The organism is Bradyrhizobium sp. SZCCT0153 (genome assembly GCF_018129995.1).
GTDB classification, from domain to species: Bacteria; Pseudomonadota; Alphaproteobacteria; order Rhizobiales; family Xanthobacteraceae; genus Bradyrhizobium; species Bradyrhizobium japonicum_G.
In genome coordinates this window covers 1-55,265 of sequence record NZ_JAFCKS010000014.1, presented here as the reverse complement: position 1 = coordinate 55,265, position 55,265 = coordinate 1, and the positions used below count along the sequence as shown (strand labels likewise).

The window sequence follows — 55,265 nt, the reverse complement described above, 5'->3', positions numbered from 1 at the left end:
GCCTTCCCTTCTCCCCTTGTTGTGGGAGAAGGTGGCAGCGGCGCACGCGGAGAGAAGAATCTACTCCGGCTTGCCGTAATTCGGTGCCAGCAAGCGGTTGCGGATGAGGTAGTTCATCGTGCGGGTCCAGGATTCATCCGTGTTGCCGCGCATGTCGGCGCTGGCGGCGGTGATCATATTGCCGGTCTTCACGTCGCGCAGATAGATGTTGAGGTTGATGATCAGGTTCGAGACCTTCTGCACCATGCCGGTGATCTCCAGCTCGGCGCCGAGTTCTCCGGCAAGCTTGAGGTCGCAGCCGCCGCAGGCCTGCAGATTGGCGTGACGGGCGGCGTCCCTGACCGGCGCGATATCGAGCACCTGGAACCTGCCTGACTCAGTCAGTTCCTTGCGCAGCTGCTCGCCGATGCGATCGAGCCGCGCCTCCTCCGGCTTGGAGCCGTAGAACTCGCCCGGCAGGCTGGTGTCGATCAACTCGAAATCGAACACCGCGAGCTTCGGCGGATCGGCGCGCGCGCCCGATGCCGTCAACAGCAAAGCCATGAAACATATCAGCAAACATATCGGCGCTCGCATGATCGTGATTCCAGGCCTCCTGCGCGGGGACGAAATGCGGGGTTGCATGGCCCGGCAAATCGGTCATGCTTTAGCAGAGACAATTCTCGACCGGCGGTCAAGCCGGGGAGAACCTCTGGAGGAAACATGATCCGATGGTTGGTCGGCCTGATCGGCTTGGGTGTCACCGCGACGAGTGCGCTCGCGGCTGACCCTGTCATGATCGGCGTCGGCTATCTCGGTATCGCCGGCACCAGATCGACGCTGTCGCTGGTCGAGCAGCCCGCGGACAATGACGGCGTCGCCGGCGCGCGCCTCGCCATCGAGGACAACAACACCACCGGCAAATTCCTGGGCCAGCGTTTTGCGCTGGAGGAGCGGCGTATCAAGGAGGGCGAGGATGCCGTGCAGGCCGCGACCGATCTTGCCGCGCGCAACGGCTTCATCATCGCCGATCTGCCGGCCGATGCGCTGCTGAAAGTATCGGACGCCCTGCGCGAGCGCGGCACGCTGTTGTTCAATGCGGGGGCGATCGACGAGCGGCTGCGCGAGGCCGATTGCCGCGCCAACGTCATCCATACCGCGCCGACGCGGTCGATGCTCGCCGACGCGCTCGGCCAGTACCTGGTGTGGAAGCAGTGGAAGCGCTGGCTGCTCGTGGTCGGCTCGCATGACGAGGACAAGCTGTTCGCCGATGCGCTGCGGCGCACCGCCACACGGTTCGGCGCCAAGATCGTACAGGAGCGCAATTTCGAGGACAAAGGCGGCGCGCGGCGCACCGATTCAGGCGTGACGCTGATCCAGCGCCAGATGCCGGTGTTCACGCAACAGGCGCCGGCCTACGACGTGCTGGTCGCCGCCGACGAGAGCGAGGTGTTCGGCGCCTACCTGCCCTATCGCACCTGGGATCCCCGCCCCGTCGCGGGCTCGGCCGGTCTCGTGCCGCGGAGCTGGGACGCTTCACAGGACCAGTGGGGCGCGATCCAGATGCAAAACCGCTTCGTCAAGCTGAACTCGCGGCGGATGACCGCGCTCGACATGCAGGCATGGACGGCCGTACGCATGATCGGCGAAGCCACCTCGCGCACCAATTCCGGCGATGTCAAAAAAGTCACCGATTTCATCAAGGGTCCGGATTTCTCGGTCGCCGCCTTCAAAGGCACGAAGCTGACCTTGCGCGACTGGAACCTGCAGCTGCGCCAGCCGATCCTGCTCGTCGACGGCCGCATGGTGGTGTCGGTGTCGCCGCAGGAGGGTTTTCTGCACCAGGTCTCCGAGCTCGACACGCTCGGCTACGATCGCCCGGAGAGCAAATGCAAGTTGAAGTAAGGATACGGATGTCGCGCATGTGGCGCGTTGGGCTTCTTTCCGGGCTGGCGCTGACAGCCGCGCCGGCGCATGCGTTCATCGCCTATGTCTCGAACGAGAAGAGCAACACGGTGTCGGTGATCGACACCGAGAGCTGGACCGTAACCAAGACCATCAAGGTCGGCCAACGCCCCCGCGGCATCGATTTCACGCGCGACGGCAAGTTCGTGATGGTCGCAGTCGGCGACGACGACACCATCCAGATGATCGACGCCAAGTCGCAAACCGTGGTGGACAGTTTGCCTTCCGGGCCCGACCCGGAATTGTTCGCTCAGGATGCCGCCGGAAAGATCCTTTACGTCGCCAACGAGAACGACAACACGGTGACCGTGATCGATCTCGAGAAGCGCGCCCGGCTCGGCGACATCCAGGTCGGCGTCGAGCCCGAGGGCATGACCATCAGTCCGGACGGCAAGACGCTGATCAACACGTCCGAGACGACCAACATGGCGCACTTCATCGACACCAGCTCGCGCCAGATCGTCGCCAACGTGCTGGTCGACGCGCGGCCGCGCTTTGCCGAGTTCAAGCACGACGCGTCGGAATTGTGGATCTCCTCCGAGATCGGCGGCACGGTGTCGATCATCGACCCCGGAAAGCACGAGGTGATCGGCAAGGTCAATTTCGAGATTCCGGGCCTGAGGAAAGAAGCGATCCAGCCGGTCGGCATCGGCATGACCCGGGACGACAAGACCGCCTTCATCGCGCTCGGCCCCGCCAACCGCATCGCCGTGGTCGACACGGCCACCCGCAAGGTGATGAAATATCTGCTGGTCGGACAACGGGTCTGGCACATGGCGTTCACGCCGGACGAGAAATACCTGCTCACCACCAACGGCGTGTCGAACGATGTCTCCGTCATCGACGTCGCCGCGCAAAAAGTGATCAAGACCATTCAGGTGGGCGAGCTGCCCTGGGGCATCACGATCGCGCCATGACCAGCCCCGCCCCCATCGCCGACCAACGCGAGACGCAGAGGCCCGATCCGGCCGCGGTGCCGGCGCTGTCGATCGACGGCGTCAGCCATTCCTATGGCCCGCGGCGCGCGCTGCTGGACGTCTCCTTCAACGTGCAGCCCGCGAGCTTCACCGCGCTGCTCGGCCTCAACGGCGCGGGCAAGAGCACGTTGTTCTCACTGATCACGCGGCTGTTCGGCATCCAGTCCGGCCGGGTCGGCATTTTCGGTCATGACGTCGGCAAAAGCCCCGGCGAGGCGCTGCGGCTGCTCGGTGTCGTGTTCCAGCCGCGCACGCTCGATCTCGATCTGTCGCTGACGCAGAACCTGCTCTATCACGCCGCCCTCCATGGCATCAGCCGCCGCGACGCCGCCGCGCGCAGCGCCGAGTTGCTCGGGCGCATCGGGCTGACCGAGCGCGCCGGCAGCAAGGTGCGCGATCTCTCCGGCGGACAGATGCGGCGGCTGGAGATCGCGCGGGCGCTGCTGCACCGGCCGCAACTGCTGTTGCTGGACGAGCCGACCGTCGGCCTCGACGTCAAGGCGCGCGCCGACATCATCAGCCATGTCCGCCAGCTCGTGACCGAGCAAGGCATCGGCGTGCTCTGGGCCACGCATCTGTTCGACGAGATCATGCCGGGCGACGATCTCGTGGTGCTGCACCAGGGCAAGGTGCTGGCGCAGGGGCCGATGAGCCGGGTCATCACGGAAGCCGGCGCGCAGGACGTCAACACCGCCTTCATGCGCCTGACAGGCGCGCAGACGATGCCGGGAGGCGGCGGATGAGCAGCATCACCACGCGCGAGGCCCCACGCGGATTCTCGACGTCCGAGTACATGACCTGCCTCACCGGCATCGTCTGGCGCGAGGGGCTGCGCTTCCTGCATCAGCGCGAGCGCTTCGTCTCCGCGCTGGTGCGGCCGCTGGTGTGGCTGTTCATCTTCGCCGCCGGCTTCCGCCAGGTGCTCGGCATCTCCATCATCCCGCCCTACGAGACCTATATCCTCTACGAAGTCTATATCGCGCCCGGGTTGATGGCGATGATCCAGCTCTTCAACGGCATGCAATCCTCGCTGTCGATGGTCTATGACCGCGAGATGGGCAACATGCGCACGCTGCTGGTGAGCCCGCTGCCGCGCGGCTTCCTCTTGTTCTGCAAGCTGCTCGCGGGCACGGCGGTGTCGCTGCTCCAGGTCTATGCGTTCCTCTTGATCGCCTGGTTCTGGGACATCACCCCACCGCCATCGGGTTATCTCACCGTGCTCCCGGCGTTGATCCTGTCCGGGCTGATGCTTGGTTCGCTCGGCATGCTGATCTCCTCCGGCATCAAGCAGCTGGAGAATTTTGCCGGCGTCATGAACTTCGTGATTTTCCCGATGTTCTTCGCATCCTCCGCGCTCTACCCGCTGTGGCGGGTGCAGGAGGGCAGCCCCTATCTCTATTATCTCTGCGAGGCCAATCCGTTCACCCATGCGGTCGAACTGATACGTTTCGCACTGTACGGACAGGTCAACTGGATCTCGCTGGCGGTGGTCGCGACGTGCACAATCGTCTTCATGATCGGCGCTATTCTGGCCTATGATCCCTCGCGCGGGCTGGCGCGACGGGGCCCTGCGGGAGGCGAAGGATGACGGTTCGGATCTTGGCGATGGCGGTTCTCGCGCTCGCGCTGTCGGGCACGGCCGCACGCGCGGCCGATCCGCGCTATCCAAACTGGCCGTGCACACAGGCAAAAGTACCGGAGATTTCGCTCGCGGCCGTCTGGGCCGGCCCGGCGCTCGACGACGTCCAGAACAAGTGGAAGGACGACACCAAGGTCAGCGCGCTGGTCTCGAAGCTGTCGGCGCGCAAGACGCCGCTGGACGAGGCCGAGAAGTCAGTGAAGGAATTCCTGGCGGGCTCCGGCGCCGACAAGGCCGCGAATGCGAAACTGCTGTTCGCCGGCCTGTTCGATACGCTGAACGCCCAGCGCTCCCAGGTGATGATCGGGCTCGAACGCGTCAGCCGCAAGCAGCGCGAGGCGGCCGACAATATCCGCGAGGAGTCGGTTCAGCTCCAGGCGCTCCAGGGCGCAACGCCGCGCGACGACGCCAAGGTCGACGCGCTCAGCAACGAGCTGATCTGGAAGACCCGCATCTTCGAGGACCGCCACAAGGTGGTGCGGTTCGTCTGCGAGGTTCCCACCACGATCGACCAGCGGCTGTTTGCCCTCGGGCGCCTGATCCAGCAGGAGATGGAATAGCGTCAGCCTCACTGACCGCTTACGGAGGGTTCCCGCGGCCGCGGGCGATCGTTAACCTATTGCCACGCTATCTGCCGGAACCAAATCGATCTAGGATGTCTTGTCGATGGTAATCCAAGGCATCGGGAGGCCTCGATGGGAACCACTAGATTCATCCTCGCGGGCGCGGCAGTCGTCGGCATGCTCGCCACCAGCGCTTTCGCCGACGACATGACCGGAATGGTCACCAGGATCGATCGGCTCAACAGCACGATCTCGATCCAGCAGACCCAGAAGGGCACGGTCGGAGGCAGCGCAGGCGGTGCCGGCACGCTCCAAGAGTACAAGGCCAAGGACGCCGCGATGCTCGATGCCGTGCATGCCGGCGACAGGGTGAGCTACTCTGCGACCGACACGAGCGGTACGGGCACGCTGACGAAGCTGCAGAAGCAGTAGGCCGGGGTCTTTGCGGCCATCCTTCGAGACGCCCGCTTTGGCGGGTTCCTCAGCATGAGGTCTGGCTTCGTCGTGAGATGTTGAATCGTCATCGTGAGGAGACCGCGAAGCGGTCGTCTCGAACCACGAGGCCACCGCTACAGCACGCGATTTAGGTCGACTACTGCTCCGGCCGCGGCTCCGGCTGCGCCTCGTCGGTCGGAAGCTTGGCGCGTTCCCAGCCGTCGGTGCCGTCGGGGTACCAGGCGACGTTGGAATAGCCGTACGCCAACGCGCGCTTGGCGGCATTCCAGGACATCCAGCAGTCGGCCAGGCAATAGATCACGAGCAGCGCGGCCTTGTCGCCGCGCGAGGCGCGTGCGAGGCCGCGCTGGAAATAGTCGTCCATGGCGGGCGGCAGCGTGCCGTAGCCGGTGTCGGGCAGCCAGATGCTGTCCGGGATGTTCTTGCGCGGTGCATCGCGCCAGACGGTCCCCGCAGGAAGGTTCTTCGGCTTCGGCGGACGCGGCAGCACGTCGACGAAGGCGCCGCTCTTGGCGCGCCAGATCGCCTCGGCTTCCGACGTCGACAGCACCCGCGCACGCTCCAGCGTCGCCGGCACCGGCGCGCGGTAATTGTCGGCGCGATAACCCTCGGGCTCGAACGGCTCCTGCTGCTGCGCCAAACTCTGCTGCGCCACGTGCTGCTGCGCAAAGTGCTGCTGCGCAAAGCCGGGCGCCGCCAGGACGGCGGCAACCAGCGCAGCGGCAAGCTGTCGCCTCATGGCGTCTTCTTGGCCGTCTCCGCGCCGAGCGGCCGATCGCTCTCGTCGAGCAGCGGGACTCCGAAGTCGAGCAGGATCTTGTTGATCTCGCCCTGGTTCTCCTGGATCAGCTTGTTGAGCTGCCGCTTCCAGTTCTGGTCGGCGGGACGCACGCCCATGCCGATGCGATAGACCAGCTTCGGCCCGGTGGTCTCCTTCACCAGCGGCGTGACGTGCAGCGAGCCGGCCTTCTTGGCATAGAATCCCGCCATCGGTCCCCACAGCACACCGGCGTCGATCTTGCCGGCCGTGAGATCGTCGATCATCGCCTGCGCCGAATTGTCGTAGCGGGTGTCGATCATCAGCGGATAGGGTTTTGCATCAGCCATCAGGCCGGCAATCGCCATGTTGGTTGCGGGCGGCGTGCCCGCGACGATGCCGACATGCTTGCCCTTCAGTCTCGGATCTTCGAGCTTGTCGACATCCTCGAGTCCGCTGCCGGATTTCGCGACCAGCGCATAGGTCGTGCGGTAATAGGGATTGGTACCCTGCACGATGTCATCGCCTTGCGGAAAGCCCATGATCACGTCGCAGCGATGCGCGCCCAGCGTCATTCGCACGAAGCCCGTCGCCTGCGGGAAGAAGACATAGTCGAGCTTCTTCTGGAGCTTGTCCGCGAACAGTTCCGCAAGCTTGTTCTCGAATCCCTCGCCCTTCTCGTTCGAGAACGGCAGGTTGCGCGGATCGGCGCAGACGCGCAGCACCTTGGGATCGACCAGTTCGAAAGAAAGGTCGCCGGTTTCGCTGGTCTGCGCGACGGCGACGTCGCCGAACGCGCAGGAAGCAACCAGGATACTCAGTGAAAACAACCAGCGACGATGTCGTCCGGCCTCCGTCATCGCGCTTCCTCCTCGTTTTGATTGAATGTTATCCATGCAACGCACGACGCGCCATGTTTGCCAACTTCGTGCTGGCTTTGCTTTGCTGCAGTGCAATACGGCAAACTCTTTGAACTGAGGCGGAAAAGTGTCTCGCATCGCGCCAATGATCGCAGCCTTGTCCCTGCTGGGGACAGTGACGCTAGCACGCACTGAAGCGGCCGAATTGCCTGTGAGCGAAGTCGCGCCCGGAATCTTCGTACACTCCGGGGCCATCGCCCTGATGACGCGCGAGAACGAGGGCGACATCGCCAATGTCGGTTTCATTGTCGGCGCGGATGCGGTGGCCGTCATCGATACCGGCGGCAGCCTTCGCGAGGGCGAGGCGCTGCTCGCGGCTGTGCGGGCCCGCACCAGCAAGCCGATCCGCTACGTCATCAACACCCACGGTCATCCCGACCATGTCTTCGGCAACGCGGCCTTCGCCACCGGGGACACGCGCTTCGTCGGCCATAGCAGGCTGCCGCAGGCGCTAGCGACGCGCGGTCCCTATTATCTCGATAATTTCAGACGCATCATGGGCGACGAATTGATCTCACCTGTGAGGATCGTGCCGCCCACCCTGCTCGTGCAGGACACGCTGACGCTCGACCTCGGTTCGCGCCGACTCACCTTGCGGGCCTGGCCGGCGGGACACAGCGACAATGACCTGACCGTGTTCGACGAGACGAGCAGAACATTGTTTGCCGGCGACCTCGTCTTCCTCCGCCACATTCCGGTGATGGACGGCAGCATCCGCGGCTGGCTCGGCACCCTCAGGGAACTCGAGACCATTCCGGCGCAGCGCGTCGTTCCAGGTCACGGGCCCGTGAGCGAATGGCCTGCAGCGCTGACCGATGAACGGCGTTATCTGATGGCGCTGCTGGCGGACGTCCGGGCCTCGAACAGGAAGGGCGAAACGCTGCGGACCGCAGCTGACAAGGCGGCCGCGTCGGAACGGTCGCAATGGCAGCTGTTCGACGACTACAACGCCCGCAACGCAACCGCAGCATTCTCGGAAATTGAATGGGAGTAGCAGGCGCGCTACGCTATGTTCGAAGACTGCTTCGTCCGCGCGGGACCATGACCATGACCGGATGCACACGTCGCCTGCCCCTGATCGCCCTCCTCCTCGGCATCGGCTTCGCCGTGCCGGCGCTGGCCGAAGAGGCTGACGATCCCTGGCCGGGCCTGGTGCAGGACATCTTCAACAATCGTCCGATGAATGACGGCAACAACGTCATCGGCATCGAGATGCCGTACCGCGCCGAGGACGCGGCGATCGTGCCGGTGACCCTGCGCAGCAAGCTCTCGCCTGGCGATGCGCGCCGCATCCGTTCGATCACGCTGGTGATCGACCGCAACCCCGCGCCGATGGCGGCGAAGTTCGAGCTGGGGCCTGACGCCAACGTCAGCGAAATTTCGACGCGCGTGCGCGTCAACAACTACACCGACGTGCATGCGGTGGCCGAACTCAGCGATGGCCAGCTCTACGTCTCGAAAGTATACGTGAAGGCCTCCGGCGGCTGCTCGGCGCCGGCGGGAAAGAATATCGAGGAAGCCAGGAACCGGCTCGGCCAGATGCGCTACCGACAGTTTGCGCGCGGCGACGCACCGGCGAGCCGTATCCGCGAAGCGCAAATCATGATCGGCCATCCCAACAATTCCGGGCTGCAGATGGACCAGGTCACGCAGCTCTACATTCCCGCATTCTTCGTCAACCAGCTCAAGCTGACGCAGGACGACAGCCCCGTGCTGTCGATGGAAGGCGGCATCTCGATCTCGGAAGATCCCAATCTGCGCTTCACCTACGTCTCCAACGGCGCCAAGCGCTTTCGCGCGGAGGCCAAGGATACCGATGGGCATTTGTTCCGGAACGAGTGGGATGTGGAGAAGCCGGGGACGTGAAGGGCGTTCATCATCCTCCTTCAATATCCCTCGCCCCAACGATACTGCCATGCGATACCAACAGCCGTCAGTTCGCTTCCCGTGCGACTGGTCATGCCGGTACTGGCAGAGAGCTTGATAGAGTTCTGTCGATCGATCGGCAACGCGACCGTCAAGCCGGCTCGCGAGATCGCCTGCTCGTTGTCGCTTTTGACGCCGTTGAGGGTCGTGCGGCCGCCCGCGAAATACAGTCCGTCCAGCGCCATCCATATGCCGGACTGGAACGTATAGATGAGATGTCCCTGCACGGCATAGATCGGAGCTTGCGAGAACGTCTTGCCGCCGAAGAAGTCGGTGTTGTCGCTGAAGAAGGTCACGCTGGGGGAGAGTTCGACCGTCCATGGTCCCCATGCCTTTGAAATCCCGAGCTCGGGCCGGAACGACCAGCGATTGCCGCCGAGGTTCAGCAGCTTTGTGCTGTCATACTGCCCGAAGGGCGCGGAGACCTGCAGGCTTACTCCCACGATCAGATCCTGGTGATAGCTGGCGAAGTCCTTCGCCGAGAGCGCGGGTGCCCCAAACAGATTGACCGAGACACGAAATCGCGGATCGCCCAGGCCGGACATCTCTCGCTCGCGTGGCTCGCCGTTTACGAGCCCATGCGCGGCGAATGACGATATCGGCACGATCACGTCGAATTTGGCCGACTGGCCAGCGAGTTCAAAGGACCGAACATAGGCCGCCACGCCGGTGTCTGAGCGGAACGTGGCGTCTGCGATCGCGGTACTGGGATCGAACGCGAGCTTGCCTTGAGCGTAAACGTAGCCCGAGATCAGGAAATTCAATCCAACAGGCGTATTCGAATACGATCGCGGCTCGGCCTCCTGTGCGCTCGCATTCGAGACCGCCGACAATGCGGCGATCATTCCCAATGCCGGGCCAAGCGGGAGCCGTCTTGCGAGACGCGCTTGAGGCGCATCGGCATTTGCATCGACGATGACGGGCGCATCATCAACCGCCCGGTGCACTCCAACGCCATGCCGGTCCATCGGGATATCCTACCAAGCAAGCCCGTCGGATCATATCATCGAAGCTCCACCGGTGACCCTGGCTAGAGGAAGCGAAAGCAGCGCGGCAAGCGTCAAAAACACCTCACCTCGGCTTCCGCCTGCGCGCGCCTCAGGTCATTAACTGCGGAATTCGCCTGCTCTGACGTGCGGAACTGGACGCCGAGATTGCCGCGGACCTGGGACATGCTGAGCGCGGTCTCGGCGGTAACGTAGCGCTCATAGGGCACAATCGAGGCCACCACGTCGATCGAGCAGGAACATTGCTCGATCGCCTGCCGGCTCTCGCCATTGGCCTTCATGCAGCCATAGACGTATTCGGCGCGCGCCGACGTCGGAAAATCATTGGCCTCCTCGGCTCGCGCCGCGAGCGCGGTCGCCGCCAGCACCGTCAATGCGGCGACAATCGGTCGTAGCTGTCCGGCCAGGTTCATGAGCGTCCTCCCGCTGGTTGCGACCAAAGCTATGCTATGCGTATTGTGCTGAAAAGCACTCTATCAGAGGAAACGGCTCACAAGGTGATGAGAGTACTTGGTCGATCATTGGCGCTTGCGGCGACGCTGGTGCTGACATTAGCCGGACCCGGCCGCGCCGCGGATACCATCCGTCTCGCGGTGCAGAAGACCGGAACATTCTCCTGGGAGCTGGCCGCGATCCGCGCCGGTGGCCTCGACAAGGAGGCCGAGCTGTCGCTCGAAGTCACCGAGCTTGCGAGCCCCGAGGCCGGCAAGATCGCGCTGCGCGCCGGCAGCGCCGACATCATCCTGTCCGACTGGCTGTGGGTATCGCGCGAGCGCGCGCTCGGCGCCAAGCTCACGTTCTATCCCTATTCCAGCGCGCTCGGCGCGGTGATGGTACAGGCATCCTCGCCGATCAAGTCGCTCGCCGACTTGAAGGGCCGCAAGCTCGCCGTCGGCGGTGGTCCCATCGACAAGAGCTGGCTGCTGCTCCAGGCGCGCCTGAAGCAGGGCGGCATCGACCTGAAGTCGGAAGCGACCATTGTCTATGGCGCACCGCCCCTGATCGCGGCCAAGGCGCTCGATGGCGAGATGGATGCGAGCCTCAACTTCTGGAATTTCTGCGCCCAGCTCGAAGCCAAGGGTTTCCGCCGCCTGACCGGCATCGAAGACATCCTGCCGAAGCTCGGCGCCAAGGGTGCGGTCTCCGCGGTCGGCTATGTCTTCGACGAAAGCTGGGCCGCGAGCCATCGCGACGCCGTGGCGCGCTTCATCGCAATGACCCGCAAGGCCAAGCAGCTGCTGGTGACTTCGGATATGGCCTGGGACAAGATCGCCCCGCTCACCGGCACGACCGATCCGGTCCTGCTCAAGGTCTATCGCGACCGCTATCGCGACGGCATTCCGCGCCGGAGCATCGACGACGAGGAAAAGGACGCGCGCGTGCTCTACCATGTGCTGGCCGAGACCGGCGGCCGCGATCTGGTTGGGCCGGCGGCCGAGCTCGATCCCGGCACGTTCTATCACGCAGTCCCCGGAGATTGAGGTGCTGCGTCTTCTGTCATTTGCACTGTTTCTCGCGATCTGGTGGATTGCCGCGCTGTTCGTCGGCGGCGCAAAGCTGCCCTCTCCGCCTGCCGTGCTCCAGGTGATGATCGCGGAAGCATCGAGCGGCGCCCTGTTCCTGCATCTCGGCGCCACGCTCGCCCGTGTCATTCTCGCCTTCGTGCTGGCGATGTCGCTCGGCAGCGCGATCGGCTATCTGATGGGACGGGTCAAGCTCGCGGACCGCCTCGGCGATCCCTGGCTGATCCTGTTGCTCAACCTGCCCGCATTGGTCGTGATCGTGCTGGCCTATATCTGGGCCGGGCTCACCGAGGCCGCCGCGATCGCGGCGATCGCCATCAACAAGCTGCCGACAGCCATCGTCACCCTGCGTGAGGGCACGCGCGCGCTCGACCGTTCACTCGACGAGATGGCGAGCGTGTTCGCGATGCCGCGCTGGCGCGCGTTCCGCCACGTCGTGCTGCCGCAGCTGGCGCCCTATATCGCAGCCTCGGCCCGCTCCGGATTGTCGCTGGTGTGGAAGATCGTGCTGGTCGCCGAACTGCTGGGCCGGCCGAACGGCGTCGGCTTCGAGATCGGAATCGCCTTCCAGTTGTTCGACACGCCGCGGCTGCTGGCCTATTCCCTGACATTCGCCGCCGTCGTGCTCGTGATCGAGATGGCGCTGGTGCAACCGTTCGAAGCCCGCGCAACACGGTGGCGGCCCCGTGCGGCTTGAGGTCGAGATCACAGGCAAGACGTTCAGGAATACCGCGGGCGGAACCCAGGACGTCCTCGCGCCGGTGAAATTCGCGCTTCAGTCCGGCGAGGTCGGCGTGCTGATCGGGCCGTCCGGCTGCGGCAAGAGCACGATGCTGCGCATCATCCTCGGGCTCGACCGCGATTTCGAGGGCCGGGTGTCGCGCCCCGCGGAGGCGCGGATCGGGATGGTGTTCCAGGAGCCGCGGCTGCTGCCATGGCGCTCGGTCGAGCAGAACGTGCGGCTTGCGGCACCCGATGTCACTGACGCAAAGCTTGCCGAGCTGTTCAGGATCCTCGAGCTGGAGCAGCACCGCAGCCACTTCCCCGGCGAACTGTCACTGGGGCTGGCCCGCCGCGTCGCACTCGCCCGCGCCTTTGCGGTCGAGCCGGATATTCTGGTGCTCGACGAGCCCCTGGCCTCGCTCGACGACGCGCTGGCCGGCCGATTGCGCGACGAGATCGCAGCGCTGGTCGCCAGCCGACCCGTCACGACGCTGCTCGTGACGCACAGCCTGGACGATGCGGTGCGCCTCGGCGATCGCCTGTTCTTCCTGTCGCCGCGCCCGGCGCGCATCCTGGCCGAGGTACCCATCGGCATCCCGCGCGAGGCACGCAGCGACGCCGCGATTGCCGCGATCAAGGGCGGGCTTCCGCGGCGAGCCCCGGGTGAACAGGGCGGCGAACGCGCCGGGCGGGATGTCTCATAGGCAGCCGCGCGGCACGTGTGCTAAACAGGCCGATAGCGGAGCCTGACGATGAGACGAACCGTTGCTCTGACGACGCTTGGCTTTGCGCTCGTCGCGACCATGGCGAGCGCCCAGGATATGATGCGTGACGTCGACCTCACCTCACCCGCCATGGTCTCCGCTGAAATGAGCCGACAGGAGGTCGAGGCCGTACTGGCCAAAGCGAGCGCCGGCGCGCCCGCCGACTTCACCGGCACGCGCTTGTCGGGGCTCGATCTCTCGGGGCTCGACCTTTCCAGGGCGGTGCTTCGCACGGCACGGCTCAACAAGACAAAACTCGGCGGCGCCCGTCTTGATCGAGCGATCCTCGATCAGGCGTGGCTTCTCGACGCGGATCTCACGGGCGCGAGCCTGAGGGGCGCCAGCCTGTTCGCCGCGCAGATGGCGCGCGCTCACCTCGACGGCGCTGATCTGACCGGCGCGCGCATCGCAGCCGATCTCAGCGGCGCGAGCCTGGTCGGCGCCTCGATCGCCGACGCGCATCTCGGCGCCGACATGCGCAACCAGTCGATGGGGTTGATGCGCGCCGTGCTCCGATCGGCCAATCTGGAACGGTTGAACGCGCGCAACGCCGACCTGTCGCGCGTCGATCTCGAGTTTGCCTCCCTCAGGGGAGCCGACCTGACCGGGGCGTCGCTCCGGAACGCCCAGCTCGGCGGCGCCGACCTGACCGGGGCGACCGTCATCGACACCGATTTCGAGGGCACCGATCTCACCTCCGCCAGGCTGATTGCACCGATCGGCCTTGACCGCGCCAAAAATTTCGACAAGGCAAAGAACCGCGAGCGCCTGATCAGGCAATAACGGCGTCGCCTTGGGAGGACGATTTGATGCGTTGGGGTCTGGTGTTGATCACGTTGCTGGCGTTTGCCGGCGAAGCCGCCGCGCAGACCAAGGGCAAGGGCATCCGGCTCTGGAATCTCACGACGGAGACGATCTCCGGCTTCCAGCTCTCGCCGGTCGGCAAGACCGAGTGGGGACCGAACCAGTGCCTGAACGACAAGGACAAGGAGGTCGACCACGACGAGCGGCTGCGCATCACCGGCGTCGAGCCCGGCCGCTACGACGCCAAGGTCAGCTATGCCAATGCGCGGCAGTGCATCGTGCGCGACATCGAGGTCAGGGCGGACGCGGTGTTCTCGATCGCCGACAAGGACCTGAAGGACTGCAGCAAGTAGCTGTCCAACCCTCATCCCGAGGAGCCGCGAAGCGGCGTCTCGAAGGATGAAAGGCCCGGCTGCAGCAGTGGGGCCTGCATGGTTCGAGACGCGCGTTCCGCGCTGCTCACCATGAGGGTCTGCTACCTCTCACGCCCTGTCGTTCGGGTGCGGATACTCGCAGCGCCACCGCACCGCCTGCCACTTCGGATGGTCGCCGACCCATTGCGCGATATAGGGCGGCGCGGCCATCGCGCATTGCCGCGGCGACCCCGCAAAGTTGAACACCAGATGCTGCTCCTCGCAGGTCGCAGGCGAGAGCACCGCACACACAGTTACCACCAGGTCGATCGGGCTCATGCCGGGATCCTCTCGCAAGGCCATCAAGGTTAGCACAACAGTTTACGGTCCAGGCCTGTCGGGGTTTCAAACCGGCGTGAGAGAGCCAGGGTCCGGAACTCGCCCTCCTAGAAGTTGACCCCAAATACCAGCCTTGCCTGATGCCGCTCGAAATTGACGAGGTCGAGATTGGCGGCGGACCCGGCCGGACGACCCCAGGCCTGCATGCTCCAGCTCATGGTCAGCCGTGAGCGCTCGGAGAGCTGGAAATAGGCGGTCGGACCGACGAACAGGGCCTGGCCCGAGAACTCGCCGAGGCCGATGCCTTCATATTGCCGGAAGTAGCGCAGCTCGCCGCCGAGCAGCACATCGGGCCGCACGCGGACGAGGCCGGCGAAGGCCGCGCCGATGGTGGAGCTCTTTTCGGACAGTCCCGCCACCTCGAAGCGCGCCCATTCGGGCTGGTAGATCAGGTTGAGCGCGCCGATGGCGAAGTTCGGGATCAGCTCGCGATCGAAGGCGAGCGTAAAGTCGGTGCCGTACATCCGGCCTTTTGCGCCGGAGGTCTCGTCAATGCGGTCGCCGTGGAGCTCGGCGCCGATAGTCAACCCAAACGGCGCGCGCTGGCGATCGAGCAGGCGATAGCGCAGGTCGAGCGAAGCGCCCTGGAAGTTGAACTGGCGGCGGTCGTCGATGTCGGGGACGCCGGCGATGTCGTGCAGCGTGGCGGTGCCGCCGACCTCGACGCGGAAATTCGGCAGCGGCACGACCTCGATCTCGACCTCCTGCGAAAGGGCGCGATAGGTCCCGCCGCCCTTGCCGAAGCGTCCCGTCGTCTGGCTCTGGAATTCACGCTCGCCCGGATTGCCGACGTCGGTGCCGATCATGAAGCCGAAGATGTGCTCGGTATCGAAGCCCTCTTCAGCGCTGACGCATGCCGGTGCAAGTGCGAACGTGCAGGCAGCTATGGTCCAGAAGGTATGGGCTCTCGCGCGCATCCCCGACACTACCACGGCTTCGACGGCGTTTGCCATCGAAGCCGCGGCAGGTCGTCCGTCTTACTTGCGCGAAGCGCAGGCGTACATGTTGATTTCCATGCCGACCGACACTTCCACGATCTTCGGAGCTTTCCAAGCCATTCGGGGTCTCCCAAGGGATCAGCGCGACATCGCGCCGGGCAAAACCTAGGGCTGCGTCTGGCACAGCGCAAGCAGGGAATCGAACTGCCAACACAGCGAACTGTCGCATCGCGCTCGCAAATTTCCCTCTCGGGCAAACCGCCTTCGCTCCCAGTCAAGCGGCGTGCCTCTCACCGCAACAAGCGCAGCAGCGCGCGGCCGGCGCGCGAACTCAGCTCCTTCGCATCCAGCGTTCCATCCTTGTCGGGATTCGCCGCGTTGAAGCGCAGCTCGACGACGGAGAGATATTCGTCGACCGTGAGAGTCCCGTCGCGATCGGGATCGGCGGCGGCGAGTTCTTTCGCCGTCAACCGTCCGCGCAATTCGCGGGCGTCGAGCGTGCCGTCGCGATCGGGATCGAGCCTGGCGAACAGCACGCTGGCGGCCTTCTTCACCTCGGCGAGATCGAGCGTGCCGTCATTGTCGGTATCGAACATTTTTACGGCGTTGCCGGATGCAGACCACGCCGGGCCGGACAGCAGTGCGATCGTGAGTGCAAGCGCAACAGAGCGACGCGATATCATCAAAACCTCCCTGACCAAGAGCTCCGCTTCGAGCCGGACCGAAACGAGATAAGTCCACAAGCAGGCCCCGGTTCAAGTCCGCAATTGCAACCAATGCGCCGCACAACTGCCGGCACCCAATGGCCCGAGCGGGCTGCATTGCCTCATGCGGCGGAATTTTTTCAGCGTCTGCACACAAGTCAGAGTCGACTGTAAGGTATCCGTCAGGTGACCGACATCCGGTGCCCAGCATATCGGCGTCGTAATTACGACTTTCGTATTGACGCGTTTTGCATTCGGGCGGAGTGTTGCTGCCGCAGCGTCAAAAGACGCGCATATTGGGAGGAACGGATGAAACGCCTTGCGATGGCCGCGAGCCTCGTCATGTTTGCACCGATTTGTGCAAATGCACAGACCACCGATCAGCTGGTCAAGGGTGCAACCGATACTTCGAACGTTCTCAACTACGGGATGGGCTACAATCTGCAGCGCTTCTCGACGCTGAACCAGATCAACAAGGATACCGTCAAGAACCTCGTCCCGGTCTGGAACTACTCATTCAACGACGATCGCAGCGAGGAATCCCAGCCGCTGGTGTACCAGGGCGTGATCTACGTGACCTCGCACAACGCGACCATGGCGGTCGACGCCAAGACCGGCAAGCAGATCTGGAAGAGCAAGATCGAATATCCCGCCGAGACCCCGCGCATCGTCTGCTGCGGCATCATCAATCGCGGCGCGGCGCTCTATGACGGCAAGGTCTTCCGCACCACGCTCGACGCCAACGTGATCGCGCTCGACGCCAAGGACGGCAAGGAGCTGTGGCGGCAGAAGGCGGCCGACATCAAGGAAGGCTATTCGATGACGGTGGCCCCGCTGGTCGCCGACGGCGTCGTCATCACCGGCATCTCCGGCGCCGAGTTCGGCACCCGCGGCTTCATCGACGGCTGGGATCCGGCGACGGGCAAGCACCTCTGGCGCACCCATTCGATCCCCTCCCCCGACGAGCCCGGCGGCGACACCTGGAAGGGCGACACCTGGAAGCTCGGTGGCGGCTCGACCTGGATCACGGGCTCCTACGATCCCGAGCTGAATACGGTCTATTGGGGCATCGGCAATCCCGGGCCGTTCAACTCGGCGGTGCGTCCCGGCGACAACCTCTACACCTGCTCCGTGCTGGCGATGGATCCCAAGACCGGCAAGATCAAGTGGCACTACCAGTTCTCGCCGAACAACCCGTTCGACTACGATTCGGTGGCCGAGATGGTCCTCGCCGACATGAATGTCGAGGGCAAGCCGACCAAGGTGCTGATGGATGCCAACCGCAACGGCTTCTTCTACGTGCTCGACCGCACCAACGGAAAGCTGCTCGCGGCCAACCCTTACGTGAAGGTGAATTGGGCGACCGGCATCGACATGAAGACCGGCAAGCCGATCGAGACCGACGTCTCGAAGGACGCACGCGACGGCAAGAAGGTGACGGTCTATCCGTCGATCCTCGGCGGCAAGAACTGGGAGCCGATGTCGTTCAATCCGCAGACCGGCCTTGCCTACGCCAATACGCTCGCCTTCGGCGGCAGGTACAAGACCGAGCCCGTCACCTTCAAGCAGGGTGAATGGTATCTCGGCATGGACCTCACCGACCTCTGGGAATGGGGTGACGGTCCGCGCGGTCACCTGAAGGCGATCGATCCCATGACCGGCAAGGCGAAGTGGGAAGCACCAAGCGATATCCCGCGCTTCTCCGGCGTGCTGTCGACCGCGGGCGGCGTCGTGTTCTCGGGCGCGCTGACCGGCGAGTTCGAGGCCTTCGATGCCGACACCGGCAAGAAGCTCTGGCAGTTCCAGACCGGCTCGGGCATCGAGGGCCAGCCGGTGACATGGCAGCAGGACGGCGTGCAATACGTTGCCGTCACCTCCGGCTATGGCGGCGTCTATTCGCTGTTCTCCGGCGACGAGCGGCTGGCGAAGGTGCCACCCGGCGGCTCGCTGTGGGTCTTTGCGGTCAAGCAATAACCACGGCACGATGCTGAGAAAAGTATCTCACAAGACGGTGGCGATCCTCGCCACCGTCGCGGTGCTGACGGTCGCGCTTGCGGCGACCGCTCGTGCCGCGGATGACGCAACCGCCAATCCCGTGCAGGCACAGATCGACCACGGCAAGTCGACCTATGCTTCGAAATGCTCGCACTGCCACGGCCCCAATATGATGAATTCCGGCACCATCACGCCGGACCTGCGCGCCTTTCCCGACGACAAGACGCGCTTCGTCACCACGGTGAAGAACGGCAAGAACAACAAGATGCCGCCCTGGGCCGACATCCTCAGCGACGATGAGATCGGCGATCTCTGGGCCTTCATCTCGAGCCGGAGGAGGCCATGAGGGCTTGGCTCGCCGCTTGGAGCATTGCCGCGACCCTCGCTGCGGCCACGGTCGCCCGCGCGGCCGACGATCCGCTGACGATCTGTCTCGACGAGGACCGGCCGCCGCTCTCGGTGCATCACAAGGGCAAGCCGGACTCCGGCTTCGACGTGCTGCTGGCGCAGGCGATCGCGGAGCGGATGGGACGGCCGCTCAGGATCCAATGGTTCGAAAGCAAGCTCGATGAGGATTCGAGCCCGCAGCTCGAGGCCAACGCGTTGCTCTCCGACGGGCGCTGCTCGCTGGTCGGCGGCTACGCGCTGACGACCGATTCCCTCGTCAAGCCCGGCATGAAGACGGCACGCCTGCCCGATTTCGCCGGCGCCACGCGCGACGACCGGCGTCGCCGTGTCGCGCTGGGAGTGCTCGCGCCGAGCCAGCCCTATGTTTACTCGCCGATGACGGTGGTGCTCGGGCCGAAGGCGCAGGGCCGCAAGATCGGCGATATCGGCGGCCTTGCGGGGCTTCGCCTCGTCATCGAGAGCGGCTCGCTCGGCGATGCCATCCTGATGACCTTTGACAAGGGACGACTGATCGACGACATCACCCATCTCGTCCCGGGCCGCGACGACCTCCTCGGCGCACTTGCCCGTGGCGACTACGACGCGACGTTGATCGACCTCGGCCGCTTCGATGCCCATCGCGCCGCGCATCCCGACACGGCGATCACCGCGTCCGGCTATTACTATCCGATCGGGGCCAATCGCGGCTATGTCGGGCTCGCCAGCGATCCCGCGTTGATCGACGCCGCCAACAAGGCGCTCACCGGGCTCGCTGCCGAGGGCAGGATCGCCGAATTCGGCAGGCAGGCCGGCCTCACCTATCTGCCGCCGCGCGAGCCCGCGATCCTGGGCGACGTCTGGATGAAGATCATCCAGCGGTGAGAGGCAGCGAGAGCGTGGCGGCCGGCGCCACGCTCGAGTAGCGACGTCATTTCCGTGCTATAGGTGGCGCTTCACGCGACCCCTTTGGTGCCCTGTGAACTCCCCGACCATCCCCTCAGCCGCAGGTCTGCGCGATCTGCTCTCCCGGGAAATCAAATCCGGCGAACTCGTGCGGGCGCTGATCGTCGTCGGTCCGATGGTCGCCGCCTACTTTATCGCGCGCGAAACGGCGCTGCTGAATCTTGGGTTGATCGCGGTCTCGCTGCTCATCCCCGCGCTCAGGCTGCACCTGCCGCCAAAGGTCATAGCGTGGCATTATCTCGCCGTCCTCGTCACCTTTGCCGTGCTGTTCCTCGCAGGCCCCGTCAAGCCGCTGTTCGCAGTTCTGACGGGGCTCGCGGGATTCCTCGCGGTCGCGGTGACGCGCCATGGCGAACATTTCCGCACGCTCGGAAATTGGGTGTTCATCCCCGCCGTGTATCTTGCCTGCGAGGTGCGGGAGGGCGTGAGCGCCTCCGAAGCGATGCGCCATGCCGGCTTGATCATCGTGTCCTCTCCGATCGCGCTGGGGCTGGTCTGCGGCATCCGGATTTACGACCAGCGCCAGCGCAGGGACGCCGCGGCGACGTCGTTCGGAGCGCCCGCCGCAGAGTGGTTTCTGCCTGCAACGGCAACCGCCATGGCGGTGTTCGCCGCGGCGGCGTTGGTCGAGATCCTCGATCTCGCGCAGGGACAATGGGTGATGTGGTCGGCCGCAAGCGTCGTGGTCGGCGATCTCGCGGCGTCCACCGGCAAGCTGAAGCAGCGGGCGATCGGCGCGGTCGTCGGCGTGCCGCTCGGCTTCCTCGCCGGTGCCGTGCTGCCGCAAAGCCGGGTCGGTTATGCGCTTGCGGTGCTTGCGGCCACCCTCACGCTGATCTCGTTCTCGCGTTACATCGTCGGCTTCGGCCTGCGCTGCTTCTTCATCGCGCTGGCCGCTTCCTTCGCCGGCGGCGCCAGCGGCATCGCGGAGGAGCGCATCGTCAACGTGCTGATCGGCGGCGCCTTCGGCCTCATTGCGGTGGCCCTGACCGAGATCGTCTGGCCATGGATCGCGCCAAAGGCACGCTCGCCCGGGTGACGGGCAAACGGGCACCGCACCGCCTCGTCCAATGCGCCAATCTGTCTCGCCTGCCGACCATGGCGGGGACGACCTGATGCAGTAGGTTCGGCAAAAATCAGGAGGGAATCATGTCCGCAAAATTCGACCGCCGCCACTTCGTCGCCGCCGGTACCAGCGCACTCGCGATGCCTTTCGTCGCGCGCAGCGTCTCGGCGCAGGCGGCGTGGCCGTCGCGGCAAATTCGCATGATCTGTAGCTATCCCGCCGGCGGACAGACCGACCTGCTCGCGCGCGCCTACGGCGAATTCATCTCCAAGCAGGTCGGCAAGACCGTCGTCGTCGAGAACAAGCCCGGCGCCTCGGGCGCGATCGGCACGGCGGAGGTCGCCCGCGCAGAGCCCGACGGCCACACCATGCTGTGCTCGATCTCGACCACCTACATCATGAACCGCGTGGTAATGAAGAATCCGGGCTACGACATGGACAAGGATCTGACGCTCGTCAGCGTCATTCCGGGCGCCGGCCTGCTGCTGGTGGCGAACCCCAAGACCGGCGTCAAGACGCTGGAGGATTTCGTCGCCTTCGCGCGCAAGAGCGGCAAGGTCAATTTCGGCACCTATAGCGTGGGCTCGTCTCCGCACATGACGATCCACGAGCTCAACAGGCAGTACGGCCTCTCGATCGAGCCGGTCCACTACCGCGGCGAAGCTCCGATGTGGACGGGCATGCTGGAGGGCACGCTCGATGCGGCGATGGGCAGCTTCACTGCTGCGCAGTCGGTCCTGCAAAGCGACCGCGGCACCGTCTTCGCGGTCCATTCGAAAAAGGTCGATGCGATCCCGAACGTGAAGACGTTGCCCGAACAGGGCGCGACGGCGAAGTTCTTCACCGTCAGCGGCTTTTCCGGCTGGGCCGTGCCGAAGGCGACGCCGCAACCGGTCGTCGACCGCCTGGCGGAGCTTTGCGTTGCCGCCAACAACGATCCGAAGGTGAAGGACGTCCTCGCGACCTTCGTGCTCGAACCCGCGATCGGCTTCAAGGAGACCAATGCGTTGTATCAACGCGAGCTGCCGATCTGGATCGAGAGCGCGCAGTCGCTCGGTCTCGAGCCGGCCTGAACCTCGGGTGACGCCGCCGGGCCCCCTCCTGCGTTGCCCGGCGTCCAACCAAAGCCTAGTGTCGAAAGCCCATTCTTCCGCTATGATTTGGCAGCGCTGGCGTGAGATATCAGCGCACGGACGAGAAAGGCCGCTCGCATGACACCGGATGGCGTCGCCGTAGCCGTCATGATCATTCTGCTGTTTCCGATGGGCTATTTCACGCTGGCTTCGCCCGCTTTCCTGCTGGTGAAGCTGGACATCCAGCCCGTCGCCCAGTTGCTGCGCGGAATGTTCAATGCCCATTTTCTGGTGATGCGCGTCGCCGGAATCATCGGAACGGCAGCGTTCCTGCTCGACGGTCGCCTGGTCGCAGCGATCGGCGTCGGCCTGATTGCAGCCCTGGCAATCTGGGGACGCCGCTGGTTCATGCCGCGGATGGACGATCAGCTCAGCGCGAGTGACGCAGGCGATGCCGAAGCCCCGCGTCGGTTGCGGCGGCTGCATTGGAGCGGGATGTTGGGTAACGCGGTCCTGCTCGTCGCTCTGCTCGCCAGCATTCCCTACATCGCCGTATCGGCGTGAGCGAGTCGGCGGGCGGCCGCAGCGAGCGCTCGCCTAAAGCTCGCCCGAGGCCGCAGCACCCTGCTGCGCCTTGTGGATCGAGGACGGCACCACGCCGAAATATTTCCGGAACACCCGGCTGAAATGCGATGAGCTGGAGAAGCCCCAGGAGAACGCGACGTCGGTGATGGTCTTGCCGGCGTGGGCCTCGAGCTCCTGACGGCAGTTCTGCAGGCGCGCCTGCCAGATGTAATCGCTCACCGTGGTGCCGCGCTCGGAGAACAGCATGTGCAGATAGCGCTTGGAGCAGCCGAGCTCGGCGGAAATCTGGTCGATGCACAGGTCCGGATCGCGCAGGTGCTCCCGGATGAAAAATTGGGCACGCACATACATCGCCTCCGGCCCGACGCGATCGAGCATCGTGTCGGCCTCGCGCAGCGGCAGCAGCAAGAGATCGATCAGCGAATCAGCAACGCCGACCGCGCTGTTGGCCGACAGCTTCGCCGCTTCGTCGAAGGTGGCATGAACGAAATCATGCGCAATCCGCCCCGTCCCCGTCCGCGAGGACAGCTTGCAGGCGGGCATCCGCTGCGACGGGAATCCGCGGTCGCGGAGCAGCGCCTTCGGCACGATCACCACGTCATGGCGCGTGAAGGCGGGGCTGATGATCGAATGTGGGCATGAGACGTCATAGGCGATGATGTCGCCCGGGTTCAGCTCGATGTGACGGCCTTCCTGCTCGAAATAAGACACTCCGTAAGTCTGGAAATGAATCTTGATATACGGATGTTCATTGGTCTTGGCGCGCGCCAGCGTGTGCGCGATGCGGTGCTGGCTCACCTCGATCTGGCAAAGCTTCAGGCGCGACACGGAGGTGTAGTCGATGCGGCCTTCGAGCGAGGACGCTTCCAGCGGATCGACGTCGAAATGCCCACACAGGCTCGTCAGCCCGTCGATCCAGCTCTGGATCTGCCGCTTCGGCGTCATGCCGGTCGTCGAGAGCTTGTGAATTGTGTCGGACATTAATCCAGCCACTGGTTTGATCCGGAGATTCTCCGCGAATCGCGACCAGCGCTGCCGGAGCCCTCAGCCGAGATTGCGTGACGTTTACCTCGATTTTGAGCGATCTTCTAGAACGAGCGCCATCGTTCCATTGCCACCCTTGAAACTTAATCCTCCGCCTTAGTCGCAGCGCCGTCAAGGGGAACCTGAGCGTTGAAGGTAGTCCCAACGCGATGCAGAAGCCGCTGAATTCGCTACTGCAAAATCAAAATCTTCGCGTCCGTGCGCTGTCAAGCAAACCGGCTTCTCTCTTGGGCAAGTTTCCCGATGACGAAGTCGTTAGGGATTGCGGCAGGAACAACAAGAACGGGCCGCCCTGCACGTGGACCCGTGGCTCTCATCAGGAGGACAAAACACCACAGCATCGTTTCTGGTCCCAATCGTGACCGCCCTGCACGAGCAGACGCCGGACGAGAAGCCCGGTGATTGAGCAATGCTTCGGAAACAATAAACAATACCAACGGAGGAATAACTATGCGCAAGGTGCTACTGGCGACCCTTCTTGGCTCCGCGGCGGCTCTCGCCGTCGGCGGCGCTTCAGCCAACGACGAGCTGATCAAGATGTCGCAGAACCCAAAAGACTGGGTGATGCCCACGGGCGACTACGCCAATACCCGCTTTTCCAAGCTGAACCAGATCAACGCACAAAACGTCGGCAAGCTCCAGGTCGCCTGGACCTTCTCGACCGGCGTGCTGCGCGGCCATGAAGGCGGCCCGCTGATCATCGGCAACATGATGTACGTCCACACGCCGTTCCCGAACAAGGTCTACGCTATTGACCTTTCAAACGAGAACAAGATCGTCTGGAGGTACGAGCCGAAGCAGGATCCGAACGTCATCCCGGTGATGTGCTGCGACACGGTCAACCGCGGCCTGTCTTACGGCGACGGAAAGATCTTCCTGCATCAGGCCGACACCACCCTGGTCGCGCTCGACGCCAAGACCGGTCAGGTTGCATGGTCCGCGAAGAACGGCGATCCCAGCAAGGGCGAGACGGGCACGTCGGCACCGATGGTCGTCAAGGACAAGGTGCTGGTCGGCATCTCCGGCGGCGAGTTCGGCGTTCAGGCCCACATGACCGCTTACGACATCAAGACTGGCAAGGAGGTCTGGCGCGGGTACTCGGAAGGACCGGACAACCAGATCCTGGTCGACGACAAGACCACCGCGCTCGGCAAGCCGATCGGCAAGGACTCGAGCCTCAAGACCTGGCAAGGCGATCAGTGGAAGATCGGCGGTGGTGCCACCTGGGGCTGGATCTCCTACGATCCCGAGTTGAACCTCGTCTATTACGGGTCGGGCAATCCCTCGACTTGGAATCCGAAGCAGCGTCCCGGCGACAACAAATGGTCGATGACGATCTGGGCGCGTAACCCGGACACCGGCGTTGCCAAGTGGGTCTATCAAATGACCCCCCACGACGAGTGGGACTACGACGGCGTCAACGAGATGATCCTGTCGGATCAGTCGATCAACGGCCAGCCGCGCAAGCTGCTGACGCACTTCGATCGTAACGGTCTCGGCTATACGCTCGATCGTGCCACCGGTGAGCTCCTGGTCGCCGAAAAGTACGATCCGAAGGTGAACTGGACCTCCGGCGTCGACATGGACAAGAACTCGCCGACCTATGGTCGTCCGAAGGTGCTGGACGCAGCTTCGACCGACAAGGCGGGCGAGGACCACAACGTGAAGGGCATCTGTCCGGCCGCGCTCGGCACCAAGGACGAGCAGCCGGCAGCCTACTCGCCGGACACGCAGCTGTTCTACGTTCCGACCAACCACGTCTGCATGGACTACGAGCCGTTCAAGGTGAGCTACACCGCGGGCCAGCCCTATGTGGGTGCGACGCTCTCGATGTATCCGCCGCAGGGTGAAACCCACATGGGCAACTTCATCGCCTGGGACGGCAAGACCGGCAAGATCGTCTGGTCGAACAAGGAGCAGTTCTCGGTCTGGTCGGGTGCGCTCGCAACCGCCGGCGGCGTGGTGTTCTACGGCACGCTCGAAGGCTACCTCAAGGCAGTCGATGCCAAGTCCGGCAAGGAGCTCTACAAGTTCAAGACTCCCTCCGGCATCATCGGCAACGTCACGACCTATGAGAACGGCGGCAAGCAGTATGTCGCAGTGCTCTCCGGCGTGGGCGGCTGGGCCGGCATCGGTCTGGCGGCAGGTCTGACCGATCCGAACGCCGGTCTCGGCGCCGTCGGCGGCTACGCGGCCCTCAGCAACTACACGGCACTCGGCGGTACGCTGACCGTGTTCTCGCTGCCCAACTAGGCCTGTTCAGCATCGCTCCGGCGCGTGGATCAACTCCACGCGCCGGCTCGTCTCACCGAACGCCTTCCGAGGAAAATCTCTTGCGTAAAATCTGCTCTGCCATTGCCGTGATGTTCTTGGTCGCGTCCGGGGGAATCGCCGTCGCGGACGGCTCCGGTGACCCGACTGCCGTCAAGCAGAACGAAACCGGCGAATGGCTCGATAAGGAAGGCAACCCGACCTACAAGGTCACCGACGGATCCGTCGACTGGTACACTTATTCCGGATACCGCCGCTATCACTCGGACTGCCATGTGTGTCACGGCCCGGATGGAATGGGTTCGACCTACGCCCCGGCACTGAAGGATTCGCTGAAGACGATGAGCTACGCCGATTTTCTCGGCGTCGTCGCCTCCGGCCGCAAGAACATCTCGACCGCCGCAGAGAACGTGATGCCGGCCTTCGGCGATAACCCGAACGTCGCCTGCTACATGGACGATCTCTACGTCTATCTGCGCGCCCGCTCCAACGAGGCCTGGGGCCGCGCCCGACCGAGCAAGCACGAGGACAAGTTGGACACCTATACCAAGAACGAAGATTCGTGCATGGGCAAGAAGTGAACGTGCGGAGCCCGACCGGGACCCGGGTCCTGGCGCCCTGCGAGAATTCAAGGAGTTTACGATGAAGACACGTGCCGCCGTCGCTTTCGAAGCCAAGAAGCCGCTCGAGATCGTCGAGGTCGATCTGGAAGGACCGAAGGCCGGCGAAGTCCTGGTCGAGATCAAGGCGACGGGCATCTGCCACACCGACGCCTACACGCTCGACGGCTTCGACAGCGAAGGAATTTTCCCGTCGATCCTGGGCCACGAGGGCGCGGGCATCATCCGCGAGATCGGTCCCGGCGTGACCTCGGTGAAGCCGGGCGACCACGTCATCCCGCTCTACACGCCGGAATGCCGGCAGTGCAAAAGCTGCCTCAGCCAGAAGACCAATCTCTGCACCGCGATCCGCGCGACGCAGGGCAAGGGCGTGATGCCCGACGGCACCAGCCGCTTCTCCTACAAGGGCAAGCCGGTCTACCACTACATGGGCTGCTCGACCTTCTCGAACTTCACGGTGCTGCCGGAGATCGCGGTCGCCAAGATCCGCGAGGACGCGCCGTTCGACAAGAGCTGCTACATCGGCTGCGGCGTCACCACCGGCGTCGGCGCCGTCGTCAATACCGCCAAGGTCACGCCTGGCTCCAACGTGGTCGTGTTCGGCCTCGGCGGCATCGGCCTCAACGTGATCCAGGGTGCCAAGATGGCCGGCGCCGACAAGATCATCGGCGTCGACATCAACGATTCCAAGGAGGATTGGGGCCGCAGGTTCGGCATGACCGAATTCGTCAATCCCAAAAAGATCACGGGCGACATCGTCCCGCATCTCGTCGCCCTCACCGACGGTGGCGCCGACTACACCTTCGACTGCACCGGCAACACCACGGTGATGCGCCAGGCGCTGGAAGCCTGCCATCGCGGCTGGGGCACCTCGATCATCATCGGCGTCGCCGAATCCGGCAAGGAGATCGCCACCCGCCCGTTCCAGCTCGTCACCGGGCGCAACTGGCGCGGCACCGCCTTCGGCGGCGCGCGCGGCCGCACCGACGTGCCGAAGATCGTCGACTGGTACATGAACGGAAAGATCCAGATCGATCCGATGATCACCCACGTGCTCAAGCTCGAGGAGATCAATAAGGGCTTTGACCTCATGCACGAGGGCAAATCCATCCGTTCAGTCGTCGTGTTCTAACTCGAAAGCGTCACCCCCAAGGAGGATCGACCCATGACTGTTGCACTCCATCCCTCGATCGATAACGGCCTCAAACAGGGCAGCGGCAGCTTTGCCGGCGGCACGCTCGCCTGCAAATGCAAGGACCACCAGGTCAAGATCGGCATCAAGGGCGACGTCGCGCACAACCACGCGTGCGGCTGCACCAAGTGCTGGAAGCCGCAGGGGGCGACGTTCTCCGTCGTCGCCGTGGTGCCACGCCAGAACGTCACCGTGCTCGAGAACGGGGACAAGCTCCAGATCGTCGATCCGTCGGCGGTGATCCAGCGCCACGCCTGCAAGGCCTGCGGTACGCACATGTACGGCCGCATCGAGAACAAGGGCCACCCGTTCTACGGCCTCGACTTCATCCATCCCGAACTGTTCCAGGAACAGGGCTCGCAGGCGCCGCAATTCGCCGCCTTCGTGTCCTCGGTGATCGAAGCGGGCGTGAAGCCGGAGCAGATGTCCGGTATTCGTTCGCGCCTGAAGGAAATCGGTCTCGAGCCCTATGACTGCCTGTCGCCGGCGCTGATGGACGCGATCGCGACGCATGTGGCGAAAGCCAAAGCCGCCTGAGCAAGGCCGCCTGACGTTTGCCGCGCCCGTCCGGCTCGCTGGTCCGCCAGCGAGCCGGACGGGTCCGGTCCCGGGACAATCGCGGCGCGGTGCCGCCGCTTCTCCACTCTGCGCATGCGAGGGCCCATTGGTTCCCTCAGTGGCTCCCTCAGTCCTGGTCCCTGAATGACTACGCAGGGCCGCCGGCTTCCTGCTTGAAGTCCGCGGCGCTTGCGTTTCTCCCTCCCTCGACTGAGGCATCCTGCTTCGTCCGCACAGGTCTTCTGGCGGACGAAGCTTTTTTTGTTGTGCCCATTGCGACCGGCGCGCGCGGAGCGAAGCCGCGCCCTGCTTTTGACAAACCTTCGTTGCAATCTTTTCCATCGAAAACACCCGGCTGTGAACGCCGGACCGAGGCGGTCTCTGCTACGACCGCTTCGTGACGATGCCGCGCGAAATTCAATAATCAAGAACAAGACGGGAGGTATCGAGCACATCCAACATCGCGATTCGCATTCCTTTTTCCTGCCGGGATCTGCCCACGCGGGATGACGGCCGGAATGCGCGCGCCACGACGCAGCAGGCATCGAACCGACCGACGTCGGAGAACATCGAAATCGGCAAGCTTATGAAGAGCGAGGGACGATCATGATCAAGGTGAAGATCAACGGCCAGGAACAGAGCTGGGACGGCGACCCGGATCTCCCGCTACTCTGGTTCCTGCGCGACGAGGCCGGACTTACCGGCACGAAGTTCGGCTGCGGCCAGGCCCTGTGCGGCGCCTGCACCGTCATCGTCGACAAGGAGGCCGTACGCTCCTGCATCACGTCGATCAACGACGTCGCCGGGCGCGAGGTCACGACGATCGAAGGACTGCATCCGAACGGCGATCACCCGGTGCAGAAGGCCTGGCGCCAAGTCAACGTTCCCCAATGCGGCTTCTGCCAGGCCGGCCAGATCATGCAGGCGGCGGCGCTGCTGATGGACAACCCGAAGCCGTCGCACGACCAGATCCGCGAAGCGATGTCCGGCAACATCTGCCGTTGCGGCTGCTACCAGCGCATCGAGAATGCGGTCCATCTCGCATCGACGGGAGTGTGACATGAATTTCATCGACAACCCCGGGAAGCTTCGTGGCTTCGAAAAGAATATCCGTGTCGAAAAGGTCTCGCGCCGCAGCATCCTGAAGGGGCTCGGCATCACCGGCGGCTTCGTGCTCGCGGCGCCCGTGATGTCGCGCCAGGCGTTCGCCTATGAGACCGGCGCCGGCAAGATGCCGCACGGCGTCGTGATCGATCCTCGCGTGTTCGTCGCCGTTGCGCCCGACGGCACCGTCACCATCCTCGCGCACCGTGCCGAGATGGGCACCGGCGTGCGCACCAGCCTGCCGCTGATCGTTGCCGAGGAGATGGAGGCCGACTGGGCCAGGGTGAAGGTGGAGCAGGCCCACGGCGACGAGGTCAAGTTCGGCAACCAGGACACCGACGGCTCGCGCAGCACGCGGCATTATCTGATACCGATGCGCCAGATCGGCGCCTCCGCCCGCACCATGCTGGAGCAGGCCGCCGCCAAGCGCTGGGGCGTGCCGGCGACCGAGGTCAAGGCCGTCAATCACGAGGTCGTCCATGGCGCCAGCGGCCGCAAGCTCGGCTTCGGCGAACTCGCAGCCGACGCCGCCAAGGAATCGGTGCCGAGCATCGAAGGCCTCAAGCTGAAGGACCCCAAGGACTTCCGCTATCTCGGCAAGGGCCAGGTCGGCATCGTCGATCTCCACGACATCACCACCGGCAAGGCGCGTTACGGTGCCGACGTGCGTCTCCCCGGCATGAAATACGCGGTGATCGCGCGTCCCCCGGTGACCGGCGGCAAGCTCGTCAAGTTCGATCCTGATGCCGCATTGAAGGTTCCGGGGGTCGAGAAGGTGATGCAGGTCCGCGGCTGGCCGTGGCCGTCGAAATTCCAGCCGCTCGGCGGCGTTGCCGTGATCGCGCGCAACACCGGCGCAGCGATCAAGGGCCGCGACGCGCTGAAGCTGACCTGGGACGACGGTGCCAACGGCAAATACGATTCCGTCGCCTATCGCAAGGAGCTCGAGGAAGCCTCGCGCAAGCCGGGCCTCGTGGTGCGCCAGGAAGGCGACGCCGAGGCGGCCCTGAAGGGCGCGGACAAGGTGCTCGTCGGCGAATATTATCTGCCGCATCTCGCCCATGTCAGCATGGAGCCGCCGGTGGCGGTCGCCGACGTCAAGGGTGACAAGGCGGAGATCTGGGCGCCGGTGCAGAGTCCCGGCGGCACCCGCGAGGACGTCGCAAAAACCCTCGGTATTCCCGAGGGCAATGTCACGGTCAACGTCACCCTGCTCGGTGGCGGTTTCGGCCGCAAGTCGAAATGCGACTTCGCGCTCGAGGCCGCACTGCTGTCGAAGGAGCTCGGCGCGCCCGTCAAGGTGCAATGGACGCGCGAGGACGACGTCCGCCACGACTTCCTGCACACGGTCTCGGTCGAGCGCATCGAGGCGGGGCTCGACAAGAGCGGCAAGGTGATCGCCTGGCGTCACCGCAGCGTGGCCCCGAGCATCGCCTCGACCTTTGCCGCGGGTGAAAAGCACGAGGCGCCCTTCGAGCTCGGCATGGGTCTGGTCGACATGCCGTTCGAGATCGCCAACATCTCTTGCGAGAACCCGGAAGCTGCGGCGTTCACCCGCATTGGCTGGTTCCGCTCGGTCTCGAACATCCCCCGCGCCTTCGCGGTGCAGTCGATGGTGGGCGAGATCGCGCATGCGACCGGCCGCGACCAGAAGGAGACGCTGCTCGCGCTGATCGGCAGCCCGCGCATCGTCAAGCCGGCCGTGAAGGACATGTGGAACTACGGCGAGCCCTTCGACAGCTATCCGATCGACACCGCGCGCCTTCGCAAGGTGGTCGAGCTGGTCGCCGAAAAGGGCGAATGGGGCCGTCAGGTGCCCAAGGGCCATGGCCTCGGCATCGCCGTGCACCGCAGCTTCGTCAGCTACATCGCGACCATCGTCGAGGTGGCCGTCGACGACAAGGGCAAGCTGACGGTGCCACGGGTGGACACCGCGATCGACTGCGGGACCTATGTCAACCCCGAGCGCATCGCCTCGCAGATCGAGGGCGCGGCGATCATGGGGTTGAGCGTTGCCAAATACGGCGAGATCACCTTCAAGGACGGCAAGGTGGAGCAGAAGAATTTTGACGACTTCCAGGTCGTCAGGATCGACGAATCCCCTACGGTGACCAACGTCCACATCGTGCCGCCCGGACCCGACACGCCGCCGAGCGGCGTTGGCGAGCCCGGAGTTCCGCCGTTCGCGCCCGCGCTGATGAATGCGATCTTCGCAGCGACCGGAAAACGCATCCGCTCGCTTCCGCTCGGCAAGCAATTGGAGGCCTAAGACGGAACATAGAACGGCCTCGCGCCGTTTCCATCGATCTGACAGGAGCAGATCGATGACCAACACCTCAAAGGCGCTCGCAGTCTCATTGCTGTCGGGCGCCTTTTTCATGACGACCGCAGGCGCATTCGCCCAGAGCAGCACGACGCCCCCGACGACGGCAACGCGCCCGACCGCGCCGGACCAGACCTCGGTACCCAACGCCGCCGCCCCGCCCGCCTCGACCACCCAGACCACCGGGCAGAGCAGCACCGATCCGAAGGTTCAGGAGATGAACCAGAAGGAGAAAGACAAGGTCGACCGCCAAGGCAAATGAACCACGGTCGCGCAAAGCAAAATGCGGCGGACGTTGCCGTCCGCCGCATTTGCCCCCAGATGCTCCGCCGTCTTCGATCCGCCGCGGAGCTTATTTCTTCAGCGCGAACACCCAGACCACACCGCCCTGCGGCACGTTGGCTTCGATGCCGATATTGTTGGTCACGAGCGCATCCTGGATACGCTGCGCGTCCACGCCCCAGCCCGACTGGATCGCGATGTACTGGGTGCCGTCGATCTCATAGGACACCGGCATGCCCATGATGCCGGAGTTGGTCTTCTGCTCCCACAACAGCTCGCCGGTCTTGGCGTTGAAGGCGCGGAAGTTGCGGTCGTTGGTGCCGCCGACGAAGACGAGATCGCCCGCCGTCGCCGTCACCGAGCCGAACAGCTGCGACTTCGGGAAGTTGTGCTGCCACACCTTCTTGCCGGTGGCGGGATCCCAGGCCTGGAGCTCGCCGAAATGATCGGCGCCGGCCTTCGCCTTCAAACCGATGTCCTCCGGCTTGGTGCCGAGCCAGAGCTCACCCGCCTTGAGCGGGACCTTCTCGCCGGTGAAGCCGCCACAGAAATTCTCGTTGGCGGGTACGTAGACGAGGCCGGTCTTCTGGCTGTAAGCCGCCGAAGGCCAGTCCTTGCCGCCCCACAGTGAGGGGCAGAACTCGACGCGCTTGCCGATGACCGGCTTGTGCGCGGGATCGACGATCGGCCTGCCGGTCTCGGCATCGATGCCCTTCCAGACATCGGTCGAGACGAACGGCCAGCCGGCGACGTAGTTGATCTTGGTCGGCGTGCGCTCGAGCACCCAGAAGATCGCGTCGCGGCCGGGATGGACCAGGCTCTTGATGCTGCGGCCATCGCGCTGCAGGTCGATCAGCATCGGCGCATCGACCTCGTCCCAGTCCCAGGAATCGTTCTGGTGATACTGGTGATAGGTCTTGATCTTGCCGTTGCTCGGATCGAGCGCGAGCACCGAGGAGGTGTAGAGATTGTCGCCGGGATGCGTCTCGCCGGGCCATGGCGCGGCGTTGCCGACGCCCCAATAGATCGTCTTGGTGTCCTTGTCGTAATTGCCGGTCATCCAGGCCGATCCGCCACCGGTCTTCCAGTCGTCACCCTGCCAGGTGTCGTGACCGGGCTCACCTTCGCCGGGAATGGTATAGGTCCGCCACAGTTCCTTGCCTTCCTTGGCATCGAAGGCGGCGACATAGCCGCGCACGCCGAGTTCACCGCCGGAGCCGCCGACGATGACCTTGCCGTCGACGATCAGCGGCATCAAGGTCATGTACTGACCCTTCTTGTAGTCCTGCACCTTGGTGTCCCACACCACCTTGCCGGTCCTGGCGTCGAGCGCGACCACGTGGTCGTCGGTGGTGGCGAGATAGAGCTTGTCCTCCCACAGACCCACACCGCGATTGGTCGGATGCAGCTGGAACAGGTCGTCGGGGAGCTGCCGCTTGTAGCGCCAGTATTCATCGCCCGTCCTGGCGTTGATCGCGATCACCTGCCCCATCGGGGTCGTCACGAACATCACGCCGTTGTTGACGATCGGCGGCGCCTCGTGACCTTCGACGACGCCGGTGGCGAAGGTCCAGACCGGCGTCAAGTTCTTCACGTTGGAGGTGTTGATCTGGTCGAGCGGGCTGTAGCCCTGCCCGTCATAGGTCCGCCGGTAAAGCATCCAGTTGGCGGGCTCGGGATTTTCCAACCGCTGCGCCGTGACCGGAGAATAATTCTCGATCGGGCCTGACATGGCAGCGGTCGAGGCAAAACACGTGAAGGCGACGAAGCCGGACAGTAACCACTGCTTCCTGGTCGTGGACGTTTTCATGGACGTTCCCCTTTTTCATCCGCGTGAATTCTTGTTTTGAATTCTTGTCGTTCGTCCCGTCGTCCGCCCCTCGGCGGATGCGGCCTCTCGTGACGCGGGCACAACCCGCACCGTCCATCATCCCGGCTGCGCGCCACCTACCTTTCCGATGAAGTTGCCGGCGACGCTGAGCGAGCCGTCAGCCAGCGCCAGCGGCAGCGCCGCGAGCCGTCGCGGCGCCGGCCCGAAGACGACCTGCGCGCCCGCGCGAGGATCGTATTCGGAGTTGTGGCACATGCACTTGAACACCTCCTTGTCGCCGACATCGCTCTTCACCCAGGCCGTGACGGGACAGCCGGCATGCGAGCAGATTGCCGAATAGGCGATGACGCCGCCGACAGCGCGCGCTTTCGTCTGCTCGTCGAGCTCGGCGGGATCGAGCCGGATGATCAGGATCTCGTTGAGGCGCGAGGCGCTGCGCACGACCGATGTCTTCGGGTCTTTCGGCCAGGCATGTACCGGCGGTCCGCCGGCCGACAGATCGGCCGCGGTGACGAGCTTTCCCTCCTGATCGCCTTCGGAGAAGACGAGCAGATCGCCTTTCTGGGGCCGTTCGTCGGAACCGGGCGGATCCTCGCCCGCACGGACTTGCGGGGCACAGCCAAGGCAAGCGGTAGTGGCCAGCGCACCAATCAGGAGCGCCCGCCGCGTTTGCTCCGCGCAGGCGTCAGCTTTGGTTTCCGCTGTGTCGTCGGAGGATGAAGAGGATGTGTTGAACGATGCACTCGACATGTCTGCAAGCAGGCGCTGGAACTCTGCCGAAAAAAAGGCGGAGATTTTTCGCCGCAGTGCATCAATACGACTTTGCTCGCGCTGATTGAATGCGAACACGCGCATTCACGCGCTTATTTTCAATTGCAACGTCACGCTGCGCGACCGGCATGATGATTTTGCAGATCAGACCGATGCTCTCGGCATTGGTGCAATGCGCCACCACGCATCGCGATGTCGGCGACAACAATACGGCTGCGCGTTTCTCAGGCAGGCATTTTGTATTCTAGGAGCGGAGCACGTGACGCGGCGAAGCGATGCGACCGGCAACGGTTGCCGATGCCATCTCGAAACTGTCGGCGATGCGGCGCGCCCTGTCGATGAACAGTGCGGCCGCCGGAGGCGGACAGATCTCGCGCGCAGTCTGTTCGAACAGATCGAGCCAGCGGTCGAAATGCTCCCCGACCAGGCTCAGCGGCATATGCGCACGCATCGGCGAGCCGTGGTAGCGGCCGCTCATCAGCACGACCGACGACCAGAAATCCCTGAGCTTGGCCAGATGCTCGTCCCAATTCTGCACGATCGCGAAGACCGGCCCCAGCAGCGCATCCTCGCGGACGCGACCATAGAAGCGGGTCACGAGCTCTCCGATCATCTCTTCGGTGATCCCGGTGCGCTCGATCGCGTTCTGGGTCAACAGGTTGCGGCGCGCGGCCGCCGCCTCGCGCTCGGCCTTCAGTCGATCCGACATGTTCTTTGTTGTCCGTTCCGTTGTTCCGCAAGCCGCCCACTCGACATTGTCGGGCCAATTGCGCGCGGCGTCCTTGTCGCAGCGCAAATTGCGGGATCAGGCGGCGGGCACAAAGCGCCCCGCCGCCTGCGCCATCGTCAGGCGCTGTAGGTGTAAAAACCCTGCCCGGTCTTGCGGCCGAGATGGCCGGCATCGACCATTTCCTTGAGCAAGGGGGCTGGACGGTATTTGGGGTCGTTGAAGCCTTTGTAAAAGACCTCCATCACCGACAACATGGTGTCGAGCCCGACGAGATCGGCCAGCGCCAATGGCCCGATCGGGTGGTTACAGCCGAGCTTCATGCCGGCGTCGATCTCTTCGGCGGTCGCGATCCCTTCCTGGAGCGCGAAGATCGCTTCGTTGATCATCGGGCACAGAATGCGGTTGACGGCGAAGCCGGGGCTGTTCTTGGCCGTGATCGCCACCTTGCCGACGCGCTGGGCGAAATCGAGCGCCTTGGCGTGGGTGTCGTCGGAGGTCTGCAGGCCGCGGATAAGCTCCAGCAGCGCCATCACCGGAACCGGGTTGAAGAAATGCATGCCGATGAAGCGGTCAGGGCGATCGGTCGCTGCGGCGAGCTTGGTGATCGAGATCGACGACGTGTTGGTCGCGAGCAGCGTGCGCGGCGACAGCGTGGCGCAGAGGTCTTTCAGGATCTTGACCTTGAGCTCCTCGTTCTCGGTCGCGGCCTCGATGACGAGGTCGCAATCGGCGAGCTTGGCACGGTCGGTGGTGCCGGTGATGCGCTTGAGGGTCGCATCGCGGTCGGCCGCCGACATCTTCTCCTTCTTGACCAAGCGCTCCAGGCTGCCGCCGACGGTCGAAATCCCGCGGTTCACCGCCGCATCGGAAATATCGACCATCACGACCGGGAGCCCGGCCGCGGCACAAATTTGCGCGATCCCATTTCCCATGGTCCCTGCCCCGATGATGCCAACGGTCTGGATCATTGCCTCATATCCCTTCTCATCCTTGCGGCCGTGCCTGCACCGGCCCCATTGTTCCTGCATCAGGGTCTAACACCGCCGCCGGGCGGGTGCGACCTGATCCTGCCCCTTCCTTAAAGCATCCGGGACGGGAATAAAGCGGCCCTTCGGTCGTGAACGGCCATGATTTGGCGCCCTTGCGGACCGGTTACGGGCCGTATCACGCCCCCAAAGGGCGCCAGGGATGGGGGACCAGCGGGGACCCTGCCGGCTCACCTCAGGTGAGACGGAGCACCTTGCCTGGATTCATGATGTTCTTGGGGTCGAGCGCCCGTTTGATCGTGCGCATGACATCGAGTTCGGTCCTGGAGCGATAGTGCTGGAGCTCGTCGAGCTTCTCGATGCCGATGCCGTGCTCCGCCGAGATCGACCCGCCCATGGAGGTGATGAGGTCGTTGACCACCCGTGTGATCGCCGCGGAATACTGGGTGAGGGTATCGCGATCCATGCCCTTCGGGCCCATGAAGGAAAAATGCAAATTGCCGTCCCCGATGTGGCCGAGCGGATAGGGGCGGATCGTCGGCAGGATTTCGAGCACGGCGCGGAGACCCTTGCCGATGAACTCGGGAACCCTGGAGACCGCGATCGACACGTCGTAGCTCAGGCCCGGCCCCTCGGCGCGCGATGCCTCGGCCACGCTCTCGCGGATGCGCCACATGTTGCGCGACTGGGCTTCGGTTTGCGCGATCACCGCATCCAGCACCCGGCCCGCCTCGATCTGGTCGGCCAGGAATTGCTCCATCCTGTCCGACATGCCCGCGCCGCCGTCCTGCCGCGACCGCGCCGACGACCATTCGAGAAGAAGATACCATTCGGTCTCTGCCTTGAGAGGATCCTGGATGCCGGGAACGTGGCGAAGCACCATGTCGGTGCAGGCGCGGTTCATGAGTTCGCACGAGCCGACGTTATCGTCGGAGGCAGCATGTGCCTCCGACAGGAGCTCGATCGCCGCGCTGGGATCGCGGATCGCGAGCCATGCGGTGCACACGTCCTTCGGCGCGGGCCAGAGCTTGAGCACCGCCTTGGTGATGATGCCGAGCGTACCTTCCGCGCCCATGAACAGATGCTTGAGATCGTAACCGGTGTTGTCCTTCTTGAGCGCGCGCAGGCCATCCCAGACATCGCCGTTGGCCAGCACGACCTCGAGACCCAGCACCAGATTGCGCGCGTTGCCATAGCGCAGCACCTGCACGCCACCCGCATTAGTGGACAGATTCCCTCCGATCATGCATGAGCCCTGGGCACCCAGGCTGAGCGGAAACAAGCGGTCATGGTGCGCGGCGGTGTCCTGAAGCGTCTGGAGGATGCAGCCCGCCTCCACGGTCATGGCGTAGCCGACGGGATCGACGTTCAGCACGTGGTTCATGCGACCGAGCGACAGGAGTATCCCGCGGTGCGCGGGCCATGGCGTGGCACCACCCATCAGGCCGGTGTTGCCGCCCTGCGGCACGATGGCAATGCCGTTGTCGTAGCAGAGCTTGACGACAGCGGAGACTTCCGCGGTGCTGGCTGGTCGCACGACCGCCCCTGCCTGCCCCACCAGTTCGCCGCGCCAGTCGGTCACGAAGGGCTTCTTGTCGTGCTCGTCCAGGACCAGGCCCTTGTCGCCCACGATGGCCCGCAAGCGGTCGAGGACGGCTGGCGTCACGGGCACGGTCGGAATGGAGGGAGCGATGGGAAGGACTGCACCCGGCATGTGTTCCTCTCTTTGCGGCTCTTCTGCGCAGCCTTTCGGCGCGTCGGCCTTCAATCTTGTTTTAATTCTAGGCGTTGCACGATGAGCCTATCACGAAGATCGCCCTGGCGGGAACGTCGCCGACCGCAGTGCATATGCGGATCTGCTTCGAATGCCGAACGCAAGCGCGCTCCGAAATTTCAGGAACGGTCGGCCCCCGCCATCGACTTCGTCCGCTGGTCGGCGGAGAACGGAAGGCCGCAGGCGGAGACGCTCAACTACGTGCCGCTGCCGACTGCCTTGATCGACCAGATCGAACGCTATTGGCAGCAGAGCATCGGGGCAGCCCCGACGGTCTCGGCATCGGCCAGCGTCGAGCGCTGAGGCGCAAGCCGGACGCTGCCCTCTGCGGACTCTGATTTCCGGCTAAATTCGGTTTCCAAACCGCGCCACGCGAGTATTCTGTGATTGGCCTGCTGCAGGGAAGGCAGGCGGAGCCGCAAAGGGCCTGCGGAATGCGACCGCACCGCCGCTTTGCACCAGGATACCCGCAAGGAATTAGACGTGAAACATCTCCGCAGTCCCGAAATCGACGCCCCCAAGATGGTCTGGCGGGCGCCGACGTTCAGACACGGATGAACGACTTCGCACGCTCCATCGCTGCCGCCTTCACGCTGATTGGCGAGGCCGACGCCGAGCTTCTGGGCATCGTCGGGCTGTCGGTCCGCGTCAGCCTGACCGCTAGCATCGTCGCGCTCTTGATCGGCGCGCCGTTCGGGGCCCTGCTTGCGATCGCTCGTTTTCGCGGGCGGCAGGTCATCATCGTGCTGACCAATGCCCTGCTTGGTCTTCCGCCCGTGGTGGTCGGGCTTGCGCTTTATCTTCTGCTGTCGCGGTCAGGCCCGCTCGGGGCAGCCGGGCTGTTGTTCACGCCGGCGGCCATGGCGATCGCGCAGACGCTGCTCGCCACACCAATCGTGGTGGCGCTGGTGCACCGGCCGGCGAGCCTGCTGTGGGCGGAGTATGGCGACCTGGCGCGGATCGACGGACTGTCGACGCTGCGCAGCATGGCGCTGCTGCTCGCGCTGGGCCGGACCTCGCTGCTGACGGCCTTTCTCGCAGCCTTCGGGCGCGCGATCGCCGAGGTCGGCGCCATCATCATCGTCGGCGGCAACATCCGCGGCTTCACGCGCACGATGACGACCGCGATCGCTCTGGAGACCAGCAAGGGGGACCTGCCGCTGGCGCTGGGGCTCGGATTGATCCTGCTCGCGCTCAGCGTTGCCGTGTCGACCGTCGCCTTCCTGCTAGTGGGACGCGTTGGGGAAAAATAGCTGCTCGCCGCCGACCTTGTAGCCGGCGATCGCCTCCTGCCCCTTCGGCGAGACCAGCCAGTCGATGAAAGCCTGCCCGTCCTGCGCCTTCACGTTCGAATGCTTCGCGGGATTCACCAGCATGACCCCGTACTGGTTGAACAGCCGCTTGTCGCCCTCGGTCAGGACGGCAAGCTCGCCTCGATTCTTGAATGACAGCCAGGTGCCGCGATCCGACAGGAGATAGGCATTCGACGACGACGCCATGTTCAGTGCCGGCCCCATGCCCTGGCCGATCTCGCGATACCAGCCGTCCTTGCCCGCACCGAGGTCGACACCAGCCTCCTTCCACAGCCTCAGCTCGGCAGCATGCGTGCCGGATTTGTCCCCCCGCGAGATGAACGTCGCCTTCGCCGCCGCGATCTTGCGCAACGCCTCGGCAACATCCTTGCCGCCGGCGATCTTTGCAGGATCGCTCTTCGGCCCGACAATGATGAAGTCGTTGTACATGACGTCGAAGCGCTTCACGCCATGCCCTTCGGACATGAACTTGTCTTCGGCCGGCCTGTCATGAACGAACACCACGTCGGCGTCACCACGCCGCCCGATGTCTAGCGCCTGGCCGGTGCCGACGGCAACCACCTTCACATCGATGCCCCCGGCTTTCGAGAACAGCGGCAGCAGGTAGCCGAACAGGCCCGACTGTTCCGTCGACGTCGTCGAGGCCACGGTGATGGTGCGATCCTGCGCGGATGCGATCGTAGACCAGAGCAGAACCGCCCCGAGGGTGATTATCCTATTCATGCCTCGTCCTTACCCCAGATGCCCGATGTTCCAAACCCTATCGTCGACAGAGGCGTGCGGGAAACCCCGACATTCGCCGCAACGCGCCTGGTCATGATCCTCGCGACGCTCCCTTACCAGGAACGTCCGCCCCGCGCGCAAGTTGTCACAAGGTCATTCGCGTCGGCGGCACTGCACCGTGGTCGCAGTCGCACGGGAGAAGACAAGCCCGCGCGCGATGTAGGCGTCGATGTTCTGCAATTGGTCCCACCTACATTGACATCAGTGTGACGGCCGGGGCAGTTTTTTGTATTGTTGGCGAATCAGCGATTGCCTCACGCCCGAGTACCTCTTGGACAACTGCCAGTGCTTTCGAGACTGATATCGTTGCTGCGCCGCATCCCTGCGGTGAAATGGGCGTTCACGAAGCTACGGCCGTTGCCGCACGGCGGCAGCATCGACACCGGGCAGATCGCGGCAGGCGATTCGCCCGCCATCGTTGCCGACATTACGATCGTGACTCCGGTTGCCGAGGACGGCACTGCGATCTCTCTCGTCGCGGAGATCCCGTCGGCAGCGCCAATCCAATTCAGCGTCAGCGGCGATTCATCCGTGGAGACACCGACAGAGGTCGAGAGGGTCGTCGCGGAAAAGCTGTCTGTCACGCCGGTCGAAGCCACTGAACCCACAAGCAACGATCCGCCTGTGGAACTCTCGACATGCGTTGCCCCCGTCGTCGCGGAGGAGGCACCGGTCTCGTTGATCGACCTCGAACACGCAGTGGACGATGCTCCCGTTGTCACCGTCAACGACGATCTCTCCTCCGACGTCGTCGTGGATGTCGAGCCCATCGTCGTCGATCACTCGCGTGTCGCGCATGCAGGCAGCGAGGTCTCTCCGATCGGGCACGGTGCAGACAGTGTCGATGGTTCCCCGTCCCCCCTCGTCGCAGCAGAGATCGAACCGGTCCCCGCAAATGATCTTGCGCCGGTCGCTGCCACCACGGAGAACTCTTCTGCCGACACGCCGGACGTCATCACGAATATCGTGCCGGAGCCGGTCCTTGAGTCTTCCGCTCCCGAGATTCGCAGTGCGCCGAAAGCTCGCGCGAGAACCGCAGAACCCGCCGACCGCGCCGCGCTGATCCGGCAGCGCTGGGCGGAGACCGGGATCAGAATGTGGAATCCGCGGCTTCACGGCGCAGGCGATGCCACGCTGAACATCCAGGGCAGCGTCGGGCTGCTGCCGCCCGCGCCCGGCGAGACCATGCCGCGCTACGACAAGCTCGAATTCAGGATGCTCGGCGGGCAGATCGTCTGCGAGGGCGTCATCGTCGAGGCTCCCGCGCAGGCGAGCCATCGCAGCTTCACCCACCTCGCCGAGCCCGCGAAGCTCGAGCGGGCCCGCGAACCGATACGGGAGCGCCAGGCCGCTCTCGCCTGATCCTTCTTTTCCTCGGTGATGATGCGCGCGATGCTCCAGGCTTCCCGGTGCTGACGAGTCTTCCTTGGCTCGCCTTTGGCGCAAACTATGGCCAGCCGCCTGCCCGCGGTCAAACGTCAACCGGCTGAGTGGCCGCAATGGCCGCCATGCTCAAATCGTAGAGGCACCGTTATTCCGCGCATGCCGTGAACTTTTCCGGACATGTGGGGCGTTGCTGCCGAACCTCGCGCGACGTAGCTTGCGCCCCGGTCGAACCACGGCCGGTCAAAACGACAAGAACACTTTTGGAGGAAACCATGAGAAAGCTCACGGCCGCGCTATGCGCATTGGCGCTATCGGCAACCGGCGCGCAGGCGCAAACCATCAAGGACTTCCTGGCGGTAGCCATGAAGAAATGGACGGCGCCGTTCGACCCGTTCCAGCTGATCGACAACATCTACTATGTCGGCACCGACGGCATCGCCGTCTACGTCATCAAGACCTCACAAGGCCTGATCCTGATGGACACGGCGATGCCCCAGTCGACCGGAATGATCAAGGACAACATCGCAAAGCTCGGGTTCAAGGTCGCCGACATCAAAATCATCCTGAACACGCACGCGCATCTCGACCACACCGGCGGCTTTGCTGAGATCAAGAAGGAGACCGGGGCGCAGCTCATCGCGGGCGAGCGCGACAGGCCTCTGCTCGAAGGCGGCTATTATCCAGGCGACGAGAAGAACGAGGACCTCGCCTTCCCGGCGGTGAAGGTCGATCGCGCCGTCAACGAAGGCGACAAGGTCACGCTCGGCGACACCACGCTGACGGCACATGCAACGCCCGGCCATTCCCCGGGCTGCACCAGCTGGGAAATGACCGTCAAGGACGGTGGCCAGGACCGCGAGGTGCTGTTCTTCTGCAGCGGCACGGTGGCGCTGAACCGGCTGGTCGGCCAGCCGACCTATGCCGGCATCGTCGACGACTACCGCACGACCTTCGCCAAGGTCAAGGCGATGAAGATCGACGTGCTGCTCGGGCCGCATCCGGAAGTCTATGGCATGCAGGCCAAACGCGCCGAGATGAAGGATGGTGCGCCGAACCCGTTCGTCAAGCCCGGCGAGCTCGCAACCTACGCCACCGGCCTGTCGGAGACTTTCGACAAGCAGCTCGCCAAGCAGACGGCGGCGCTGGAGAAGAAATAGCATTCATCGGGAAGGCGCACACCTTGCCTCGACGAGGAGAGGTGTGCGAGCACGGCGGCTCGGACCGTTGGCCATGCGATAGTATATTGCGCCCCTCGACGGCGCCGGGACGCCTGCTGCAAAGGTCGTGGCCTGAGGCCAGGAACGGGCGCGCTACTTCGTCAGGCTCGGCAGATCGAGACCCTTGTCACGGGCGCAGTCGATCGCGGTCTCGTAGCCGGCGTCCGCATGGCGCATGACGCCGCTGGCTGGATCATTCCAGAGCACGCGCTCGATCCGCTTTGCGGCCTCCGGCGTGCCATCGGCGACGATCACCATGCCGGCATGCTGGGAATAACCGATGCCGACGCCACCGCCATGGTGCAGCGAGACCCAGGTCGCGCCGCTGGCGCAATTGAGCAGCGCGTTGAGCAGCGGCCAATCGGACACCGCGTCCGATCCGTCTTTCATCGCCTCGGTCTCACGGTTCGGGCTCGCCACCGAGCCGCTGTCGAGATGATCGCGGCCGATCACGATCGGCGCTTTCAATTCGCCGCGCGCGACCATCTCGTTGAAGGCAAGGCCAAGGCGATGACGATCGCCAAGACCGACCCAGCAGATCCGCGCGGGCAGGCCCTGGAACTTGATGCGCTCCCTGGCCATGTCGAGCCAGTTGTGCAGATGCTTGTCATCAGGCATCAGCTCTTTCACTTTGGCATCGGTCTTGAAGATGTCCTCGGGATCGCCCGACAGCGCGGCCCAGCGGAACGGCCCGACGCCGCGGCAGAACAGGGGACGAATATAGGCGGGAACGAAGCCCGGAAAATCGAAGGCGTTCTTCAGGCCCATGTCCAGCGCCATCTGGCGGATGTTGTTGCCGTAGTCCAACGTCGGGATACCCTGCGCGTGGAAATCCAGCATGGCCTGGACGTGCTCGACCATCGAAGTTTTTGAGGCACGCTCCACCGCCTTCGGATCGAAGGCACGCTTGTTTTCCCAATCGGCGAGCGTCCAGCCCTTCGGCAGATACCCGTTGATCGGGTCGTGCGCGCTGGTCTGGTCGGTGACGATGTCCGGCTTGACGCCGCGCCGGACCAGTTCGGGGAAAATCTCCGCGGCATTGCCGAGCAGGCCGACCGAGACCGCTTTCCTGGTCTTCGCCGCCTCGGCCATGATCGCGAGCGCCTCGTCGAGTGTCGCAGCCTGCCGATCGAGATAGCTCGTGCGCAGCCGCATCTCGATGCGGCTCGGCTGGCATTCGACCGCGAGCATCGAGGCGCCGGCCATGGTCGCGGCCAGCGGCTGCGCGCCGCCCATGCCGCCAAGGCCAGCGGTGAGAATCCATTTGCCGGCGAGGCTGCCGCCGTAGTGGCGTCGGCCGACCTCGACAAAAGTCTCGTAAGTGCCCTGCACGATGCCCTGGCTGCCGATATATATCCACGAGCCCGCAGTCATCTGGCCGAACATCATCAGGCCCTTGCGATCGAGCTCGTTGAAATGGTCGAGCGTCGCCCAATGCGGCACGAGATTCGAATTCGCGATCAGCACGCGCGGCGCATCCGCATGGGTGCGGAAGACGCCGACCGGCTTGCCGGACTGGACCAGCAGCGTCTGGTCGCCTTCGAGCTCGCGCAGCGAGGCGACGATCCGGTCGAAACTCTCCCAGTCGCGGGCGGCGCGGCCGATGCCGCCGTAGACGACGAGCTCGCTCGGACGTTCCGCCACATCAGGATCGAGATTGTTCATCAGCATGCGCAAGGGCGCTTCCGTCAGCCAGCTCTTGGCGCTGATCTCGCTGCCGCGGGGCGCGCGGATGGTGCGGTCATTGTCCAGTCGGCGGTTCATGCGGAAACCTCTTCAGTCAAGCTTCGGGAACGGATCGGTCGGAAGCGCCGTGAGTGCCACGGCCGGCAGCGCATCGGCCTCGACGAGCGCGGCGGCCTTGGCGAGATCCCCGGCCATGTACCGATCGGCACCGAGCGCCGGCACATGTTCGCGAAGCGCGGCAATGACGGCGACTAGCGGCGCGCTGGTCGCGTGCGGCGCGCGCAGCGTGATGCCTTGGGCGGCGACCAGAAGCTCGATGCCGAGGATGGCGGCGAGATTGTCGGCCATGTCCGACAGGCGCCGTGCAGCATGCGCGGCCATCGAGACGTGGTCTTCCTGATTGGCGCTCGTCGGCGTCGAGTCGATCGAGCAGGCCGCCGCGCGCTGCTTGTTCTCGGCATAGAGCGCGGCCGCCGTCACCTCGGCGATCATGAAGCCGGAATTGATGCCGGGATCAGGCGTCAGGAATGGCGGCAGGCCAAAATTGAGCGCGGGATCGACCAGCGTCGCGATCCGCCGTTCGCTGATCGCGCCAATTTCCGACAGCGCAAGCGCAATTGTATCGGCCGCAAACGCCACCGGCTCTGCGTGGAAATTGCCGCCCGAGACGATCTCACCGGTCTCGACCAGGACGAGCGGATTGTCGGTGACGGCATTGGCCTCGACGATCAGCGTGCGCGCGGCCTGCGTGATCAGATCGAGAGCGGCACCGGCGACCTGTGGCTGGCAGCGCAGGCAATAGGGATCCTGCACGCGCTCGTCGCCTTCGAGATGCGACAGGCGGATGTCGCTGCCGTCGAGCAGCGCCATCAGGGCTGCCGCCGCCGCGATCTGCCCGGCATGGCCGCGCAGCGCCTGAATTTCCGGACGGAACGGGGCTGTCGAGGCCATTGCCGCGTCCACGGACAGCGCGCCGGTGACGAGCGCCGCGCGCGCCAGGCGAAATGCGCGCAGCCCGCCGGCCATGGCATAGGCGGTCGAGAACTGCGTTCCGTTGATCAGCGCGAGCCCCTCCTTGGGGCCGAGCGTCAGCGGCGCGAGGCCGGCGGCGGTGAGCGCTTCGCTGCCCGATACTGTCCTGCCATCGACGATCGCCTGCCCTTCACCGATCATCACCGCCGTCATGTGCGCAAGCGGCGCGAGATCGCCGGAGGCGCCGACCGAACCCTGCTGCGGCACCAGCGGCGAGACGCGCCGCGCCAGCATGTCCTGCAACTGCTCGATCACCTCGCGGCGGACGCCGGAGGCACCACGCCCGAGCGAGACGATCTTCAGCGCCATCATCAGCCGAACGATCGGCTGCGGCGTCGCCGGACCGACGCCGCAGCAATGCGAGACGATGAGATTGCGCTGAAGCAGCGCGGTCTGATCGGGCGGAATCCGCTTCGAGGCCAGCTTCCCGAAGCCGGTATTGATTCCGTAGACAGGCGCTGCGGCCTGAGCGGCCTTCGCGACGATCGCCGCAGCCGCCTCGACGCGCGGCCAGAACGAGGCATCGAGCACGACGGGCGCGCCCTCCAGCACGCGCACGAGTTCGTCGAGGCTGACCGCTCCAGGCTTGACGACGACCGCTGCGTCCTGCTCCGTCACTGTCCCCTCCACACCCGGCGATGCAGCGGATTGAAGCCGATGCGATAGACCAGCTCGGCGGGCCGCTCGATGTCCCAGATCGCGAGGTCGCACCATTTGCTGGCTTCCAGCGTGCCGGTCTCCTGGAGCACGCCAAGAGCACGCGCGCCTTCGCGGGTGACACCAGCGAGGCATTCGGCGACTGTCATCCGGAACAGCGTCGCGCCCATGTTCATCCCGAGCAGGAGCGAGGTCATCGGTGAGCTGCCGGGATTGCAGTCGGTTGCCAGCGCCATAGGCACGCCGTGCTTGCGGAACGCTTCGATTGGCGGCTTCTGCGTCTCGCGGATGAAGTAGAAGGCGCCGGGCAGCAGCACAGCCACCGTGCCGGCCTTCGCCATCGCGGCAACGCCGGCCTCGTCCGTATGCTCGAGATGATCGGCCGAAAGCGCCGAGAATTTTGCGGCAAGCGCAGCACCGCCGAGATTCGACAGCTGGTCGGCGTGAAGCTTGACCGGCAGCCCAAGTCCCCTCGCCGTCTCGAAGACCCGCGCGGTCTGCTCGCCTGAAAAAGCGATGCCCTCCATGAAGGCGTCGACGGCATCGGCGAGACCGGCCTTTGCCACCGCGGGCAGCATCTCGTTGCAGACCAGATCGATGTAACGATCCTTATCACCCTCTGCTTCGACCGGCAGCGCATGTGCGCCGAGAAAGGACGTACGGATCGCAACCGGCCGCTGTCGGCCGAGGCTGCGCGCGGCCGCCAGCTGCCTCATCTCGGTCCCGGCATCGAGACCATAGCCGGACTTGACCTCGACCGTGGTGGCGCCCTCGCCGATCAACGCATCGAGCCGCGGCAGCGCGCCTGCCACGAGCTCGGCCTCGCTTGCCTTGCGCGTCGCGGCTACCGTCGAGACGATGCCGCCGCCGGCGCGCGCGATCTCCTCGTAGCTCGCGCCCTTCAGGCGCAATTCGAATTCATGCGCGCGATTGCCGCCATAGACGAGATGGGTGTGACAATCGACGAGGCCCGGCGTGATCCAGCGCCCCTCGCAATCGATCCGCTCGATCGCGTCCGCATCCGCCGGAAAGTCAGCTTTTGCGCCGGCATGGACGATGTGGCCGCCGCGCGTGGCGATGACGCCGCGCTCGATCTCGCCGAGATCGGGACGGTCGGCCCGCATCGTGGCGAGGCGGGCATTATGCCAGATCCGGTCGAAACGTTCTGCCATGCAATCGTCCCTTCCGCGGCTACCCGTGCGCCCTGGGATGCTTGACTTATATGTCTAGACATATAATCGTGGGGCGGTTCTGTCCAGCCGGCATGGAAACATGACACGACTGCATTTCGCCTCCGCGCTCCTGCCTTCGGGCTGGGCCAATGACGTGCAGGTGGTGATCACCGCCGGCGCGATTGCCGAGGTGACGCCGGGCGTGGCGCCGTCCGCCGGCGACGAGCGCCACGAAATCGCGCTGCCGGGATTGGCGAGCCTGCACAGCCACGCATTCCAGCGCGGCATGGCGGGACTTGCGGAGCTGCGCGGCCACCGCACCGACACCTTCTGGACCTGGCGCGAGACGATGTACCGTTTCGCGCTGGCGATGACGCCGGATGACGTCGTCGCTGTCGCGACCCTGCTGTATGTCGAGATGCTGGAGCAGGGCTTTACCCGCGTCGGCGAGTTCCATTATCTGCATCATGATCGCGACGGCTCGCACTACGCGGACCTCGGCGAGATGGCCGCGCGCATCGCGCAGGCCGCCGAATCGTCGGGCATTGGGCTGACCCTGCTGCCGAGTTTCTATGCGCATGGCTCGTTCGGCGGCGCGGCGGCGCATGACGGCCAGCGCCGTTTCATCTGCTCGGTCGATCAATTCGCCGATTTGATGAGCGCATCGCGCAAGGCGATCGCAGCATTGCCGGGCGCGAATATCGGCATCGCCCCGCACAGTTTGCGCGCGGTGACGCCGGAGGAACTTGCAGCCATCATTCCGCTCGCAGACGGCGGGCCCGTGCACATTCATGCCGCCGAGCAGGTGAAAGAGGTCGAGGATTGCCTGGCCTGGTCGGGACGGCGGCCGGTGCAATGGCTCCTGGAGCATGCGCCCGTCGATCAACGCTGGTGCCTCATCCACGCGACCCACACCACCAATGAGGAAGTGGCCGCCTTCGCCAAGACAGGCGCGGTCGCCGGCCTCTGCCCCATCACCGAGGCGAGCCTCGGCGACGGCATCTTTCCGGCCCGCGAATTCCTCGATGCCAGCGGCGCCTTCGGCGTAGGTACCGATTCCAATGTGCTCGTGGGCGTCGCCGACGAGTTGCGCCAGCTCGAATACGGTCAGCGGCTCAAGCACCGCGAGCGCAACGTGCTCTCCGCCGGAGCGGGCCGCTCGACAGGACGCACGCTGTTCGATCATGCGCTCGCTGGTGGTGCGCAGGCATTGGCACAAGGGACGGTCGGACTTATGCCCGGTGCATGCGCCGACATCGTTACGCTCGACATAGATCATCCGTCGCTGGCCGGGCGTGCGCGCGATGCGGCCATCGACGGCTGGATCTTTGCGGCGGGCAGCGGCGCGATCGATTGCGTCTGGGCCGGCGGCCACAAGGTCGTTGAAGCTGGCGGGCACAGACTACGACAGAGGGCGCGCGAAGGCTTCAACACATCGGTGCGGAGGCTCATTGCATGAGTCTCACCACTGCTGCTCCGGACCAGCCGACGCTCTACAAGCGGATCCGGGCCGACATCGAGAAGCGCATCCTGACCGGCGAGTGGCCGCCTGGACATCGCATCCCGTTCGAGCACGAACTGGTCGCGCGCTACGGCTGCTCGCGCATGACCGTGAACAAGGCATTGTCTGAGCTCGCGCAAGCCGACCTGATCGAGCGGCGGCGGCGCGCGGGCTCTTTCGTCCGCCGGCCGCAACACCAGTCTGCCGTGCTCAAGATCGCCGACATTCGCGCCGAGATTACCGCGCTCGGCCGCGGCTACGGCTACGAACTGATCGGCCGCAAGCTCCGCACTGCGACCGCTGCCGACCGCGAGCGTCTCGGCGTCAGGAAGGCCGGCAAGGTGGTTGCGATCACCTGCCGGCACAGTGCGGATAAGGTGCCATTTGCCGTCGAGGACAGGCTGATCGATTTGTCGTCGGTGCCGGATGCCGCGACCGCGGATTTCTCGCGCGAGCCGCCCGGCTCGTGGCTGCTTCATCATGTCCCATGGACGGAAGCCGAGCATACGATCAGCGCCATCGTCGCGGATGATCGCACGGCGGAAGCGCTCGACATCGCCGTCGGCGCACCCTGCCTGGTGATCGATCGCTATACCTGGCGCAGCGCACGCACCATCACCGCGGTGCGGCTACTTTATCCCGGTGACTCTCACCGCCTTGTCGCCCGATTCAAGGGAGGCTGAGAGGATATGTCGGCACAAATCGTGCAACGATTCGGGCAACGGTCCATTGGGACCGACAATGATCAACAGGACGTCAATCCATCGATCGGCAAGAGGACGACAATCATGCGTAGTTCGAAAGTTTTTGCGACAATCATTGCCCTCGCGGCTTCCACTCCGGTGCTCGCCGACGACGTCAAGGTAGGTGTCGGCATCTCCGGATGGACCGGCTTTGCGCCGCTGACGCTGGCAAAAGAAGCCGGCATCTTCAAGAAGAACGGCCTCGACGTCACCATCAAGAAGATCCCGCAGAAGGACCGCCACCTCGCGATCGCCTCCGGCGACGTCCAGTGCGCGGCGACGACGGTCGAGACCTGGATTTCCTGGAACGCCAATGGCGTTGCGACCAAGCAGATCTTCCAGCTCGACAAGAGCTATGGTGCCGACGGCATGGCGGTGCGCAACGATCTCGCCGCGATCAAGGACCTGAAAGGCAAGACGGTTGCGGCCTCCGCGCCCGGCACCTCGCCCTATTTCGCGCTGGCCTGGATGCTGAAGAAGAATGGCTTGTCGGTGAAGGACGTCACTGTCGTGAACCTTGAGCCGGCGGCTGCAGCGCAGGCCTTCGTGTCCGGCCAGAACGATGCCGCCATGACCTATGAGCCGTATCTCTCCACGGTTCGTGCCGCGCCCGACAAGGGCAAGATCATCGCGACCACGCTCGACTATCCGATGGTCATGGACACGTTCGGCTGCACGCCGAAATTCCTCACCGAGAATCCCAAGGCGGCCAAGGCGCTCGCCGACAGCTATTTCGAGGCCCTCGACATGATCGCCAAGGATCAGGCCAAGGCCTATGAGATCATGGGCGCCGACGTGAAGCAGACCGGCGAGGCTTTCGGCAACTCGGCAAAGTATCTGCGCTGGCAGGACAAGGCCGCGAACCAAAAGTTCTTCGCCGGCGACTTCCTGACCTTCAACAAGGAAGCGGCCGACCTCCTGCTCGAGATCGGCATCATCAAGACCGCGCCGAAGGTCGAGGACCTCTTCGACGCGAGCTACATCAAGTAGACCTGCCAGGAGCCGCCGGCCCCGTCCCGCGACGGGGCCGGCAAATCTGTTCACCGCCCGGATAGACCCTTGATGCGTCCCCTGGATCCCGTGACGTCGAAGCAGCGCGTTGCCTATGGGCTTGCGTTCTTCGCGGTGTTCGTCGCCCTCTGGTCGTGGGCGACCTTCGGCGGCCATGTGTCGAAAGTGTTCCTCGCCAACCCGCTGACCATGGTGCAGGAAGGCGTCGACCTGATCACCAAGCAGGGCTTCCTGTTCGACATCGGCATGACGATCTGGCGCGTCGTCGGCGGATTTGTGCTCGCCGCGATCATCGCGGTGCCGCTCGGCGTGTTGATGGGTGCCTACAAGCCGGTCGAAGCCTTTCTCGAACCCTTTGTTTCCTTCGCGCGCTATTTGCCCGCCTCGGCCTTTATCCCACTCCTGATCCTGTGGGCCGGCATCGGCGAGTTGCAGAAACTGCTCGTCATCTTCATCGGGTCGGTGTTCCAGGTCATTCTGATGGTCGCGGTCACCGTGGGTACCACCCGGCGCGATCTGGTCGAGGCGGCCTATACGCTGGGGGCCAACGACCGCGGCATCATCCGCCGCGTGCTGCTGCCCTCCTCCGCGCCCGAGATCGCGGAAATCCTGCGGCTGGTGCTGGGCTGGGCCTGGACCTATGTCATCGTCGCCGAGCTGATCGGCTCGTCCTCGGGCATCGGCCACATGATCACCGACAGCCAGGCGCTACTCAACACCGGCCAGATCATCTTCGGCATCATCGTGATAGGGCTGATCGGCCTGCTCTCGGACTTCCTGTTCAAGGCGTTCAACGCCTGGCTGTTTCCGTGGAGGCTGGCATGACCACGCTCAAGATCGAGCAGGTCTCGCGGACCTTCCCCGCGCGCCACGGCAACGCGCCGACCAGGGCGCTGGAGCCGACAGATCTCACCATCGGCAATAACGACTTCGTCACCATCCTCGGCCCCTCCGGCTGCGGCAAGTCCACGCTGCTGCGCATCGTTGCCGGCCTCGATCGTCCGACCGGCGGCCGTGTGGTGCTCGACGGTCGCGAGGTGACCGGCCCGGGCGCCGATCGCGGCATGGTGTTCCAGTCCTACACGCTGTTCCCCTGGCTGACCGTGCGCGAGAACATCGCCTTCGGCCTGCGCGAGCGCGGCGTGCCGCAGGACCAGCGGAACAAGATCGCTGACGCCTTCATCCGCCAGGTCGGATTGTCCGGCTTCGAGAACCACTGGCCAAAGCAGCTCTCCGGCGGCATGCAGCAGCGCACCGCAATCGCCCGCGCGCTCGCCAACGATCCGAAGATCCTGCTGCTCGACGAGCCCTTCGGCGCGCTCGACAACCAGACCCGCGCCCTGATGCAGGAGATGCTGCTGGGGATCTGGGAGCGCGACCAGAAGACCGTGCTGTTCGTCACCCACGACATCGAGGAAGCGATCTTCCTCGGCAGCCGCGTCATCGTCATGAGCGCCCGTCCCGGTCGGATCAAGGCCGAGATCAATGTGGACCTGCCGCATCCGCGCTCCTACAAGATCAAGACCACAGCCGAATTCGTCCAGCTCAAGGAACGGCTGGTCGAGGAGATCCGTACCGAGGCGTTGAAGGTTGCCGAACATGCCTGACACTTTTCCGCGCGCAAACGGGATGCGGGTTCTTGCCGATCTCAATGCCCTCCGCGCCATCGGCGCCTACAAGACCGGCGTGCACAAGCCGACCTTCTCCGAACCGCACAAGCAATCGCTGGACTGGCTGGTACACAAGCTGCCCGAGGCCGGCCTCGCGGCCGCGATCGACGGGATCGGCAACGTCTTCGGCACCAGCGCGAAGGCCGCACCGAAGCTGCTGGCGGGCTCGCACCTGGAAAGCCAGAATTACGCCGGCTGGCTCGATGGCCCGCTCGGTGTCGTCTATGCACTTGAGGCCGCCCGCGCGCTCAATGCCGATGCTTCGCTCAATGGCGCCGTCGAGGTCGCCGCCTGGTGCGACGAGGAAGGACATTTTGGGCACTTCCTCGGCTCGCGCTCCTACGTCGGGCAGGTGACCGAAGCCGACATCGACGCCGCCCGCGACCGCACCAGCGGTCGCACCATGCGCGCGGCGCTCGCCGACATGGGGCTCGCAGGACGACCGCGCACCAACGCCGAGCCGGGCCGTCACGTCGGATATCTGGAGGCACATATCGAGCAGGGCGACACGCTTGAGAGCGAAGGCCTTGCGGTCGGCGTCGTGACCTCCATCGTCGGCATTTGGCAATACCAGATCAATTTTGTCGGCGCGCAGAACCACGCCGGCACCACGCGCATGGCGGCGCGCAAGGATGCCGGGCTAGCGCTGGCCAAATTCTGCGTTGCGATCGACGAGCGCTTCCCGGCCGCGTGCGGTCCGCGCACTGTCTGGACCACCGGTCGCATCACGCTCGATCCGGGCGCGCCCAGCATCATCCCCGGCGGGGCAGAGATGCTGTTCCAGATCCGCGACGACGATCCGACCGTCATTGCGCGGCTGGAGGGGTTGCTGAAGGCCATGGCGGCCGATGTCAGCGCGCAGGGCCCCTGCACCGTCACCGTGGAGAAACTCCGTACCGGCGCGCCCGCCATGATGAACGCGGGTATCCAGGATGCGATCGAAGCCGCCAGCAAGGCCCTGGCCGGCGGACGATCCGTTCGCATGCCCAGTGGCGCCGGCCACGATGCGCAGATGCTCGCGACGATCATGCCCGCGGGCATGCTGTTCGTGCCGTCGATCGGCGGCATCAGCCATCACTGGACCGAGAACACCGCCGACGCCGATATCGTCACCGGCGCGCAGGTGTTCGTGGACGCCTGCCGGCGGATACTGACGGGCTGACGGATCCAATCTGTGTGCGAGGGTCATGACCGCGAGTGAACCTTATACGGAGCCTACGACCGGCTATTGGCAGGATCTGACGCGGGAGATCCCCGCACGCTTCCCGGCGACGTCACTCTATCGCTTCGGCGATCCCTTGACACTGCCGTGCGGCAGCATCCTCGTCCTGCCCCTGCGTCAGCTTCCCGATGGCGATCGCGCCGTCGCTTCGCTCATCGCGAACCAGGCCTCAAAATCGCGTTGTCGCAGCGCTGGCGGACCATATGGCGACACAGGCGCGATGATGCGATCTCGACCGGCGCAACCGCGATCGCAGCCGTGCGTCTGTTGCAGTGAATTGGCGCCGACATTGCCGGCATGGTCGTTGCGATGAAGCAAACCAATCGCTGGGAGGCCGCGACCGCAATGCTGTCCGTGCCCTTCCCGGTTCGGGCGGTATACGGCTGCCCGCTGTTCCAGCGCGATGAATCCGGCTGGATACCGCTGACCGAGACGCAGCCCGCCATTCCCTGATCAGAACGACGTGCCGCCGCCGAACCTGAATTCCTGGACGGTATCGTATTTGCCCTTCGTGATCGGCACGGCATAGTCGAAGCGCAGCGGCCCGAACGGCGAGGCCCAGATCAGGCCGACGCCGACCGACGATCGCACCGTGTTGCCGTCGTCATATTGCAATCCGCAGGTCGGGCAGGCCTTGGTGTTGACCTCGCCGGTGGCCGTCCAGGACGTCGGCCCCTGATAACCCCAGAGCGAGCCGGCATCGGCGTAGACCGCGCCCTTCAGGCCGACCTCCTTGGGCAGGAACCAGAACGGCATCTGCAGTTCCATCGACGCGCCCCAATATTTCGTGCCGCCGAGGGCATCGCCGCTGACACCTAGGCTTGCGTAGGTGATGTCGCGCGGACCTATGCCGTTTGAGGCAAAGCCGCGCACGAGGTTCGGCCCCATCTGGAAGTGATCCAGCATGCGCAAGTCCTGGTCGCCGAGCTTGCTGAGGATGCCGCCCTGGAAGTGGATCACGCTGACGATCTCGGAGACCAGCGGCGTGTAGTACTTGGCGTCCATCGCAGTCTTCAGATAGGTCACGTCGCCGCCGACCCCCGCGAAGTCTTGTTTGAAATCGATCAGCAGACCGTCGGTCGGGTTCTTGGTGTTGTCGAGCGTGTTGTAGGTCAGCGTGTAGCCGAGCGCCGAGGTCCAGGTCCGGCCGTTCGCCAGCTCCTTTCGGACCGGCAGGCTCGACTCGCCGTCGCCGTAGCAACCGTATCCGTAGACGCCAGAATCCGTGGAATTGGTCGGGTCCACGCCGCCGAGGACGTTCTTGATGTAGGCCGGTGTCGGGTTGTACGCCAGCGACGAGTTGGCCGCGTTGTTGTTGCAGTTGTTATAGGCGCTGGCGAGCGTGATGCTCTGCTGGTAGAGCGAGTAGCGCAGCTGGAGCGAGAGATCTTCGCGCAGCGCAAAGCCCAGGCGCGGCGAGAATCCTAGCGTCGTCACGCCGTAGCTGGTGTAGCTGTTCGACAATTGCTGGCGCCAGGTGACATCCATTCCGAGTGCAAGGCGGTAATCGAGCAGATACGGCTCGACGAACGACAGCGATATGCCGCGCGAATACTGGCCATAGCTGACCGACGCCTTGGCGTAGAGCCCCTTGCCGAACAGGTTGCGTTCGGAAATCGAGACTTCGGCCAGCGCGCCGTCGGTCGTGGAGTAACCGCCGGAGACTGAGAAGTCACCGGTCGATTTCTCTTCCATGTCGACGATCAGGATCACGCGGTCGCTCGACGAGCCCGGCTCGGTGACGATCTTGACGCTCTTGAAGTAGTCGAGGTTCTTCAGGCGCCGCTCGGCACGGTCGACCAGGGCGCGGTTGTAGGCGTCGCCCTCGGAGATATCGAATTCCCGACGGATGACGTAGTCGCGCGTGCGGGTGTTGCCGCGAAGGTTGATGCGCTCGATATAGGTGCGCGGGCCCTCGTC

56 protein-coding genes are annotated in these 55,265 nt (G+C 64.5%); 36 read left to right on the top strand and 20 right to left on the bottom strand.

The window, feature by feature from the left end; all coding sequences use genetic code 11:
* Window positions 1-60: 60 nt before the first annotated feature.
* Window positions 61-543 (bottom strand): DUF3280 domain-containing protein, encoded by a 483-nt coding sequence (locus JQ572_RS33385; RefSeq protein WP_372703288.1) that lies wholly within the window; start codon window positions 541-543, stop codon window positions 61-63.
* A 159-nt stretch (window positions 544-702) separates the two neighbouring features.
* Here JQ572_RS33385 and JQ572_RS33380 point away from each other — a divergent pair, with 159 nt between their 5' ends.
* The 6 genes from JQ572_RS33380 (at window position 703) to JQ572_RS33355 (ending at window position 5,555) form a co-directional block, all read left to right on the top strand.
* On the top strand, window positions 703-1,884 hold the full coding sequence (locus JQ572_RS33380; RefSeq protein ID WP_211387084.1) for an ABC transporter substrate-binding protein: 1,182 nt from the start codon (window positions 703-705) through the stop codon (window positions 1,882-1,884).
* An 8-nt stretch (window positions 1,885-1,892) separates the two neighbouring features.
* Window positions 1,893-2,861, top strand: coding sequence for a YVTN family beta-propeller repeat protein (locus JQ572_RS33375; protein ID WP_211387117.1), 969 nt, complete (start codon window positions 1,893-1,895; stop codon window positions 2,859-2,861).
* A complete protein-coding gene (locus tag JQ572_RS33370) occupies window positions 2,858-3,664 on the top strand; it encodes an ABC transporter ATP-binding protein (RefSeq protein ID WP_211387083.1) in 807 nt (268 codons plus the stop codon). The genes JQ572_RS33375 and JQ572_RS33370 overlap by 4 nt, the downstream gene beginning before the upstream one ends.
* Window positions 3,661-4,509 (top strand): ABC transporter permease, encoded by an 849-nt coding sequence (locus tag JQ572_RS33365; protein WP_211387082.1) that lies wholly within the window; start codon window positions 3,661-3,663, stop codon window positions 4,507-4,509. The genes JQ572_RS33370 and JQ572_RS33365 overlap by 4 nt, the downstream gene beginning before the upstream one ends.
* Window positions 4,506-5,120, top strand: coding sequence for a BAR domain-containing protein (locus tag JQ572_RS33360; RefSeq protein ID WP_211387081.1), 615 nt, complete (start codon window positions 4,506-4,508; stop codon window positions 5,118-5,120). The genes JQ572_RS33365 and JQ572_RS33360 overlap by 4 nt, the downstream gene beginning before the upstream one ends.
* A 135-nt stretch (window positions 5,121-5,255) precedes the next feature.
* Window positions 5,256-5,555 carry a copper-binding protein gene (locus JQ572_RS33355; protein WP_211387080.1) on the top strand — a complete coding sequence of 100 codons (300 nt, stop codon included), beginning with the start codon at window positions 5,256-5,258 and terminating at the stop codon, window positions 5,553-5,555.
* Between the two features lie 160 nt (window positions 5,556-5,715).
* On the opposite strand, the gene JQ572_RS33350 is transcribed toward JQ572_RS33355, so the two are convergent.
* The gene (locus tag JQ572_RS33350) at window positions 5,716-6,318 is read right to left on the bottom strand and encodes a PQQ-dependent catabolism-associated CXXCW motif protein (RefSeq protein WP_211387079.1); all 603 of its coding nucleotides are present in this window, start codon (window positions 6,316-6,318) and stop codon (window positions 5,716-5,718) included.
* Window positions 6,315-7,196: a substrate-binding domain-containing protein gene (locus JQ572_RS33345; RefSeq protein WP_211387078.1), complete on the bottom strand. Its 882-nt coding sequence runs from the start codon at window positions 7,194-7,196 to the stop codon at window positions 6,315-6,317. The genes JQ572_RS33350 and JQ572_RS33345 overlap by 4 nt, the downstream gene beginning before the upstream one ends.
* 127 nt (window positions 7,197-7,323) lie before the next feature.
* Here JQ572_RS33345 and JQ572_RS33340 point away from each other — a divergent pair, with 127 nt between their 5' ends.
* Both JQ572_RS33340 and JQ572_RS33335 read left to right on the top strand, forming a co-directional pair.
* Entirely contained in the window at window positions 7,324-8,250 is a 927-nt protein-coding gene (locus tag JQ572_RS33340; protein WP_211387077.1) for a quinoprotein relay system zinc metallohydrolase 2, read from the top strand.
* Between the two features lie 53 nt (window positions 8,251-8,303).
* A complete protein-coding gene (locus tag JQ572_RS33335; RefSeq protein ID WP_211387076.1) occupies window positions 8,304-9,122 on the top strand; it encodes a quinoprotein dehydrogenase-associated SoxYZ-like carrier in 819 nt (272 codons plus the stop codon).
* Between the two features lie 20 nt (window positions 9,123-9,142).
* On the opposite strand, the gene JQ572_RS33330 is transcribed toward JQ572_RS33335, so the two are convergent.
* Window positions 9,143-10,150 carry a transporter gene (locus JQ572_RS33330; RefSeq protein ID WP_211387075.1) on the bottom strand — a complete coding sequence of 336 codons (1,008 nt, stop codon included), beginning with the start codon at window positions 10,148-10,150 and terminating at the stop codon, window positions 9,143-9,145.
* A 92-nt stretch (window positions 10,151-10,242) separates the two neighbouring features.
* Window positions 10,243-10,602, bottom strand: coding sequence for a hypothetical protein (locus tag JQ572_RS33325; RefSeq protein WP_211387074.1), 360 nt, complete (start codon window positions 10,600-10,602; stop codon window positions 10,243-10,245).
* A gap of 87 nt (window positions 10,603-10,689) precedes the next feature.
* Between JQ572_RS33325 and JQ572_RS33320 the strand changes: the two genes are divergently transcribed.
* Genes JQ572_RS33320 through JQ572_RS33300 form a run of 5 tightly spaced genes read left to right on the top strand, consistent with a single transcriptional unit; the run spans window position 10,690 to window position 14,356 of the window.
* On the top strand, window positions 10,690-11,670 hold the full coding sequence (locus JQ572_RS33320; RefSeq protein WP_211387073.1) for an ABC transporter substrate-binding protein: 981 nt from the start codon (window positions 10,690-10,692) through the stop codon (window positions 11,668-11,670).
* Between the two features lies 1 nt (window position 11,671).
* Window positions 11,672-12,409 (top strand): ABC transporter permease, encoded by a 738-nt coding sequence (locus JQ572_RS33315; protein WP_211387072.1) that lies wholly within the window; start codon window positions 11,672-11,674, stop codon window positions 12,407-12,409.
* On the top strand, window positions 12,399-13,139 hold the full coding sequence (locus JQ572_RS33310) for an ABC transporter ATP-binding protein (protein WP_211387071.1): 741 nt from the start codon (window positions 12,399-12,401) through the stop codon (window positions 13,137-13,139). Before JQ572_RS33315 ends, JQ572_RS33310 begins: the two co-directional genes overlap by 11 nt.
* 48 nt (window positions 13,140-13,187) lie before the next feature.
* The gene (locus JQ572_RS33305) at window positions 13,188-13,982 is read left to right on the top strand and encodes a pentapeptide repeat-containing protein (RefSeq protein ID WP_211387070.1); all 795 of its coding nucleotides are present in this window, start codon (window positions 13,188-13,190) and stop codon (window positions 13,980-13,982) included.
* A gap of 26 nt (window positions 13,983-14,008) precedes the next feature.
* On the top strand, window positions 14,009-14,356 hold the full coding sequence (locus JQ572_RS33300; protein WP_211387069.1) for a hypothetical protein: 348 nt from the start codon (window positions 14,009-14,011) through the stop codon (window positions 14,354-14,356).
* A gap of 129 nt (window positions 14,357-14,485) precedes the next feature.
* Here the strand turns inward: JQ572_RS33300 and JQ572_RS33295 are convergent, their stop codons facing one another.
* The 4 genes from JQ572_RS33295 to JQ572_RS33280 form a co-directional block, all read right to left on the bottom strand.
* Window positions 14,486-14,695 (bottom strand): hypothetical protein, encoded by a 210-nt coding sequence (locus JQ572_RS33295; RefSeq protein WP_211387068.1) that lies wholly within the window; start codon window positions 14,693-14,695, stop codon window positions 14,486-14,488.
* Between the two features lie 107 nt (window positions 14,696-14,802).
* On the bottom strand, window positions 14,803-15,708 hold the full coding sequence (locus JQ572_RS33290) for a hypothetical protein (protein ID WP_211387067.1): 906 nt from the start codon (window positions 15,706-15,708) through the stop codon (window positions 14,803-14,805).
* Between the two features lie 24 nt (window positions 15,709-15,732).
* The gene (pqqA, locus tag JQ572_RS33285; protein ID WP_035663753.1) at window positions 15,733-15,813 is read right to left on the bottom strand and encodes a pyrroloquinoline quinone precursor peptide PqqA; all 81 of its coding nucleotides are present in this window, start codon (window positions 15,811-15,813) and stop codon (window positions 15,733-15,735) included.
* 170 nt (window positions 15,814-15,983) lie between these two features.
* Window positions 15,984-16,376, bottom strand: a complete 393-nt coding sequence (locus tag JQ572_RS33280) for a lanmodulin LanM (RefSeq protein WP_211387066.1) — start codon at window positions 16,374-16,376, stop codon at window positions 15,984-15,986.
* A 330-nt stretch (window positions 16,377-16,706) separates the two neighbouring features.
* Here JQ572_RS33280 and JQ572_RS33275 point away from each other — a divergent pair, with 330 nt between their 5' ends.
* The 6 genes from JQ572_RS33275 (at window position 16,707) to JQ572_RS33250 (ending at window position 22,445) form a co-directional block, all read left to right on the top strand.
* A complete protein-coding gene (locus JQ572_RS33275) occupies window positions 16,707-18,371 on the top strand; it encodes a methanol/ethanol family PQQ-dependent dehydrogenase (protein WP_211387065.1) in 1,665 nt (554 codons plus the stop codon).
* Between the two features lie 10 nt (window positions 18,372-18,381).
* Entirely contained in the window at window positions 18,382-18,738 is a 357-nt protein-coding gene (locus JQ572_RS33270; RefSeq protein WP_211387064.1) for a c-type cytochrome, read from the top strand.
* Entirely contained in the window at window positions 18,735-19,661 is a 927-nt protein-coding gene (locus JQ572_RS33265) for a substrate-binding periplasmic protein (RefSeq protein ID WP_211387063.1), read from the top strand. The genes JQ572_RS33270 and JQ572_RS33265 overlap by 4 nt, the downstream gene beginning before the upstream one ends.
* Before the next feature lie 94 nt (window positions 19,662-19,755).
* Entirely contained in the window at window positions 19,756-20,781 is a 1,026-nt protein-coding gene (locus tag JQ572_RS33260) for an FUSC family protein (RefSeq protein WP_211387062.1), read from the top strand.
* 110 nt (window positions 20,782-20,891) lie between these two features.
* Window positions 20,892-21,881 carry a Bug family tripartite tricarboxylate transporter substrate binding protein gene (locus tag JQ572_RS33255; protein ID WP_211387061.1) on the top strand — a complete coding sequence of 330 codons (990 nt, stop codon included), beginning with the start codon at window positions 20,892-20,894 and terminating at the stop codon, window positions 21,879-21,881.
* Between the two features lie 138 nt (window positions 21,882-22,019).
* Window positions 22,020-22,445, top strand: a complete 426-nt coding sequence (locus tag JQ572_RS33250; protein WP_211387060.1) for a hypothetical protein — start codon at window positions 22,020-22,022, stop codon at window positions 22,443-22,445.
* A 33-nt stretch (window positions 22,446-22,478) separates the two neighbouring features.
* Here JQ572_RS33250 and JQ572_RS33245 read toward each other — a convergent pair whose 3' ends face one another.
* The gene (locus JQ572_RS33245; protein WP_211387059.1) at window positions 22,479-23,447 is read right to left on the bottom strand and encodes a helix-turn-helix domain-containing protein; all 969 of its coding nucleotides are present in this window, start codon (window positions 23,445-23,447) and stop codon (window positions 22,479-22,481) included.
* A gap of 513 nt (window positions 23,448-23,960) precedes the next feature.
* Here JQ572_RS33245 and xoxF5 point away from each other — a divergent pair.
* The 7 genes from xoxF5 to JQ572_RS33210 all read left to right on the top strand — a co-directional run bounded on the left by xoxF5 (window position 23,961) and on the right by JQ572_RS33210 (window position 31,840).
* Window positions 23,961-25,763, top strand: coding sequence for a lanthanide-dependent methanol dehydrogenase XoxF5 (xoxF5, locus tag JQ572_RS33240; RefSeq protein WP_211387058.1), 1,803 nt, complete (start codon window positions 23,961-23,963; stop codon window positions 25,761-25,763).
* Between the two features lie 110 nt (window positions 25,764-25,873).
* Complete coding sequence (locus JQ572_RS33235) at window positions 25,874-26,362, top strand: c-type cytochrome, methanol metabolism-related (protein WP_211387116.1); 489 nt, start codon at window positions 25,874-25,876, stop codon at window positions 26,360-26,362.
* Window positions 26,363-26,423: 61 nt separating this feature from the next.
* Window positions 26,424-27,533: an S-(hydroxymethyl)glutathione dehydrogenase/class III alcohol dehydrogenase gene (locus tag JQ572_RS33230; protein ID WP_211387057.1), complete on the top strand. Its 1,110-nt coding sequence runs from the start codon at window positions 26,424-26,426 to the stop codon at window positions 27,531-27,533.
* 33 nt (window positions 27,534-27,566) lie between these two features.
* Window positions 27,567-28,130 (top strand): S-(hydroxymethyl)glutathione synthase, encoded by a 564-nt coding sequence (gfa, locus tag JQ572_RS33225; protein ID WP_211387056.1) that lies wholly within the window; start codon window positions 27,567-27,569, stop codon window positions 28,128-28,130.
* 627 nt (window positions 28,131-28,757) lie between these two features.
* On the top strand, window positions 28,758-29,210 hold the full coding sequence (locus JQ572_RS33220; RefSeq protein ID WP_211387055.1) for a (2Fe-2S)-binding protein: 453 nt from the start codon (window positions 28,758-28,760) through the stop codon (window positions 29,208-29,210).
* A gap of 1 nt (window position 29,211) precedes the next feature.
* A complete protein-coding gene (locus JQ572_RS33215; protein ID WP_211387054.1) occupies window positions 29,212-31,524 on the top strand; it encodes a xanthine dehydrogenase family protein molybdopterin-binding subunit in 2,313 nt (770 codons plus the stop codon).
* A gap of 55 nt (window positions 31,525-31,579) precedes the next feature.
* On the top strand, window positions 31,580-31,840 hold the full coding sequence (locus JQ572_RS33210) for a hypothetical protein (RefSeq protein ID WP_211387053.1): 261 nt from the start codon (window positions 31,580-31,582) through the stop codon (window positions 31,838-31,840).
* 90 nt (window positions 31,841-31,930) lie between these two features.
* Here JQ572_RS33210 and JQ572_RS33205 read toward each other — a convergent pair whose 3' ends face one another.
* The 5 genes from JQ572_RS33205 to JQ572_RS33185 all read right to left on the bottom strand — a co-directional run bounded on the left by JQ572_RS33205 (window position 31,931) and on the right by JQ572_RS33185 (window position 37,892).
* Entirely contained in the window at window positions 31,931-33,670 is a 1,740-nt protein-coding gene (locus JQ572_RS33205; protein WP_211387052.1) for a methanol/ethanol family PQQ-dependent dehydrogenase, read from the bottom strand.
* Window positions 33,671-33,787: 117 nt separating this feature from the next.
* Complete coding sequence (locus JQ572_RS33200) at window positions 33,788-34,441, bottom strand: QcrA and Rieske domain-containing protein (protein WP_211387051.1); 654 nt, start codon at window positions 34,439-34,441, stop codon at window positions 33,788-33,790.
* Window positions 34,442-34,706: 265 nt separating this feature from the next.
* On the bottom strand, window positions 34,707-35,171 hold the full coding sequence (locus JQ572_RS33195; RefSeq protein ID WP_211387050.1) for a group III truncated hemoglobin: 465 nt from the start codon (window positions 35,169-35,171) through the stop codon (window positions 34,707-34,709).
* A 137-nt stretch (window positions 35,172-35,308) separates the two neighbouring features.
* Window positions 35,309-36,220: a 3-hydroxybutyryl-CoA dehydrogenase gene (locus JQ572_RS33190; RefSeq protein WP_211387049.1), complete on the bottom strand. Its 912-nt coding sequence runs from the start codon at window positions 36,218-36,220 to the stop codon at window positions 35,309-35,311.
* Between the two features lie 193 nt (window positions 36,221-36,413).
* A complete protein-coding gene (locus JQ572_RS33185) occupies window positions 36,414-37,892 on the bottom strand; it encodes an FAD-binding oxidoreductase (RefSeq protein WP_211387048.1) in 1,479 nt (492 codons plus the stop codon).
* Between the two features lie 614 nt (window positions 37,893-38,506).
* Here JQ572_RS33185 and JQ572_RS33175 point away from each other — a divergent pair.
* Entirely contained in the window at window positions 38,507-39,205 is a 699-nt protein-coding gene (locus tag JQ572_RS33175; RefSeq protein WP_211387047.1) for an ABC transporter permease, read from the top strand.
* On the opposite strand, the gene JQ572_RS33170 is transcribed toward JQ572_RS33175, so the two are convergent.
* Window positions 39,179-39,988, bottom strand: coding sequence for an ABC transporter substrate-binding protein (locus JQ572_RS33170; protein WP_211387046.1), 810 nt, complete (start codon window positions 39,986-39,988; stop codon window positions 39,179-39,181). The genes JQ572_RS33175 and JQ572_RS33170 overlap by 27 nt on opposite strands.
* A 366-nt stretch (window positions 39,989-40,354) precedes the next feature.
* Between JQ572_RS33170 and JQ572_RS33165 the strand changes: the two genes are divergently transcribed.
* The gene (locus JQ572_RS33165; RefSeq protein WP_211387045.1) at window positions 40,355-41,410 is read left to right on the top strand and encodes a hypothetical protein; all 1,056 of its coding nucleotides are present in this window, start codon (window positions 40,355-40,357) and stop codon (window positions 41,408-41,410) included.
* Between the two features lie 296 nt (window positions 41,411-41,706).
* Entirely contained in the window at window positions 41,707-42,591 is an 885-nt protein-coding gene (gene blaBJP, locus JQ572_RS33160) for a BJP family subclass B3 metallo-beta-lactamase (RefSeq protein ID WP_211387044.1), read from the top strand.
* A gap of 153 nt (window positions 42,592-42,744) precedes the next feature.
* Here blaBJP and hutU read toward each other — a convergent pair whose 3' ends face one another.
* Genes hutU through hutI form a run of 3 tightly spaced genes read right to left on the bottom strand, consistent with a single transcriptional unit; the run spans window position 42,745 to window position 47,198 of the window.
* Window positions 42,745-44,415 (bottom strand): urocanate hydratase, encoded by a 1,671-nt coding sequence (gene hutU / locus JQ572_RS33155; protein WP_211387043.1) that lies wholly within the window; start codon window positions 44,413-44,415, stop codon window positions 42,745-42,747.
* A gap of 12 nt (window positions 44,416-44,427) precedes the next feature.
* Window positions 44,428-45,987 carry a histidine ammonia-lyase gene (gene hutH / locus JQ572_RS33150; protein WP_211387042.1) on the bottom strand — a complete coding sequence of 520 codons (1,560 nt, stop codon included), beginning with the start codon at window positions 45,985-45,987 and terminating at the stop codon, window positions 44,428-44,430.
* Entirely contained in the window at window positions 45,984-47,198 is a 1,215-nt protein-coding gene (gene hutI / locus JQ572_RS33145) for an imidazolonepropionase (protein WP_211387041.1), read from the bottom strand. The genes hutH and hutI overlap by 4 nt, the downstream gene beginning before the upstream one ends.
* 100 nt (window positions 47,199-47,298) lie before the next feature.
* Between hutI and JQ572_RS33140 the strand changes: the two genes are divergently transcribed.
* From JQ572_RS33140 to JQ572_RS35240, 7 genes are all read left to right on the top strand, one after another.
* Window positions 47,299-48,657: a formimidoylglutamate deiminase gene (locus JQ572_RS33140; protein WP_211387040.1), complete on the top strand. Its 1,359-nt coding sequence runs from the start codon at window positions 47,299-47,301 to the stop codon at window positions 48,655-48,657.
* Window positions 48,654-49,382, top strand: a complete 729-nt coding sequence (gene hutC / locus JQ572_RS33135; protein ID WP_211387039.1) for a histidine utilization repressor — start codon at window positions 48,654-48,656, stop codon at window positions 49,380-49,382. The genes JQ572_RS33140 and hutC overlap by 4 nt, the downstream gene beginning before the upstream one ends.
* 105 nt (window positions 49,383-49,487) lie before the next feature.
* Window positions 49,488-50,432, top strand: a complete 945-nt coding sequence (locus JQ572_RS33130) for an ABC transporter substrate-binding protein (RefSeq protein ID WP_211387038.1) — start codon at window positions 49,488-49,490, stop codon at window positions 50,430-50,432.
* A 72-nt stretch (window positions 50,433-50,504) separates the two neighbouring features.
* Window positions 50,505-51,278, top strand: coding sequence for an ABC transporter permease (locus tag JQ572_RS33125; protein WP_211387115.1), 774 nt, complete (start codon window positions 50,505-50,507; stop codon window positions 51,276-51,278).
* On the top strand, window positions 51,275-52,060 hold the full coding sequence (locus tag JQ572_RS33120) for an ABC transporter ATP-binding protein (RefSeq protein WP_211387037.1): 786 nt from the start codon (window positions 51,275-51,277) through the stop codon (window positions 52,058-52,060). The genes JQ572_RS33125 and JQ572_RS33120 overlap by 4 nt, the downstream gene beginning before the upstream one ends.
* Entirely contained in the window at window positions 52,053-53,285 is a 1,233-nt protein-coding gene (locus JQ572_RS33115; protein ID WP_211387036.1) for a Zn-dependent hydrolase, read from the top strand. The genes JQ572_RS33120 and JQ572_RS33115 overlap by 8 nt, the downstream gene beginning before the upstream one ends.
* Before the next feature lie 369 nt (window positions 53,286-53,654).
* Window positions 53,655-53,798: a hypothetical protein gene (locus JQ572_RS35240; RefSeq protein ID WP_249129657.1), complete on the top strand. Its 144-nt coding sequence runs from the start codon at window positions 53,655-53,657 to the stop codon at window positions 53,796-53,798.
* On the opposite strand, the gene bamA is transcribed toward JQ572_RS35240, so the two are convergent.
* A partial coding sequence (bamA, locus tag JQ572_RS33105) for an outer membrane protein assembly factor BamA (RefSeq protein ID WP_211387035.1) occupies window positions 53,799-55,265 on the bottom strand: 1,467 nt, incomplete at its 5' end.

What these genes read in the sequence shown, in the direction of transcription:
- JQ572_RS33250 (WP_211387060.1), top strand. Translation starts at nt 22,020, where the DNA reads ATGACACCGGATGGCGTCGCCGTAGCCGTCATGATCATTCTGCTGTTT.
- JQ572_RS33375 (WP_211387117.1), top strand. Translation starts at nt 1,893, where the DNA reads ATGTCGCGCATGTGGCGCGTTGGGCTTCTTTCCGGGCTGGCGCTGACA.
- JQ572_RS33335 (WP_211387076.1), top strand. Translation starts at nt 8,304, where the DNA reads ATGACCGGATGCACACGTCGCCTGCCCCTGATCGCCCTCCTCCTCGGC.
- JQ572_RS33130 (WP_211387038.1), top strand. Translation starts at nt 49,488, where the DNA reads ATGCGTAGTTCGAAAGTTTTTGCGACAATCATTGCCCTCGCGGCTTCC.
- JQ572_RS33305 (WP_211387070.1), top strand. Translation starts at nt 13,188, where the DNA reads ATGAGACGAACCGTTGCTCTGACGACGCTTGGCTTTGCGCTCGTCGCG.
- JQ572_RS33235 (WP_211387116.1), top strand. Translation starts at nt 25,874, where the DNA reads ATGTTCTTGGTCGCGTCCGGGGGAATCGCCGTCGCGGACGGCTCCGGT.
- JQ572_RS33140 (WP_211387040.1), top strand. Translation starts at nt 47,299, where the DNA reads ATGACACGACTGCATTTCGCCTCCGCGCTCCTGCCTTCGGGCTGGGCC.
- JQ572_RS33300 (WP_211387069.1), top strand. Translation starts at nt 14,009, where the DNA reads ATGCGTTGGGGTCTGGTGTTGATCACGTTGCTGGCGTTTGCCGGCGAA.
- JQ572_RS33355 (WP_211387080.1), top strand. Translation starts at nt 5,256, where the DNA reads ATGGGAACCACTAGATTCATCCTCGCGGGCGCGGCAGTCGTCGGCATG.
- JQ572_RS33115 (WP_211387036.1), top strand. Translation starts at nt 52,053, where the DNA reads ATGCCTGACACTTTTCCGCGCGCAAACGGGATGCGGGTTCTTGCCGAT.
- JQ572_RS33195 (WP_211387050.1), bottom strand. Translation starts at nt 35,171, where the DNA reads ATGTCGGATCGACTGAAGGCCGAGCGCGAGGCGGCGGCCGCGCGCCGC.
- JQ572_RS33255 (WP_211387061.1), top strand. Translation starts at nt 20,892, where the DNA reads ATGTCCGCAAAATTCGACCGCCGCCACTTCGTCGCCGCCGGTACCAGC.
- JQ572_RS33350 (WP_211387079.1), bottom strand. Translation starts at nt 6,318, where the DNA reads ATGAGGCGACAGCTTGCCGCTGCGCTGGTTGCCGCCGTCCTGGCGGCG.
- JQ572_RS33330 (WP_211387075.1), bottom strand. Translation starts at nt 10,150, where the DNA reads ATGGACCGGCATGGCGTTGGAGTGCACCGGGCGGTTGATGATGCGCCC.
- JQ572_RS33365 (WP_211387082.1), top strand. Translation starts at nt 3,661, where the DNA reads ATGAGCAGCATCACCACGCGCGAGGCCCCACGCGGATTCTCGACGTCC.
- JQ572_RS33245 (WP_211387059.1), bottom strand. Translation starts at nt 23,447, where the DNA reads ATGTCCGACACAATTCACAAGCTCTCGACGACCGGCATGACGCCGAAG.
- JQ572_RS33385 (WP_372703288.1), bottom strand. Translation starts at nt 543, where the DNA reads ATGGCTTTGCTGTTGACGGCATCGGGCGCGCGCGCCGATCCGCCGAAG.
- JQ572_RS33345 (WP_211387078.1), bottom strand. Translation starts at nt 7,196, where the DNA reads ATGACGGAGGCCGGACGACATCGTCGCTGGTTGTTTTCACTGAGTATC.
- JQ572_RS33120 (WP_211387037.1), top strand. Translation starts at nt 51,275, where the DNA reads ATGACCACGCTCAAGATCGAGCAGGTCTCGCGGACCTTCCCCGCGCGC.
- JQ572_RS33205 (WP_211387052.1), bottom strand. Translation starts at nt 33,670, where the DNA reads ATGAAAACGTCCACGACCAGGAAGCAGTGGTTACTGTCCGGCTTCGTC.
- JQ572_RS33175 (WP_211387047.1), top strand. Translation starts at nt 38,507, where the DNA reads ATGAACGACTTCGCACGCTCCATCGCTGCCGCCTTCACGCTGATTGGC.
- hutI (WP_211387041.1), bottom strand. Translation starts at nt 47,198, where the DNA reads ATGGCAGAACGTTTCGACCGGATCTGGCATAATGCCCGCCTCGCCACG.
- JQ572_RS33215 (WP_211387054.1), top strand. Translation starts at nt 29,212, where the DNA reads ATGAATTTCATCGACAACCCCGGGAAGCTTCGTGGCTTCGAAAAGAAT.
- JQ572_RS33170 (WP_211387046.1), bottom strand. Translation starts at nt 39,988, where the DNA reads ATGAATAGGATAATCACCCTCGGGGCGGTTCTGCTCTGGTCTACGATC.
- xoxF5 (WP_211387058.1), top strand. Translation starts at nt 23,961, where the DNA reads ATGCGCAAGGTGCTACTGGCGACCCTTCTTGGCTCCGCGGCGGCTCTC.
- JQ572_RS33370 (WP_211387083.1), top strand. Translation starts at nt 2,858, where the DNA reads ATGACCAGCCCCGCCCCCATCGCCGACCAACGCGAGACGCAGAGGCCC.
- blaBJP (WP_211387044.1), top strand. Translation starts at nt 41,707, where the DNA reads ATGAGAAAGCTCACGGCCGCGCTATGCGCATTGGCGCTATCGGCAACC.
- JQ572_RS33190 (WP_211387049.1), bottom strand. Translation starts at nt 36,220, where the DNA reads ATGCAGGAACAATGGGGCCGGTGCAGGCACGGCCGCAAGGATGAGAAG.
- JQ572_RS33270 (WP_211387064.1), top strand. Translation starts at nt 18,382, where the DNA reads ATGCTGAGAAAAGTATCTCACAAGACGGTGGCGATCCTCGCCACCGTC.
- JQ572_RS33210 (WP_211387053.1), top strand. Translation starts at nt 31,580, where the DNA reads ATGACCAACACCTCAAAGGCGCTCGCAGTCTCATTGCTGTCGGGCGCC.
- JQ572_RS33325 (WP_211387074.1), bottom strand. Translation starts at nt 10,602, where the DNA reads ATGAACCTGGCCGGACAGCTACGACCGATTGTCGCCGCATTGACGGTG.
- JQ572_RS33275 (WP_211387065.1), top strand. Translation starts at nt 16,707, where the DNA reads ATGAAACGCCTTGCGATGGCCGCGAGCCTCGTCATGTTTGCACCGATT.
- JQ572_RS33125 (WP_211387115.1), top strand. Translation starts at nt 50,505, where the DNA reads ATGCGTCCCCTGGATCCCGTGACGTCGAAGCAGCGCGTTGCCTATGGG.
- JQ572_RS33290 (WP_211387067.1), bottom strand. Translation starts at nt 15,708, where the DNA reads ATGGCAAACGCCGTCGAAGCCGTGGTAGTGTCGGGGATGCGCGCGAGA.
- hutU (WP_211387043.1), bottom strand. Translation starts at nt 44,415, where the DNA reads ATGAACCGCCGACTGGACAATGACCGCACCATCCGCGCGCCCCGCGGC.
- JQ572_RS33265 (WP_211387063.1), top strand. Translation starts at nt 18,735, where the DNA reads ATGAGGGCTTGGCTCGCCGCTTGGAGCATTGCCGCGACCCTCGCTGCG.
- gfa (WP_211387056.1), top strand. Translation starts at nt 27,567, where the DNA reads ATGACTGTTGCACTCCATCCCTCGATCGATAACGGCCTCAAACAGGGC.
- JQ572_RS33185 (WP_211387048.1), bottom strand. Translation starts at nt 37,892, where the DNA reads ATGCCGGGTGCAGTCCTTCCCATCGCTCCCTCCATTCCGACCGTGCCC.
- hutC (WP_211387039.1), top strand. Translation starts at nt 48,654, where the DNA reads ATGAGTCTCACCACTGCTGCTCCGGACCAGCCGACGCTCTACAAGCGG.
- JQ572_RS33280 (WP_211387066.1), bottom strand. Translation starts at nt 16,376, where the DNA reads ATGATATCGCGTCGCTCTGTTGCGCTTGCACTCACGATCGCACTGCTG.
- pqqA (WP_035663753.1), bottom strand. Translation starts at nt 15,813, where the DNA reads ATGGCTTGGAAAGCTCCGAAGATCGTGGAAGTGTCGGTCGGCATGGAA.
- JQ572_RS33360 (WP_211387081.1), top strand. Translation starts at nt 4,506, where the DNA reads ATGACGGTTCGGATCTTGGCGATGGCGGTTCTCGCGCTCGCGCTGTCG.
- JQ572_RS33295 (WP_211387068.1), bottom strand. Translation starts at nt 14,695, where the DNA reads ATGAGCCCGATCGACCTGGTGGTAACTGTGTGTGCGGTGCTCTCGCCT.
- JQ572_RS33200 (WP_211387051.1), bottom strand. Translation starts at nt 34,441, where the DNA reads ATGTCGAGTGCATCGTTCAACACATCCTCTTCATCCTCCGACGACACA.
- JQ572_RS33220 (WP_211387055.1), top strand. Translation starts at nt 28,758, where the DNA reads ATGATCAAGGTGAAGATCAACGGCCAGGAACAGAGCTGGGACGGCGAC.
- JQ572_RS33380 (WP_211387084.1), top strand. Translation starts at nt 703, where the DNA reads ATGATCCGATGGTTGGTCGGCCTGATCGGCTTGGGTGTCACCGCGACG.
- JQ572_RS33230 (WP_211387057.1), top strand. Translation starts at nt 26,424, where the DNA reads ATGAAGACACGTGCCGCCGTCGCTTTCGAAGCCAAGAAGCCGCTCGAG.
- JQ572_RS35240 (WP_249129657.1), top strand. Translation starts at nt 53,655, where the DNA reads ATGAAGCAAACCAATCGCTGGGAGGCCGCGACCGCAATGCTGTCCGTG.
- JQ572_RS33320 (WP_211387073.1), top strand. Translation starts at nt 10,690, where the DNA reads ATGAGAGTACTTGGTCGATCATTGGCGCTTGCGGCGACGCTGGTGCTG.